The following is a 55,719-nucleotide window of genomic DNA, read 5'->3' as shown; positions in this document are numbered from 1 at the left end:
GCAGGCCGCGCTCCTGCCCGCCGCCGTAGACGACCGGCTCCAGCGGCACGCCGTCGCGTACGTACAGCGCACCGATGCCCTTGGGCGCGTACATCTTGTGCCCGGCCACGGTCAGCAGATCCACGCCCAGGGCCCGGACGTCGATCGGGATCTTCCCGGCGGCCTGGGCGGCGTCGCAGTGGAACAGCGCGCCGCGGGCGTGAGCGCGGGCGGCGAGGTCGGCGATGGGCTGCAGGGCGCCGGTCTCGTTGTTGGCGGCCATCACCGACACCAGCACCGTCTCGTCGGTGAGCGCGGCCTCCAGCGTGCCCGCGTCGAGGAGTCCGTCGCCGTTCACCGGCAGCGTCGTCACACGCGCGCCGTGCAGGCGTGCGAGCGCGCGGCAGGTCTCCAGCACGGCCGGATGCTCGGTGGCCTGGGTGACCACGTGCGGGCGCGGCCGGCCGGCGGCCAGCACCGCGCCGCGCAGGGCGAGCAGGTTCGCCTCGGAGCCCGAGGCGGTGAACACCAGCTCGGACGGACGGGCCCCGATCAGCCCGGCGACCTGGACGCGTGCTGCCGCCAGGGCCTGACGCGGCCGCTCGGCGTAGCGGTGAGCGCTGGAGGGGTTGCCGAACCAGGTGGTCAGGTACGGCGTCATCGCCTCGGCGACGCGCGGATCGACGGGGGTGGTGGCGTTGTAGTCGAGATAGACGGGCCCGTCGGAGAGCCCGGTGGGGTCGTTACGGGGGTCAACCACGAAAAATCCAACCAAGAGGCCTATGCCACCTTAAAGTGCGATCATGAAAAGGCTTACACAGTACGCCCAAGGCGGCGGCTGCGCCTGCAAGATCCCCGCGGGAGACCTGGAACGGCTCCTGGGCAGCGCGGAGATGCCCCGTCCACGAGACCCCGCGGCCGTACTCGTCGTCGGCCTGGAGACCGGCGACGACGCCGCCGTGGTCCGCACGCAGGACGGGGCCGTGATCATCAGTACGGCCGACTTCTTCACCCCGGTGGTCGACGACCCCTACGACTGGGGCCGCATCGCCGCGGCCAACGCCCTGTCCGACGTCTACGCCATGGGCGGGCGCCCGGTGGTCGCGCTCAACCTGCTGTGCTGGCCCCCTGACCTGCTGCCGTACGAGCTGGCCTCCGAGGTGTTGCGCGGCGGCGCCGAGGTGGCCGCGCGGGCCGGCTGTCATCTGGCCGGCGGGCACAGCGTCACCGACGCCGAGCCCAAGTACGGCCTGGCCGTCACCGGCACCGCCGACCCCGACCGGCTGCTCCGCAACGACACCGGCCGCCCCGGCCTGCCGCTGTCGCTGACCAAGCCACTCGGCCTGGGTGTGCTCAACAACCGGCACAAGAGCACCGGCGAGGTGTTCCCGCACGCCGTGGAGACCATGACCAGGCTCAACGCGGACGCCTCCCGCGCGGCCCTGGCCGCCGGCATCGGCTGCGCCACCGACGTCACCGGCTTCGGCCTGCTGGGTCACCTGCACAAACTCGCCCGCGCCTCCGGGGTCACCGCGGTGATCAACGCCTCGGCCGTGCCCGTGCTGGACGGCGCGGCGCAGGCCCTGCGGGAGGGGTTCGTGCCCGGAGGTTCCCGGCGCAACCTCGACTGGGTGGCCCCTCATCTCGACCACGGCGACGTCCCGGAGGAGACCCTGCTGCTCCTGGCCGACGCGCAGACCTCTGGCGGGCTGCTGGTCGCGGGGGAGATCCCCGGCGCTCCCGTGATCGGTGAACTGATCGAGAACACCGGACACACCATCATCGTCCGGTCCTGACCTGCGCCTCCAACCGGACCGGCCGAAGGACGTGCTTTACGCCCGATTCACCGGTCTATGATCTCTGCCGGAGGCGTTTGGGCGTCTGGTGACCCTCCTGGTCTTCAAAACCAGTGGCGCCGAGCATCTCGGCGCGGCGGGTTCGATTCCCGTCCGCCTCCGCTGATCTGCGCATCGGGAGATGGATCGCGAGTGGATCGACGCAGTTCTGTACGACGGGCCTGCCCCGCCGAAGGGCGCGCATGCACGTGATCGCGACCGCGGGCCATGTGGACCACGGCAAGTCGACGCTGGTACGAGCGCTGACCGGGATGGAGCCCGACCGCTGGGCCGAGGAACGCCGCCGCGGCATGACCATCGACCTCGGGTTCGCCTGGACCACGCTCGGATCCGGCGAGCGGATCGCGTTCGTCGACGTCCCGGGACATGAGCGGTTCGTCACCAACATGCTGGCCGGGGTGGGGCCCTGCCCCGCGGCGATGTTCGTCGTGGCCGCCGACCAAGGCTGGCAGGCCCAGTCGGCCGAGCACCTGGCGGCGCTGGAGGCTTTGGGCGTACGGCACGGCCTCGCGGTCGTCACCCGGGCCGACCTCGCCGATCCGGAACCCGCCCTGGCACAGGTGCACGGCCACCTCGGCAAGACCGGCCTGGCGGGGATCGACAGCGTCGTCGTGAGCGGCAGGACCGGGAAGGGGCTCGACGAGCTGGAGAGCGCCCTGGCCCGGCTCGCCACCACGCTCCCCGAGCCGGACACCGAGGAGGCCGTCCGGTTGTGGATCGACCGGGTGTTCACCATCACCGGGGCGGGGACCGTCGTCACCGGCACCCTGACCGGGGGCACGCTCAGCATCGGCGACGAGCTGGAGGCGAACGGGAACCGGGTCAGGATCCGGGGGCTGCAGACACTCGGCGAGAAGGCGGAGCGGGTCACCGCCACCGCCCGCGTCGCCGTCAACCTGCGGGGAGCCGACCGCGCCGACCTGTCACGCGGCACGGCTCTGGTGACACCGCGGGCGTGGTTGCCGGCCCGGGTCGTCGACGTCCGGCTGAACCCGGCCGGGAACCTGCGCGGGGAGACGGCGATCCTGCACCTGGGATCGGCCGCCGTACCCGCCAGGATCCGCATGCTGGGAGCCGGCACCGCCAGGCTCACCCTCGACCGTCACCTGCCCCTGCGGACGGGAGATCGGGGCCTGCTCCGCGACCCCGGCAGGCGGGAGATCGTCGCCGGGCTCCTCGTGCTGGACGTCCGCCCCGCCGCGCTGCGGCGCAGGGGCGCCGCAGCGGCCAGAGCGGCGGCGCTCGACGAGGTGACCGTGCCCGACGCGGCGGCGCTGCTGCGCTGGCACGGCCTGCTGACGGGCGGCGAGCTCAGGACGATGGGCTGCCCTCCCGCCGGGACGCCGGTGGCCGGCGACTGGTACGCCGACCCGGGGCACTGGGCCTCGCTGACCCGCCGGCTCGCCGACCACGTCGCGCGACGGCCCCCGCACGACCCGGGGATCACCGTGGACGCCGCGGCCCAGCTGCTGGATCTGCCCGACCGGCGACTCGCCGAAGCACTCGTCGCACCGCCGCTGGTGGTCGAGGGCGGGCGCATCCTGCCCGCCGCCAGGTCGCTGCCGCCCGCGATCGCCAAGGCGGTCGCGCGGCTGACCGCGGACCTCGCCGAGCACCCCTTCAACGCCCCCACCGCCGAACGCCTGGCCGAGCTCGGCCTCACGGGCAAGGCACTGGCGGCCGCGCTGCACGCGGGCGCGGTGCTGTCGATCGGGAAGAACGTCGTGCTCCTGCCCGACGCGCTGGACCAGGCCGCGAACACGCTCGCGGAGCTCCCCTCACCCTTCACCGTCAGCGACGCGCGGGTGGCCCTGGCCACCAGCCGCCGCGTCGCCCTTCCCCTCCTGGAGTGCCTCGATGCCCGCGGAATCACTCAGCGCGTCGACAACGACCGGCGAGCCTTACGCCCGCGCGGCTGAGATCGACGGGCTGCTGGCGCGGGCCCGCGCGGGATACCGGCGCCTGCGGCCCGCCGAGGCGTGGTCCGCCGTGGGCCGTGGCGCGAAACTCGTCGACACCCGGCCGGAGCACCAGCGCAGGGCCGCGGGAGAGATCCCCGGAGCGGTCGTGATCGAGCGCAACCACCTGGAATGGCGGCTCGACCCCACCTGCGCGGCCCGCATCCCCGAGGCGAGCTCCCCCCACACCCAGTGGATCGTCATCTGCGCGGAGGGATACTCCTCCTCGCTGGCCGCGGCGGCGCTGCGCGAGCTCGGGCTGCACAACGCCACCGACGTCATCGGCGGGTTCGACGCCTGGACGGAGGCCGGCCTGCCGACGGTCCGCCCCGCCCGGCCGACGCCGCCGCGCGGGCCGGGCGAGTGAGGGCCGCTTTGCGCTTTCAGCTCCTCGGCCCGATGCGGATCCAGTCCGGCGTCACGCCGCTGCGCATCGCGGCGCCCAAGCAGCGCACGCTCCTCGCCATGCTGCTCGCGCACGCGGGGCGGCCGGTGCCGGTCTCCTCGCTGGTGGCCGAGGTGTGGGACGAGCGGCCTCCGTCCTCGGCGGTGGCGAATCTGCGTACGTACCTCATGCGGCTGCGCCACCTGCTCTCCCCCGACGGCCACCCGGACGAGGAGCGGCTGGTCACCGCCGACGGCGGCTATCTGCTGCGGGTGGAGCCCGCCGAGTTCGACCTCGCCCGGTTCGAGGCGGCGTCCGTACGCGCTCGCCGGTTCTGTGAGCGGGGGAAGCTGGAGGCGGCGCACGACGAGTTCGCCACGGCCCTGGCGCTGTGGCGGGGGACGCCGATCGAGGACGTGCCGCTGGGGCCGGCCCTGCGTGAGGTCGCCGCCCACCTGACCGAGCGATACCTGAACACGGTCGAGGAGTTCACGGAGGTGCAGTTCGCACTCGGCAGGCACGCGGCGGCGGCCGAGCGGCTGCGCGCGCTGACGGTGCGCCACCCGCTGCGGGAGGGGTTGCGCGGGCGGCTCATGGTCGCGCTGTACCGGTGCGGCGACGTGGCCGGGGCACTCGACGCCTTCCGTACCGCCCGCCAGGCGCTGGCCGACGAGCTCGACGTGGAACCCGGCCCTGAGCTGCGCCAATTGCACCAGGCGATCCTGCGCAGAGAACCGGACGTGGCGCCGCCGGGCGCCTCCGTCCTCGGCCGCCGCCCCCGGCCCCAGCCCCGGCAACTGCCCAGGGAACCGGCGGTGTTCACCGGCCGCTCGGCCGAGCTTTCCCTGGCCGGCCAGGTCCTGGGCCGCGACGACCCTCCGCTCAGTACGACCGGCCCCGCCACGCCGCCGCCCTGGGACGCCGGGGGAGGCTCGCGCGTGCTGGCGCTGCACGGGCCGGCCGGGGCCGGGAAGTCGGCGCTGGCGTTACGGGCCGCGCACCTGGCCGCCGGGCACTACTCCGACGGCCACCTCTACTCCGACCTGCAGGGTTGCGCCCCCGAGCTGGCCCCGCTGCGGCCCGAGGAGGTGCTCGGCCGGTTCCTGCGGGCGCTGGGCGTGCCGCCCGGCGACGTGCCGGCCGGCCAGGCCGAGGCGGCGGCGGTCTACCAGTCGATGCTGGCCGACCGGCGGGTGCTGGTGTTCCTCGACAACGCCGCCGACGCCGCGCAGGTGGCGCCCCTGCTGCCGGCCGGTGGTGGGTGCGCGGCGGTGGTGACGAGTCGTCCCATGCTGAGCACCCTGGACGCCGCGCACGTCTCCGTCGGCATGCTCGGCCCGGCGGAGTCCGTACGCATGCTGGCCCTGCTCACGGGCGAGGCCCGGGTGGCCGCCGAGCCGGCCGCCGCGGCCGACATCGCGCTCCTGTGCGGTCACCAGCCGCTGGCGCTGCGCATCGCCGCCGCCCGCCTGGCCGGCCGCCCCGACTGGTCGCTGGCCCGCTTCGCCGAACGGCTGCGTGACCGCGGGCGCAGGCTCGACGAGCTGCAGACGGCCGGGCTGAGCGTGCGCTCCTCCTTCGAGGCGAGCCTGGCCGCGTTGCGCGAGTGCCCGGGCCAGGACGTCGCGCTGCGCGCCTTCCGCCTGTTCGGCGCGGCCGACCTGCCGGAGATCGGCCTGGCGCGTGCCGCCGAGCTGCTCGGCGTCGCCGCGGAGGAGGCGGAGGCCGCCCTCGACGAGCTGATGAAGGCTCGCCTGCTGGAGCTGATCGACGCGGACCGGTTCCGCATGCACGAACTGCTGCGCATCTTCGCCGGCGAACTCGCCGCCCGCTGAAGCGGCCGGGTCGCGGGAAGCCGCCCGTGTAGTGCGGTTGTATCTCTTTTGTAGATCCTTTTGTAGGCCCTCTCCTTACCGTTGCGACCGACTCGCTACGGCGGAAGGAGAGGCGCTTTCCTCATGACGGCGAACCTGCGCGTCCTCGGCGACCGGGTGCTCGAACGCTCGTCGTACGGCTCGGTGATCTCGCGGCTCCTTCCTCCGCTCCCTCCCACGCCCGGAAGTGAGATCGCCCGATGCCCTACCTGATCGCCGCTGTCGTCCTGGTCGGCGCTCTGTGCCTGTTCGACCTGCTGCTGACGTTCGCCGTGCTGCGCCGGCTGCGCGAGCACACCGCGGAGCTGGCGCGCCTGGCCGGTGAGCCGCGGACGCTGCCCTACGACCCGTCGTTCCTGATCGGCCGCACGCTGCCGGGGACGGCCGCGGACACCGAGGCCCGCCCGCGGCTGGTGGCGTTCTTCGACGCCGGCTGCGACAGCTGCCACGAGCACGCGCCGGTGTTCGCGGCCGCGGCCAGGCCGGGCACGTCCCTGGCGTTCGTCACCGGCGCGGACCCGCTGCTGCGCGGCCTGGTGGACGCGATCGGCGACGCGGCCCCGGTGGTCTCGGGCGCGGACGCGGACGCCGTGGTCGCCGAGCTCGGCATCCAGGCGTTCCCCCTGTTCCTGCGGCTCGACGCGGACGGACGGATCATCCAGGCGGAGCTCGCCCTGGAACGCCTGGCCGAGACGGCCGCGACGGCATGAGCGCGGCGACCGCCGGCGGCCTGCCGGGCCGGCCGTGGCGGCACATCGCCACGGTGGCGCTGCTGGCCTGGCGGGCGGCGCCGGGGCCGGCGGCGTGCCAGCTGGCGGTCACGCTGGTCACCGGCCTGCTGCCGGCCGGGACCGTGTGGGGGACGAAGCTCCTCGTCGACGCGCTCACCGTCGCGGACGCGGGCGGGGCTTTCCGCGCGGCCGGCCTGCTCGCCCTGCTCGGGCTGGCGGCGGGGATCGTGCCGCATGTCACGGCGTACCTGCGGGCGGAGCTCGACCGGCGGCTGGACCGGCGGCTGCAGGACCAGCTCTACGCCTCCGTCACCGGTTTCCAGGGTCTGTCTCGTTTCGAGAGCCCGGCGTTCCACGACCGGCTGCGGATGGCGACGGAGGCGACCGGCGGCGCTCTCACCCCGTTGACCTCCGGCCTGTTCGACGCGGTACGCAACGTGCTCGCGCTGGTCAGCCTGCTGATCAGCCTGCTGGTGCTGAGCCCGGCCATGGCGGGGCTCGTGACGGCGGCGGCCGTGCCCGCCCTGATCGCGCGGACGGCCATGGTCAAGCGGCGCGTCGGGACGCTGGCGGGCCTGTCGGCCACGGCGCGGCGGCAGATCCTGTACTCCTCGCTGATCACCGACGTGAAGGCGGCCAAAGAGGTCCGGATGTTCGGGCTCGGCGGCTTCCTCAAGTCCAGGGTGCTCGGCGCGCTCGCGGCGGCCCAGGAGGGTGAGCGGCGGCTCGACCGGCGTGAGGCGCTCACCCAGTCGCTGCTCGCCCTGCTGTCCACCGCGGTCTCCGGCGCGGGCCTGCTGTGGGCGGTGTTCGCCGCGCTGGACGGGGGGCTGAGCCTGGGTGACGTGACGGCGTTCGCCGCCGCCGTGGCCGGGACGCAGGCCGCGCTCGTCGGGCTGGTCGAGACCGTGGCCGGCGCGCATCACGCGCTGCTGCTGTTCGGGTACCACGCCGACGTCACGTCGCTGCCCGACGACCTGCCCTCGCCGTCCCGCCGATCCGCCGGGCTGCCCGCGCTGCGGCGCGGCATCGAACTGCGCGACGTGTGGTTCCGCTACGACGACGGCCATCCGTGGGTGCTGCGCGGCGTCACCCTGACCATCCCGTACGGCGCCACGGTGGCGCTGGTGGGCCTCAACGGCGCCGGCAAGAGCACCCTGATCAAGCTGCTGTGCCGCTTCTACGACCCCTCTCGCGGCTCGATCCGCTGGGACGGCGTGGACCTGCGCGACGTGCCGCCCGCCGAGCTGCGCCGCAGGATGGGCGTGCTGTTCCAGGACTACATGTGCTACGACCTCACCGCCGCCGAGAACATCGCCATGGGCGAGATCGAGGCACTGCACGACCGGCCCCGCATCGAGGACGCGGCCCGGCTGGCGGGCGTGCACGACGTCGTACGAGCGCTGCCGCGCGGCTACGAGACGATGCTGAGCCGCATCTTCTTCCACGAGGAGGAGGAGACGGACGAGGCCGGGGTGGTGCTGTCCGGCGGGCAGTGGCAGCGGCTGGCGCTGGCCCGCGTCCTGCTCCGCGAGGGCCGTGACCTGCTCGTCCTCGACGAGCCGAGCGCCGGCCTGGACGCCCGCGCCGAGCACGAGATCCACACCCGCCTGGCCCGGCTCCGCGCGGGACGCACGAGCCTGCTCGTGTCCCACCGGCTCGGCGCGGTACGGGCGGCGGACCTGATCGTCGTCCTGCGCGACGGGGAGATCGCCGAGCGGGGCACGCACGACGAGCTGATGACCGCCGGCGGCGGCTACGCCGAGCTGTTCGAACTGCAGGCCAGGGACTACCTCGCCGGCACCGAGGCACACGAGGGGTCGCGATGACCGCGGCCGGGCGGGTGCTGTGCGGGGTGCCCGCGGCGGGGCTCGCGCCGACCGGGCTCGCGCCGGCCGGGTGAGGTTCCAGCTGCTCGGGCCCCTTCGCGTCCAGCCGACGGGGACACCCGTCCGGATCTCGGCGCGCAAGCAGCGCACCGTCATCGCCATGCTGCTCGCGCACGCCGGACGCGCCGTGCCGATCCGTTCGCTGGTGACGGAGGTCTGGGACGGCCGCCCGCCGCGCTCGGCGGTGCCGAACCTGCACACGTACGTCATGCAGCTGCGTCACCTCCTGTCGGCCGCCGATTCCCCGGCGGCCGACCGGCTGGTGACCTCCGACGGCGGCTACCTGCTGCTGGTCGAGCCGCCAGAGTTGGACCTGTTCCGGTTCGAGGAGCAGCTCGCCCGGGCCAGGAAGGCGTGGTCCGGCGAGAACCTCGGGGCGGCGGAGGCGGCGTACGCGCGGGCCCTCGGGATGTGGCACGGCGCTCCCGCCGAGGACGTCCCGCTCGGCCCGGCCCTGCGCACCGTGGTCGCCGACCTGACCGACCGCTACCTGAGCACGGTCGAGGAGCACATCGACGTGCAACTGGCGCTCGGCGCGCACCGGGAGGCCGCCGAACGGCTCCGCACCCTGACCGCGCGCTACCCGCTGCGCGAGCACCTCCACGCCCAGCTCATGCTGGCGCTCCACCGCTGCGGCGACCGGCCGGGAGCCCTGGCGGCGTTCGCGGCGGCCCGCCACGCCCTGGCGGAGGAGCTGGGCCTGGACCCGGGCGCCGAACTCCGCCGCCTCCACCGGATGATCCTCGGCCATGACGTGGACCCGGGCGGCTCTGTCGTCACCCTGCGCGGCGCCCGACGCCTCCTACCTCCGGTCCCGCCGGCCTTCGTCGATCGCCCCCGGCTGGTCACGCTCGCGACGACCGCCCTCACCGCGCCGGCGGGCCAGGGCGGCGGGGTGCGGGTGGTGGCGTTGCACGGAGGCGGCGGGAGCGGGAAGTCGGCGCTGGCGCTGCGGGTGGCGCAGCGGGTGGCCGGGCGGTACGCCGACGGCGTGCTCTACGCCGACCTGGGGGGATCGACGGCCGGCGTGCCGCCCGCGCGGCCGGTCGAGGTGCTCGGGGAGCTGCTGCGCACGTTGGGTGTGCCGGGTGATGAGGTGCCGGTGACGGAGGCCGAGGCGGCGGCGCTGTACCGGTCGGTGCTGGCCGGTCGCCGGGTCCTGGTGGTGCTGGACAACGCGACCGGAGCCGCGCAGGTGACGCCGCTGATCCCGGCGGGCGACGGGTGTGCCGCGCTGGTCACCTGCCGGGGACTGCCGGCGACCCTGGACGCGGTGCCGATCGCGGTGGGCCCGCTGGAGGAGGCGGAGGCCGTACGGCTGCTGGCGTCGCTGGCGGGCGAGCCCCGGGTGGCCGCCGAGCCCGAGGCGGCGGCGGAGGTGGTCCGTTCGTGCGGCCGTCTCCCGCTGGCGGTGCGCGCGGCGGGCACCCGGCTGGCCGGGCGACCTGACCTGCCCCTGGAGACCTTCGCCGTACGCCTGCGGGACCGGGGCAGCCGCCTGGATCTGTTGCCGGGGGTGCGTTCCTGCGTCCGAGCCGGTTACGATCAGCTGTCCGACCGGTCGGACGCGGCGCGGGCCTTCCGGTCACTGGGCGCGCTGGACCAGCCCGAGGTCGACGTGGCGGTGACGGCGGCGCTGCTGGGCGTGCCGCGGGCGGCGGCGGAGCGCGCGCTCGACGTGCTGGTCGAACTCCGCCTGCTGGAGCCCGCTCCCGGTGGCCGGCTGCGTATGCACGACCTGGTCAGGCTGGCGGCGGCGGAGCTGAACCACCGAGAAGAGACAGCGTCACGCGGCACGGACAGCGGATGACGCCGACGTCCCGGCCGGACCTCACCACATCGGACGACCACTCGCGACCGCGCTGTAGCGCGGGTATACGGGCGGCTGTATGCGGTGCCGATAACTTTCAGGTAACCCCCCATCCGAAGGAGACCACCGCCATGACAGGCGTCCTGGAACGACTCGGCGACCGTGTGCTCAGCAGACTCGTGCCCAAGGCCACGGCGAGCGCCGACACGTCCTACTACGTCACCTGCTCCTGCAAGAACATGGTGCGCAAGCGCAAGCTCTGCCACGTCGTCGGCGGCACGTCCGGCTGCACCGGCTGCACCTACGTCGACGTCTGGGTCTGCTAGCGCAGGGTGTAGGCGAAGCAGCCCGCGGCGCGGCCGATGCCGACCGTGATGCGCACATGCCCGTCGGGCGGCAGCAGGATCTGGCCAGGGTAGATCTTGTCCTCGGACGGCGAGCCGTCGTCGTCGAGCACGGTGGAGGTCGCGGAGGCGTCGCGCACGTAGTAGGCGACGGTCCCCGACTCGACGTGCTCGACCCGGATCAGCGCCTCGGCCCGCCCCTTGTCGGGATCCTGTGCCACCCACAGTTTGGCCACGCCGCCGCGCTGCTCGCGCAGAACCGTGCCGAACGGCCCGGCCCGTACGCCGCCCGCCGCCGCGCCCTCGTCCCCGGCCCGGTCCGCGTCCACGCAGGGCACCCCGTCGCCGGAAGGAGTCGGCGGCGGCGAGACGGAGGTCGTCCAGCCCACGGTGCTCGGCGGCGATTCCCGGGCCGCGGCCTGTTTCTGCGCGGGCGGCCCGGCGGAACAAGCGCACAACAGCAACACCAACGCCGAGAACGGAAGAAATGCCGACCTTCTCATTCGTCAAAGTATTACCAGCGTCCACGATGATGTCCATGGATGCCGCGGATTTCGCCGGAATAGCCTGCGGATTGCTCGCCGCGCTTTTTCTGGCCAGTGGCGTGCCGAAAATCAGGCGGCCGTTCGGATTGGCGCTCGCGTTGATCCGCTTCGGCATCGTCAAGCGGGTGCGGCCCGGCCTCGGCCGGCTGCTCGGCGTCGTGGAGGTGGCGGCGGGCGTGGCCGTGGCGGTCAGCCCGGTCCTGTTCCCGGCCGCCCTGGCCGCGCTCGCGCTGCTGGTGGCGTTCACCGCGGTGGTCGTACGGTCGGTGCTGGCGGGGCAGAGCGTGGAGTGCGCCTGCTTCGGCACGGGCGAGACGACCTCGTGGGCGACGGTGGCGCGCAACCTCGTGCTGATCGCCGTCGCGGCCTTCCTCGCCGCCGTGCCGGCCGTCCCGAGCATGGAGCAGCGAATTTCGGGATTGCTCATCGGCGGGGCGATCGCATGTGGATATCTGCTGATTTCCACGCTGGCCGAGCTCAAGCCTTTCAGCGTCCGTATCGACGGGTGAATGGAACGTCATGGGATACACCGCGTTGTTCGTCGTGTGCGCCGTCTGGCTCATTCTGCTTTTACTCGGCCTTTTGGTCGTACGCCGTGAATTGTCGATTCTGCAGGACCGGGTGGCGGTGAGCGGGAACGCGCCGGCCGACGGGCTCGCCGTCGGAGCGGTCGCGCCGCCCTTCCCCGGGCTGCGTGACAACGACGTGGTCATGTTCTTCTTCGGTGACTGCGAGCCCTGCCACGAGGTGGCCACGGAGGTCGCGCGCTCGGCCGACCCGGCCGGGTTCGCCTGCGTGGTCAGCGACGGCACCATGCCGGGGTCGGCGGAGGGTTTCCGGCGGATTCTGCACGCGGACTCGCGCGCGCTCATCGGCGCGGAGGGCGCGGCCGTCCGGGAGCGGTACAAGGTGCACTCGGGCCCCTTCGGCGTCGCGGTGTCGGGCGGCCTGGTGGTGGCCAAGGGCGTGCTGCGCTACGCCGACGACATCGAGCAGCTCTACCACGCCGCCTACGGCCCGGCCCGGGTGAGCCCGGCCCCGACTTCGGCCCAGGCTTCGGCCGGTCAGACTTCGGCCGGCCAGGCTTCGGCCGGCGGGTGAGGAGACACCGATGCCCGACCTCCTGACCAGCCCGCGGACCAGACCAGCACTGGCGCTCCCGCCGGCCGTGCTGGGCCTGCTCGCGGGCCATCTCCTGGGGCTGCAGCCCTGGGCGCTGCTGGTCGTGGCCGCACTCGTCGTGGGGATCGCGCAGCAGACCCTCCCTTGAGGCCCCAACGTGATCATCATGATCACGCGCGCCCGCGTGTCCGGGTGCTTCGGTTCCTCGGTGGTGGCCGGTGCCGTCCTCGTGCTGTCGGCGATGACGGGCGCGGCGCTCTCCGGGGCTTTCGCCGGTCTCCTCGGCGCGGCCGTGGAGCCCTCGCTGCGGGCGTTGCTCGCGCTGGCCGCGGTCACGGTGTCCGTCGCCGGTGCGGCGTTCAAGGCGGTCCCCTGGCAGCTGGACCGGGAGACCGACACCCGCTGGCTGGGCTACAACGACTGGCGCACCGCCGCCTACAACGGGTTCGCGCTCGGGCTCGGCTTCACCACGCGCATCGGCTTCTGGCTCTGGTACGTGCTGCCGCTGGCCGCCTTCGTCACCGCCGACCCGCTGCTCGGCGCGGCCGGTTACGTCGTCTTCGCCCTGACGCGAGTGGGCCTGTCCGCGCTGCTCACGTCGATGGACGTGTACGTCTCGGGCGGCATCGCGCGTGCCCGCATGATCACCGATCCGCTGGCCGTCGCCGCGCTGTGCGCGCTCTACCCCGTACTCACATCTCTGCTGTAACCCACCGATGAGCCCCCGTAGTAACCCCCCAGAGAAAGGAAGCAGTAATGAAGGAGGAATCGACCAGACGCGGGCTGTTCGCCGGCATCCTCCGGGATCCGGCCGGCTCCACGCCGCTGCCCCCGTCCGACGCCCCCATCGCGGTCCTGGTCAGCGGCGCCGGCCAGGACGTGACGGTGCGCCGTTACGGCGCCTCGGCCGGCCGCACCGCGGCCGCGCCCGTCGCGGCGAAGGCGGAGGAACTGCCCTACGGCTGGACACTGCGGCCCGGCGATCTCGTCGTCATCGACGAGTCCGCGCCGGGATCGCCCGTGGCGGTCGCCCTGCACCGCAACGTGCACGGCACCGTGGCGGAGGTGTCCGAGAACCGCATCACGGTCGGCGGGCAGGTCTGCCTGCTCGACCCGCGCACGCTGCACTACGAGGGCATGGAGGGCGAGCCGTCCGCCAGGCCGCTGGCCCAGCCGCTGAAGCCGGGCGACCGGGTCGTCCTGGAGTGCTTCGACAACCGCGTGGACGGCACCCTGACCGTGCACTTCATGCGCCGGCTCAGTCAGGCGGCCTGATGGAACAGGTTCTGGCCGTGGTGCTGGTGGCGACCTGTGTCGTGCTCACGGTGGCCTTCCTGGCCTGTCTGCGGGGAATCGCCGAGCTCCGGCTGCGCCTGACGGGGCGCGGCATGGATCCCAGCGCCCAGCTGATCATCGGCAGGAAGCTCCCCGAGAGCCTGGTCGGGCTGATCCCCGACGCGACGCAGGACACTCTGGTGCTGTTCATGTCCAGCACCTGCGGCACGTGTCACGGCCTCGCGGCGAGTCTGGGCGAGTTCAGCGGCCGGCAGACGGTGGCGATCATCGCCGGCGACTCCGCCTCCGACCTGCTCACGACGCTCCCGCCGCACGTCGCGGCCTTCGACGGCGAACAGGCCAAGGCCGTGGACGCCGACCTGCCCATGGCCATGTTTCCCACCGTGCTCCTCCAGCGCGACGGGTTCCTGGTCGCCTACGCCAGTGGCAGCGACGCTGACAGCGCCGCGGACCTCGAAGTGCTGTGGGAACAGAGATTGGACGTACCAGAGGGGATGAGCGCATGATCGTCGAGCACGTGAAGAAGACGCGGCTGACGCGGAACAAGTTCCTCGCCGTCGCGGGCGCGACCATCGTCGGGGTCGCCAGCAACGCCTGGTTCCCCGGCCGGGCCGAGGCGGCGCCGGACGGCTGCTACGGCTATCCGGGGTGCAGCTGCTGCTCGGCCACGACGTGCTGCGCGAGCGGCTGCTCCAAGCGGTACAGCTGCGGTGGCAAGCAGTGCTGGACGACGTGCGCCTACCTGGGCAGCACGCTGTACCGCTTCGACTGCTGCGACTTCACCAAGAGCGGCGCAGGCTGCATCTGCCGGGTGAATCACCGGACCTGCAGCTGACTCCGGGCTCGGTGCGGTGGGCGGCCCCGCCGCCCACCGCACCGACCTGGCAGGTCAGGCGTCGGTGACCCAGTTCATGTGCTCGATCCAGAGGTCGAACATGGCCCGATCGCCCTGTACGTCCAGCGAAGAGGCGGCCAGCGGCCGGCGTCGGCTGATGACCAGGAGCAGATCGGTGGCCGGCCCGCTCACCACGACGTCCGCCTCCGCGTGCGTCCGCTCCAGCGCGACCTCGTCCGGCTCCCGGCGGGCCACCCACTCGCCTGAGGCGTCGGTCGCGTGGAAGTGCAGGGTCTGGCCGTTCCCGCGCAGCGCGTCGGCGAAGTCCGGCCGGTTCTCCCAGTAGCCGCGGGACGTCATCGTGGCCAGCCAGTCCTCGGTCGCCTCGACGGCGAGCTGCGGAGCCAGTTCGTACGGCAGAGCGAGCGCCACGGCCGCGTCCGCACGATGCACGCAGGCCTCCCCGAACAGCCGCCGTGACCAGAACGGCACCCCTGCCGCGGCACCGGACGGATCCCACACGGGCGTGTCGTCGCCGACCTCCGCGAACGCACGCCCCGCCGCGGCCGCGCCGTCACGCAGCCAGGCCCGCCACTGGCTCGAATCAGCCGGAGCCGGGACATAACGAGCGAACGCGCTGTCCGGCTCGCTCAACTGCTCACCGACGAGCATGGCCACCATGCGCTGCGTCGACCCGACGTGATCGACCAGATCGGCCAGGGTCCACTTGGGGCAGGTCGGCACCGGAGCCGTCGCATCCTTGCCGTCCACCCAGTCGGCGAACGTGTCGGTCTGCTCGACCACGGCCTGCACGTATGCGGACGTGTCCATCTGCACCTCCTGGCTGCGGGGTTTTGCGCAGTGATACTTCCTTACGGATGTCCCGGGTGACCAGGCTTTTCCTTCGGACATTTGCCGGACATTTGGCCCCCTGCGCGGGTCAGCGGAAGTCGACCTCTACTTTGTGCTCGGCGAAGAACTCCAGGAGGTCGTCCAGTACGACCCTCGGTTTCCAGTACCGGAGGTCGTGCGTGGGACGGTCGTAGCCCGGGACGAGATGGCGGCGGGCCACGTCCGCGTGGTGCCAGATCAGCCGGAACGGGGTGGCCGCGCCCCAGCCGCCGCGCAGGCAGTCGTGCAGGGCGTCGAGGTTCGAGCCGAAGTAGCCGCCGGGGCCGTTGATCGCCTCACCGATGGCACAGTAGAAGGCGTCGATGTCGGTGATGGAACGGCCGTCGAGGTGATACGTCGTTCCGGCCGGTTTGTCAGGCAGGCCATGGGTACGGTCGCCGCACGCGAGGCCGATCCATTCCTGGCGGAGCAGCCGGTCGTAGCGGGCCCACAGGTGGGGCTCGGTCGGGCCGCCGTCGTACCGCATCTGGAAGAGCTCGCGGGCGCCGGTCGGCAGCGGCTCCTCCACCCCGCTGTCCAGGGCGATGTCCAGCAGGCCGTGGCCCGATCGCGACGGCTGGACGGAGACGACGGTGGCCGCCACCGCGCCTGCCCCGGCGCCGATGCGTCCGTCGCGTTGGACGGCCAGGATGGATGCCGTGAACCTGCGGCCCTCGGCCGGTGCCGGCAGTGGCGCTTCGGGGCGGAAGCCGATCAGGGTCAGCGGGCGGACGGGAGCGGCGGGGCGGACGCGGAAGACTCCGGTGACGTCCAGGCATGCGCCCAGCTTCTCGTCGTCGAGCGCGGCCAGGCGGAAGCCCGTCCCGTCGGGCCTCTCCTCCGGCAGCCCCCACTCAGGGAGTAGCCGGATATATCCGCTTAAGTCGAGGTCCACCAGGCCCTTCCGCGTCGCCGACGGGCGGCGTGCGACCACGGTGACGTCGATGAGTTCCTGCTCGCACGTGCAGCCGTGCTCGTACGTCCAGCACGAGGCGGGCCGGTGCTCCGGCCGGTGGACCGGGATCAGGGCGATGCTGGGCAGCCACGCCCGCTCCGTCCCGATGTGGCGCAGTGCGTCCAGCAACGGTCCCGCCGGGTCGCAGCCGAGCAGGGTGAAGGTCTCGGGCGGAGGGACGGGGTCGGGGTCGGCGAAGAGGCCGTCGATGTCGCGGCACACGCCCAGCGTGATGCTCGGGTCAGCGGTGTACTCGTCCAGCAGCGACCAGCGCGCGCCCGGATCCGTGATCATGAGGTCATGATGCCGCTTTCCCACGCCCAGGCGGCGATGTCGACGCGGTTGCGGGTGCCGAGCTTGTTCTGGATGCCGGCGATGTGGTTCTTCACGGTGCCGGGTGAGATGAACAGGATGGTGGCGATGTCGGCGTTGGTGTGGCCCCGGGCGACGAGCCGGGTGATCTGCAGTTCGCGGTCGGTGAGGCGGGCCGCCCCCGTGCGGGCCGGCCGGGGTGGCGGCGTGGTCAGGTGGCGCAGGAGGCGTACGGTGACCTGCGGGCTGATCAGGGTGTCGCCGGACATCGCGGCGCGGACGGCTTCGGTCAGCAGGGCCGGGCCCGAGCGTTTGAGCAGGAATCCGCAGGCGCCGTTGCGCAGTGCGGTGTGCACGTACTCGTCCAGGTCGAACGTGGTGACGACCACGACGCGGACGGGGTCGGGGACGTCCGGCCCGGCGAGCAGGCGGGTGACTTCGAGACCGTCGAGGCCGGGCATGCGGATGTCGGCGAGCACGACGTCAGGACGCAGGTGACGGGCCTGCTCCACGGCTGCGGTGCCGGTGGCGGCCTCGGCCACGACGGTCATGTCGGGTTGGCTGTCCAGGATGATGCGGAAGGCGTGGCGGATGTTCTCCTGGTCGTCCGCGAGCAGGACGCGGATCGGGTCGGAGGTCATGCGCCGGCCGTGCGGGGGCTCAGGCACGCGGGAGCGGGATCAGCGGTCATGCGCCGGCCGGTGCGGTGCTCAGGTCCGATGGTGTGAGGGTCAGCGGCAGCGTGGCGGTGACGTGCCATCCGTGAGGAGTGCGGGGGCCGGCGGTCAGGGTGCCGCCCAGCGCTTCGGCGCGCTCGGTCAGACCGGCCAGGCCGAGGCCGCCACGCGCGCCGCCGCCGGCCGTCCGCCTGCCGGCGCTGCCCCCGCCGGCCTGGTGCTCGTCGGGTGTCGTTCCGGTACGGGCGTCGTCGGTGACCATGACCTCAAGGGCGTGCCCGGCGTCGTCACGGAGGCGGCGGACGCTCACCTCCACCCGGCTCGCCGTCCGCGCGTGGCGGCGCACGTTGGTCAACGACTCGACGACGATCCGGTACGCCGTCGCGGACACGTCCCTGGGCACCCGTTCGGCCTCGTGGAGGAGAGCGTCAAGGTCGAGGCGGACCTTGGCGGTGCCCGATGACGAGAATCGCTCGGTCAGGTCCGCGAGGTCGGCGAGGGCCGGCAACGGTGTGCGGGCCGCCGCCGGCCCAGCCGCGACATCGGGCCCAGGACTGTCGGCACCGCGCTCGGGCACGGCATCGAGGCCGGGGCCGAGGTCGGGGTCGTGCAGCATCCGTACGGTCCTGTCCATCGAACCCAGCGCGTGCAGCGCGGCGTGCTCGATGCGCCCGAACATCGCCAGCGCCTGCTCGGGATCGTGCTCGGCGAGGATCTGACCGGCCTGGGCCTGGGCGAGCATCTCGCTGACGTCGTGGGCGACGAAGTCGTGCAGGTCGCGGGCCAGCCGCAGCCGCTGCTCCTGCCGGGCCGCCCGTACCGAACGGGCCCGGAGATCGTCCAGTGACCGCAGGTAGAGCCCGATCACGGCCGCGAGCACCGCGAACAACGCCCACACGGCGAAGCCCGCCAGCGCCGCCGGAGTCGGCGGTCCCGCGCTCACGCGCACCAGCAGGAGCGGCACGGCGACCCCGGCCAGCCCCGCGGAGACGATCGCCGGGCGGACGGGCGCGGCCCGTACCGCCAGCAGGACCAGGATCAGCAGGCCGACGGACTCGCCGAAGAGCCACCCGCTCGCGGCGGGCGGGCCCGCCGCGTCGAGCCACACGACGCCGGCGGTCGCGGCCAGCGACACGAGACCCGCCCCACCCGTGATGAGCGCGATCCGGCGGCGATCGGCCGGCCATCCGGACAGCACCCTGATGACGGCGGCCGTCGTCAACGCCACCGGCACGGTGGCCGGCGCGCCGAACGCGGGCGCGGCGGCGATCCCGGTCAGCGTCACGACGACGATCGCGACCAGGCCGGCCCGCGCACGCCACCGCACGGTCTGGCTGCTTCCTGGGGGCATGTTCCGAGCTTAGCCAGGCGGATTCGGCCCGCCGCCAGTGCCGAACGGCACATCTTGCGCGCGCGTCCACGCCCGAGAGGTGCCGTTCGGCACCTCGGCCGGTGACCTGCGCCTCCTCGATGCTGGGCGGAGGAGGTGGTGGACGTGATGAGGCGATGGTTTCGCTGGTCGGCGCACTGGCCGGTGTGGTCGGGGTACGCCGCGGCAGGAGGTTCAGCGCTTTACGGAGCGCTGGGGGTGTTCTGGGCGCTGGGCGGCGGTGGTTTTCCGTTCGCGCCCGTCGAGGACGACCGCGCGTCAGGCTCGATCCTCGAGGGCAGCGAGGCCGGGGCCGTCGCGCCGGTCATGGCCGTGGTCGGGCTGATCGGCGCGGTCGCGGCCCTGGCGATGACTCGGCAGTGGGGACGACACGGTGTGCGCAGGGCATTGCTCGGCTTCGGCTGGGGCCTGGCCGGGCTGCTCGTCCTGATCATTCCGGACTTCTCGCTGCTCGGGTTGATCGCCTTCTCGCCCTTTCTGCTGGTGTTCGTCTTCACCGGCGTTCCTGGACCGCAGGAGGGCATCGGGGACATCCTGTACTGGCACCGGACGAACCTGATCGTCCTGTTCGCCATCGGCGTCCTGTGGGCCCTGACCACGCTCGCCTACCAACGGCGCACCAGGCAGGTCTGCGCGCACTGCGGCCGGGGCGACTCGGCGGTCGCGCGCTGGACCACTCCGGAGGCGGCGCGCCGCTGGGGCCGGTGGGCCGTGTACGTGGCCTGCGCCGCGCCGGTCCCGTACGAGATCACCCGGATCGCCTGGTACGCCGGCCTCCCGCTCGGCATCACCGACGACTTCCTCCGCATGATGCGCGAGACGCCCGGCATGCTGGAGGTGGGACTCGGCTGCGCGCTCGCCTCGATCGGCGGCGCCGTGCTGACCCACGGGCTGATCCGGCGCTGGGGTGAGGTCTATCCGCGCTGGATCTGGTTCAAGGCGGGCCGGCGGGTGCCGCCCGCGCTCGCCGTCGTCCCGGCGACCCTCGTGGCGCTCGCCGCGATCCCCGCGGGCTTCATGAACCTGCGCATGAGTCTCGACGCCGGCACGGGCGAAACGTGGGGCCTCACCGCACCCGGGGTGTTGTGGATCTTCTGGGGCGCGGGCCTCGGCCTCGCCGCGTACGCCTACGCCCTGCGCCGCCGGGGCGACTGCCGCCGCTGCCGGACACCGGCCAGGGTTCCGGTGCGAACGACATGAAGAGGGCCGGGTGCGGCCGTTCACGACTTCAGCTTGAGCATCTTGCTCGACGTCCCCGGGAACACGACGACCAGATGCTCCTCCGCCGCGTCATTCACCCGGATGTAGACGCGGAGCCGGTAACGGCCCTTGCCCTTGATCGCCAGGTTCGGCATCGGGGCGCCCGCGCCCACCTCTCCCTCGCCCATCTCCGGCACGGTGAGCCGGCCGCTGCGGCTGATGAGGGGGACCTCGCTGACCTGGTCCCAGCCCGCCGTCCGCGCGGGCGGCGCGGTGCGGAAGGCCTTCACCGTGAGGCAGAGGTCGGAGACGTCCGCGAGGTGACCGACGAGCGCCGCGCTGCCGGCCACCCCGATCCTGGTGCTGTCGTCGTAGACCCGGTCCGTCGCCTGCTCCGCCTCCTCCTCGAACGCCGCGTCCCCAGGGTCGTGGACCAGGTAGCCGTGATCCCCGTCGGCGAACAGGAAATAGTTGGCCGTGGCCCTGACGACGCCCTTCGTCCGCGGCCACGGGTCGCGGCACTTCGCGTTCGCCTCGGCGATGGAGTCGGCGTAGTCCTCCTGCGTCTCCGCGGTCGAACGCAGCAGGTCGGGACGGGTCGCGCCGACGGTCTCCGGGCAGACGTAGACGAGGTCCCACGCGTTCACGCCCCAGGCGGCCCGCTCGCTCCCGGCGCGGGTCAGGATCGCCTGCTGCTCGTCGTGGTCCTGCGTCCGGCACAGCACCCGCCCGTACGCGAGGACCGCCTGGTCCGACATGCTGTCCGGGAACATGGGCGGAACCCCGCCGTCTCTGCCGCGCGCCCGGCAGAGGAACGTCGCGTCGCGTTCCGACGGCTTCAGGTCGCCGAAGGCCGGCTGGTCGTAACACTGCGTCGACCCGCTGCTGTACGTGAGATACGCGGCCTGCTCCGGCTGGATCAGTACGGCGAGCGGCAGTACGGTCACGGCCGCCACCAGAACCCGGTTCACCCGCCGCCGCACGGGAGGAGGATCGTCCGCCGGGCGGTCCTCGACGGCCAGTTCACGGGCGGTCGCCGCATGCCACACGCTGCCCACGAGCATGGCCACGTCGAAGAAGATCAGCGTCACCACAACGCCGTCGCCACGGAGGTCCTTGGCGATCAGCGTGAGCGGGAGGATGAGCGTGTACACGCCTATCGACGACCACCCCGCGATCAGCGTGCCGCGGCTCCATCGGCCGTCGCGCCGCTGCCCGACGACCGTGAGGACGGTCGCCGCCACCACGCTCAGCGTCGAGGCCATGGAGGAGAGGCCGCTCGATCCGACCTCGTACAGGTCCAGCCGGTCGAGGGCGTCCTGGACGAACAACGCCAGACCGACCGCGAACACCGCTCCGGCCGCCGCGCGCGACGTGGGGGACCGCCAGCGGATGACGAGCAGGTAGAGCACGTGGATCGCGGTCCACAGGACGAGGGTCAGCACCTCGTCCACCGCGTCGGGGAGCAGCCCGATCGGGTGCCGCAGCACGAGGGTGTAGGCCACCGTCACGTACAGGAGCGTCCGCAGCGCCTTCGCCCGGCGGTCCGGCGTCCCTCGTACGGGGGTACGCAGGATCAGCCACAGGAACGCGGCCTTCACCAGGGCGGCCACGATCAGCGCCACCGTCGTCGGGGTGTCGAGTCTCCCGTTCACGGAGAGACCGCCAGGCGGCGACCATTCGACGGCCGCCCAGAGCCAGGCGTCTCCCAGAACGAGGCCCGCGACCGCCGCCGCGAGAACCAGACCTACCGCTCCACGTCTGATGATCCGCCATAAACCATCCGAAGACATGGAACGCGATCTTAGTGCGCCGCCGCGACGCTACCGGATGGCCTCAGCAGGCGGCGGCTGGTCCAAGCATCAGCCCGTGACGGCGGCCTGCCTGCGCATCAGCAGATGGCCGCGGCGGAAACGTTCGTCCTCCAGCGGCTCGCGCAACATCCGTCCCACCTCGACGAACTCCTCCTTGCCCGCCAGTTCGGCCAGCTCGTCGATCGGCCACCGGTAGGCCGGCGTGACCTTGTGGTCGAACTCCTCCACCGGGCCGCCCCCGGACTCGAAGAAACCGATCAGCAGGTGACCGCCGGGGGCCAGCACCCGGCGGAACTCGGCGAAGTACGCCGGCATCTCCGGCGGCGGGACGTGGATGGCGGAGTACCAGGAGAGCAGGCCGCCCAGCTCACCGTCCGGCACGTCGATGGCGTCCATCGAACCGAGCTCGAACCGCAGGCCGGGATAGTCCTTGCGGGCGATGTCGAGCAGCGCGGGCGACAGGTCGATACCGTAGGCGTCCAGGCCGAGGTCCCGTAGGTGCGCCGTCATGTACCCGGGCCCGCAACCGGCTTCGACGACGGGCCGGGGTCCTTCCTTCCGTACGAGCTCGGCGAACACGGAGACGATCGCGCGGTCCAGAGGGAGGCGGTCGAGCGAGTCGCGGACGAGGTCGGCGTAGAGCTGGGCGACGGCGTCGTAGGCGTCCGCCGTCGCGGTCAGGTAGGAGGAGGATTCGGCCATGGCGGACGACTGTAGCCCATCGATCGGCGTCAGCGAGCTGTCCGGTACGGCATCCAGCCGGTGCGTGCCCGCCAGTTGCGTCCGGAGCGGAGGTGGGCCACGTACGCTCGCTGCAGGGACGTCTCCTGGGGCAGAACCGCGAGCCGGCTTTCGGTGACCGGCTCTTGCCTGCTCGGCTTGCTGAAGAGGTATTCCAGCAGGTCACCGTCCGCGCGATCCGCGTCGCCCGACGTCCGCGGCTTCAGGGTGAAGCGGCGCAGGAACCGCACGATGTTCGACCGCTCGGAGAGATATTCGGCGAGTTGCGGGTCGAGCAACCAGGAATGACAGGCGAAGTGGGAGACCGGCTCCTCGGGGAAATGGCGCTCGAAGAACGTCCGCGCCAGGTCGAACGATTCGTCGCAGGAATCTGGGGACAACGGCGTGCCGGAGGGGATGTGCAGATGCAGGACGTATCCGGTCATGCCGTCCGGGCGTTCGCCATGGCCGCGGTCGTACTCCAGGCGGCCGAGCTTGTATTCGGTTCCCCGGAATTTCAACGGCGGGCACCACTGGTCGAATCCGCCCACGCCACCGAGCCCGTGCACGGACCGGTGCTCGGCCATCACAGGCCCGAGCGTGGACAACGTCTCCCATGACGTTCGTGGGTCGATACCGCGCTCGGCGTGGTAGCGGAGCGTCCGCGGCAGGACGGCGAGATAAAGCCAGACGTAAAGGTGAAGCGCCACCGGGCCGGCCTCTGCGGGGAAGGCCGGTAAAGCGCGATAGCCGTCGGCCGGGAGCGCCGCACCTAGGTGCGAGGTCAGGTCCCGGTAGCACCGCTCCAAGCTCCGCCACAGCTCCGGGTGCTCCTGGGGGTCAGGCCGCGCCGCCAGCGTCTCGTCCCGATCTCGGGACGAGACACCCAAGCGCTCCAGCAGTCGCGCCGCTTCCACGTCCGAAGGAAGGTCGATCATGTGAGAGTGCGCGGCCCCTCTGCTAGCGGTTGAATCCGACCACGGTAGACGCCCGCGAGTTGCCCCTGCAGACGATCCGGATGAGCACCTGCAACATGTTCCCGTCGGACTGCCTGGCCGGCCCTGAAGCACCGGCGACGACCGCGCCCGCGACGCCGAGCACGGACACGGCGCGCGGCCGGCATATGAGGGCTTTTTCCATTCGACCCTCCGTTTCCTGGCTTCGGTGATGTGCGAGCATGTCATCCCCCCTCCGGTCGGCGTGCCGGCCTCGGCCGCTACGTCGAAACCGCCCGGAAGTCCGCCTCGACCTGAATGTACGTGAGGGCATGACCGCTGATCCCGCCGCCGGTGAACTGCTGGAGATCGCCGCCGCGCTCCTGCCCGGACACTCCCTGGCGGACGCCCGGGTCAGCGGGGGCAATCTGCATCACGTCGTGCTCGTTCCCGGTACGGCCGCCGTACGCGTGAGCAGGCGGCCGTCGTCGGCGCGGGAGATGCCCCGTCGCATGGAGGTGCTGCGGGAGGTGGCCGGGGCCGGGCTGCCGTTCGACGTGCCCGAGCCGCTGACGCCGGTGACCTGGTTCGGCGAGCGTGCGGCGGTGGCCGTGTCGTGGGTCGAGGGCGCCGAACTGCCCGAAGGGCAGGGCGATCCCGGTGAGATCGGGAAGTTGCTGCGCGCGGTGCGGGAGGTCGGCGTCACCCCGCGGCTGAGCGGACTGCTGCACGCGCCGAGGGCGGCGAAATGGGCTGAGGCGCTGTTGGAGGAGGTGGTGCCGGAGTTGCCCGAGCGGTGGCGGGACCGGTGCCGGCGGCGGCTCGAAGCGGCGCGGGATCTGGAGCCCGTACCGGATGTGCTGGTTCATGGCGATCTGTGTGCTTCCAACGTGCACTGGAGCACCGACGGCCGCCTGATCGGGGTCCTGGACTGGGATCAGGCCCACCTGTTCGACCCGGCGATCGACGCCGCCCTGATGGCCTGGCACGGCTGGGACAACGTCAAGGCCGCCGTGGACCCCGAGACCTACCGGCGGGCCCGGATCTATGACGCTTCGATCGGTGTCGGGCATCTCGTCGGGGTGCTCGACGGCCGCCCGCTGACGAACATCGACGTGTTCGTCCGCAGCATCGTCGCCTGGCTGGACGAAACCTCGAACGACGAGATCCCGTAAGCCGTCCTGAACGACGGGCGGTCAGGACGGGGCGAGGTGGGCGCGGATGGCGGCGGCGCCGGATTCGGTGAGCCAGTCGGCGAACGTCCGCAACCCTGGATGGATCACCCGCAGCGCCTCGACGTCGGCGCGCCAGCGATGCCCGGCGATCCACCGCTTCCTGGTCTGGGCGACCTCGGGACCGACTGCGGCGGCCTCGTCCTCGCTGATCTGCTCGTACCGGATCGGGATGCCGGTGGCCGCGGTGATCGCGGCGGCGGCCTCGACGGGGGTCGGCTGGTCGCCGGCCAGCTCCAGCGTCCTTCCGGCGAACCGTTCCGGCTCCGCGAACGCGAGCGCGGCGAACTCGGCGATGTCCTCCAGAGCGATGAGCTGCATGGGCCTGTCCGGCGGGAACAGGTGCCGGTGCACGCCGTCGGCGAGGCCGTCGAGGGCGAACCTTCCGTCGCTCAGGTAGTTGGTCATGAACCGGACGGGACGCAACACGGTGGACAGCCGGATGCGTTCGTGCAGGTACTGCTGGATCATCGCCTTCCCCGCCATACCCGGCGAAGCGGTCGAAGCCCCGGCGACGGTGCTGAAGACGACCTGCTCGACTCCGGCGGCGGCGGCCGCGTCGATCAGCGCCCGGCCGCGGGCCACTTCGAGCGCCGTGTCGGTCCCGGAGGGCGTGTACAGCGCGGGCGGTACGCCGAACACGGCGGTGACGCCGTCGAGCGCCGCCGGCAGGCCGGCCGGATCGTCGAAGTCGCCGCGTACGAGCTGGGCGCCCGCGGCGGCCAGCGCGGCGGCGGCGGGTGCGGCCGGGTCGCGGACCAGGGCTCGCACCGGCCGCCCCGAGGCGAGCAGCCGCCGGGCGGTGGCGCCGCCCTGCCGGCCGGTGGCGCCGGTGACCAGGATGAGGGAGTCCGTCATGGCGTCCCTTTCTGAGACGGTGGATACTGACACGATCCGGAATGCTCCACCCCCTTTCCCGCCGCAGACAAGGATTACGTGACATGACAGCAGCACCGGGCGCGGTGGTCGCCGGGCGTTCCGACGCCCGCAGGAATCGGGAGATCGTGCTGCGCACCGCGATGCGCGTGTTCACCGAGGAGGGCCTGGAGGTGTCGCTCGGCCAGATCGCGCAGCGCGCCGGGGTCGGCGCGGGGACCGTCTACCGGCACTTCCCGAGCAAGGAGATCCTGGTCGAGGCGGTGCTCGCCGAACAGGTCCAGGGCCTCGTGGCCACCGCCGGCGAGTGGGCCGCCCGCGCCGCGCCGGGGAACGCGCTGTTCGGGTTCCTGCTCGACGTGATCGAGAAGTCGGCCGGCCGGGGGCACGTCTGCGACGCGCTCACCGCCGACCGGAGCTGGCCGCGCGCCCTGCTGGCGGCCGCGGCGCAGCGGTTCCACGAGGCGCTTGAGCGCCTGCTGCACGACGCGAGGCAGGCCGGCGCGATCCGCGCCGACGTGCGGGTCGAGGACCTGACCGCGCTGACCGTCGGCGCCGCCGCGCTGCGGGCGGCGCACCGGGACCGGGCGCGGGGCACTCAGCTGGTACGGATGCTGCTGGACGGACTGCGCACCCCGGCCGTCACGGAACCCTCCGCGTTTCGTGACCCGCGGGCCCTCCAGCGTCACGAAACCGGCGGCGGCCACTGCGTGGAGTGCGGCGTCCGGCTGCGCGCCAGGACCACCGGACGACCGGCCCGCTACTGCGGCCCGACCTGCCGTCAGCGCGCCCGCCGCCGCCGTGTCGCGGCCGGCGTGGGCGACGGTGAAGGCGGCGGCGTCTGAGCGAGCGGCGGGCCGTATCCGCTGATCAACACGTATGACGGGCGGAAAAGTCGGCGGGTGACGCAAACCTCTGTGGCCCCATGAGCCTCTAAGAGAACAGAACGACTCGAGGGGGTCCGCGGTGCAAGGCGTGTTCGAGTACTTTCCGCTCCTGTTCGTGGCATTCGGCATCGTCGCCATCATGATGTCGGTCAAAGGGCTGGTCGGCTTCCAGCGGTTCGCGCAGCGGGCGCTGCGGGTGCCGGGCGTCGTGAGTGACGTACGCACCACGTTCGCCGGGCGGGGCGAGGGCCTCAAGGCCACGCACCGGCCGGTCCTGACGTTCACCACCGTCGACGGGCGGGAGATCACCACCGAGGCGTCGACCGCCTCCGACCTGGGCGTCGGCAACGCGACCGAGGTGCTCTACGACCCGCAGGACCCGACCAGCGCCATGCCCGCCCACGACACGGCCGCCGGTTACGGCGGGATCGTCGCCGGGGTCATCGCGCTCGGCATCGGCCTGGCCTTCTTCTCGGCGTTCTCCGGCGTCACGGACGTCACGCCGGGGATCGACGACGGCCCGGCACAGTGCGAGCTCCGCCAGCCCGACGGCACCTTCCAACCCGCCCCCTGCCCAGCCGGCCTCGACCTCGACCACTGACCCCGACCGGCCCGTCCCGGGGTACGGACCTCTTTCTCCGGAGCCCCGCAGCCGGCAGACTGATGAGGCATGCAGCTGAGCGTGATCCTGCCGGCCGTCGTCGGAATGCTGGCCTCACTGGCGGGTGTCACGCTCGGCGGCGTACTGACGCGGCGAGCGCAGGCGCAGCAGTGGTCCCGCGACCGGTTGACGCACGCCTGCCTGCTGATCATGAACGAGTCGTCCCGCATCCAGATCGCTCTGCACCGCTACCAGCGCGGCAAGGACAGGCCGGACTGGGTCTCCTGGAACGAGGCGCTGGCCACCATCGTCCTGACCGCGCCCAGTGGACTCGTCCAGGCGGCGCTGGCGATCGACGAGACCTTCTGGCGCACGACGGACGAGATAGAGGCGGGACAGGCGTCATCGGGGCAGGACTGGGAACGCATCCGCGCCTCGATCGAGGCGGCGCGGCTCGCCTTCGCCAACCGCGCGCGCCGCGAGCTGGCCGGCCGGTCCGACGTCGTGACGCGGCTGGCCGCCCGCCCCCGCCCTCTGGCCCGGAGAGACCTCGCGGCGCCGCCCGACAGCGGTGGTGCGGGGCCGGTGGGGCTTTCGGGGGAGGGGTGAAGAGGACGCCGGACCCGACGCACCGGCCCCCACCCGCCGGATCCAACTCACCAGCCCCCAACGCACTGCCCTCGACCCGCCGTCCGCGCTCACAGCCCGAGCAGCTGGGCCGGGTCGGCGATGATGCGCTGGATGACCGACCCGGCCGCCCCGAGCACGGCGGCGTCCGGGCCGGTTCCGGAGACGACGAGGGCGGGCGGCGTGCCGCGCATCTGCGCCAGCCTGGCCCCCAGCCCTTCGGACACCGGCCCCTCCAGCCACCGGTAGAGCGGCGCGTAGATCCCGCCGAGCACGATCAGGCCTGGGTCCAGCAGGTGCACGGCCGAGGTGAGCGCGACGCCGAGGGCGTGCCCGGCCCGCTCGCAGGTCCGCACGGCCTCGGGATCACCCGCCTCCAGCCGCGCGACCAGCTCACCGACCGAACCAGTCGAGCCGACCAAGCCGGCCGCACCAGCCGGATCGGCCGCGTCAGCCGAACCGCCCGACCCGGCCGACCCGGCCGACCCGAGCGCGCCCAGCAGGGTGTCCTGGCCGGCGTACACCTCCAGGCAACCCCGCCCCCCGCACCGGCAAGCAGGCCCGTCCGGCACGACGACCACGTGCCCGAGCTCCCCCGCCAGCCCGTACGTACCCCTGAACACGGCCCCGTCGACCACCAGACCAGCACCGATGCCGATCTCGCCCGACACGTACAGAAAGTCGCTCTCCCGCGACCCGAACCACAGCTCACCCAGCGCCGCCAGGTTGGCCTCGTTGTCGATCTCGAAGGGCAGGTCCACCAGATCGGGCACGCGCACGTCACGCCACCCGAGGTGGGGCGCGCTGCGCAGCACCTCGCCCTCGACCGTGCCGGGCACGGCCAGCGCGGCCCCGATCACCCGCAGCCCGCCCGCCTCCGCCTCGGCCGTGATCTCCTTCGCCAGGACGCGCAGCCCGTCGAGGATCGCGGCGGGGTCGGAGTTGCGGTTGTCGGCCGGACGCGTGCGCCGCAGCCGTACGGTACGGGTGAGGTCGACCACGCACGCGGCCAGATAGTCGATGTTGATCTCCAGCCCCAGCGCGGCCACGCGACGCCCGCTGAGGCTCACCGCCACGCCCGGCCTGCCCCGCTCGCCCTTCTGCACGGCGCCGCTCTCGCTCACCACCCCGGCCTCGATCAGGTCGGCGACCAGGCTGGACACGGTCGTCTTGGTCAGCCCGGTCCGCTCAGCCAGCTCCGCGCGGGTGTGAGGTCCTGATCGGTGAATGGTCGCGAGGACTACGGCCAGGTTACGGGCGCGCATGGAATCATGCCGGACCCCTCTTGACGACACCCCACTCACCTCCTCAGGATTATGTACAGATTATGGACTAAAGGAAGAGGCCCAACAAATGCCCGCATACACTCCCACCCCGGACGACCGCTTCACCTTCGGCCTCTGGACGGTCGGCTGGCAGGCCCGCGACCCGTTCGGCGACGCCTCCCGCCCGGCGCTCGACCCGGTCGAGAGCGTGCACCGCCTGGCCGAGCTCGGCGCGTACGGCGTCACCTTCCACGACGACGACCTGCTCGCCGTCGAGCCCGACCGCGACAAGGCCATCGCCGCCTTCAGGAAGGCCCTCGACGAGACCGGCATGAAGGTCCCGATGGCCACCACGAACCTCTTCACCCACCCCGTCTTCAAGGACGGCGCCTTCACCAGCAACGACCGCGACGTCCGCCGCTACGCGCTACGCAAGGTCATGCGCAACCTCGACCTGGCCGCCTCGCTCGGCGCGCGCACCTACGTCTGCTGGGGCGGGCGCGAGGGCGCGGAGTCGGACGCGGCCAAGGACGTCAAGGCCGCCTTCGACCGCTACAAGGAGGGCCTGGACCTCCTCTGCCAGTACGTCATCGACAAGGGCTACGACATCCGCTTCGCCCTGGAGCCCAAGCCGAACGAGCCCCGAGGCGACATCCTGCTGCCCACGATCGGCCACGCCCTGGCGCTGATCAACGACCTGGAGCACCCTGAGATGGTGGGCCTCAACCCGGAGGTCGGCCACGAGCAGATGGCCGGGCTCAACTTCGTGCACGGCATCGGCCAGGCGCTGTGGCACGGCAAGCTGTTCCACATCGACCTCAACGGCCAGCACGGGCCCAAGTACGACCAGGACCTGATCTTCGGCCACGGCGACCTGAAGAGCGCGTTCTTCCTGGTGGACCTGCTGGAACACGGCGGCTACGACGGCCCCCGCCACTTCGACTACAAGCCGCTGCGCACCGAGGACGCCGAGGACGTGTGGGTCTCGGCCGCGGCGAACATGCGCACCTACCTGATCCTGAAGGAGAAGGCGCGCGCCTTCCGCGCCGACCCCGAGGTCCAGCAGGCCATCAGCGCCTCGCGGGTGGACGAGCTGGCCCAGTCCACGCTCGCCTCGGGCGAGACCTGGCAGGACCTGGCCAAGGACGACTTCGACCCCGAGGCGGCCGCCGCCCGCGGCTTCCACTTCACCCACCTCAACCAGCTCGCGCTTGAGCACCTCATGGGGGTACGCGGATGACTCGACCGATCAGTGTCCAGCTCTACACCGTCAGGGAACCGCTGGCCGCCGACCGTGATGCCGTGCTGAGGCGGATCGCGGAGATCGGATACCGGGCCGTCGAGCCCTACGACCCGTTGAACGACCCGAAGGGCTTCCGCCAGGTCGCCGACGACCTGGGGCTCAGCGTGTCCGGTACGCACGCGGGCGCGCTGCTCAGCAGGGAGCCGGCCGAGGTCTTCGACGCGGTCGCCACGCTCGGGACCGACCAGGTGATCGTCCCGGCCGGCATCGCGCCCGAGCAGTTCACCACCCGCGACGGCATCCAGCGCGCCGCCGACCTGCTCAACGGCCTGGCCGAGCAGGCGGCGGGCGCCGGGATGCGGATCGGCTACCACAACCACTGGTGGGAGCTCGAACCCCGGGTGGAGGGCCGGCACGCCATCGAGGTGCTGGCCGACCTGCTGGCGCCCGAGGTGTTCCTGGAGATCGACACCTACTGGGCGGCGGTGGGCGGCGCCGACGTGCCCGCCCTGCTCGGCCGCCTCGCGGGCCGGGTGGAGGCCCTGCACGTCAAGGACGGCCCCGTCGTCAAGGGCGAGCCCCACACCGCGGTGGGCGCGGGCGTCATGCCCGTGCCCGAGATCCTCGCCGCCGCGCCGGACGCCTGGCGCGTCGTCGAGCTCGACAAGTGCGCGACCGACGTCTTCACCGCGCTCGCGGACAGCCACGCCCACCTCACCTCCTTGGAGCGCTCTTGAGCAACGGCCCGGTCGGCGTCGCACTGGTCGGCGCCGGAGTCATCAGCGGCCAGTACCTCCGTAACCTCAACTCCTTCCCCGACGTGCGCGTGGTCGCCGTCGCGGACCTCGACACCGACCGGGCCGCCACCGTGGCCAGGGAGCACGACGTACCGGTGTCGGGCACCCTCGGCGCGGTGCTCTCGCTGGCCGAGGTCGAGATCGTGGTCAACCTCACCGTCCCCTCCGCGCACGCGGCCGTCGCGCTGGAGAGCCTGCGCTCCGGCAAGCACGTGTACGGCGAGAAGCCCCTGGCCATGAACATGGACGAGGCGGGCAAGGTGATGGCCGAGGCCGCCGACCGTGGCCTTCGGGTGGGCGGCGCCCCCGACACCTTCCTCGGCGCCGGGCTGCAGTCGGCCCTGCACGCCCTGCGCTCCGGCCTCATCGGCACGCCGGTGGCGGTCACGGCCGCCACGCAGAGCATGGGGCCCGAGTCCTGGCATCCGAACCCGGAGTTCTTCTACCAGCCGGGGGCCGGCCCGCTGTTCGACCTGGGCCCGTACTACCTGACCGCCCTGGTGTCGCTGCTCGGCCCCGTCGCGCGGGTGGCGGCCGGCACGCGCAGGGCCCGCGACCAGCGCAGCGTCGGATCGGGGCCCAAGGCGGGCACGCTCTTCCCCGTCGACGTGCCCACCCATGTCAACGCCCTGCTGGACTTCCCCGGCACGGCGACGGCGGCGGCCACGTTCAGCTTCGACTCGGCCGTCAACCGCCGCATGATCGAGATCATCGGCAGCGAGGGCGCCCTGTCGCTGCCCGACCCCAACACGTTCGAAGGGCCGCTGCTGGTCCGCGGGCCGAACGACGCGGACTGGCGGGAGCTGCCGGTGACCGGGACCACGGCCGGGCGCGGCATCGGCGTGCTCGACCTGGCCAGGTCGATCAGGGCGGGCACGCCGCACCGCGCGTCGGGCGAGCTGGCCCACCACGTGCTGGAGCTCATGTCGGCCATCACGGAGTCGGGCGAGCGGTCGGAGTTTCGCGCGATCTCCTCCTCCGTCACCGCGCCCGAGCCGCTGCCGGCGGACTGGGACCCGCACGCGGCCACACTGACCTGACGCTGTCGCCGGCTGGGCGGCGGGGACCTCCTCCGCCCAGCCGACGGAAAGTCACATACCCGTTTCACCTAGGAATCCCCCATGGGACGACCGGGCATTACTACATTGAGTAATCATTCGGTAACAGCTTTCCCCAGGGGGATCCATGCGCGTACTCATCCAGCTCCGCCCGGCTCCCGACGTCGTGGCGTCCGTGCTCGATCCAGGCGTCCGCAGTGCGGTGGCCGACGTCGTCACCGATCTGCCCGGCGTCCTGCTCGACGACGCGTACCCGCCGGTGCCGGTGCCGCGGCCCGTCTCCGCCCACGGCGCCCCGCTGTCGCTGCACCAGCGGGTGGGGTTCTCGCACGCGCCCGAGGACGCCTCCGTGCTCGTGCGCGGCGAGATCCCCGACGACGAGCTGTCCACGCGGTCCGTGCTGCTGTCCTCCTCCGTACGTGAGGTCGCCGGCATCTTCGCCGACCCCGCCATCCACCCGCACCCGGCCTGCGGCGGCGACGGCCCCGTCGGCGACTGGGAAGAGGTCAGGCGGCTGCTGCACGCGCCCGAGCTGTGGGCGGCCGGCCATGACGGCGAAGGCGTGTGCGTCGCGGTCGTCGACACCGGCGTCAACGCCGACCACGTCGCGACGCGCATCGGCCACGACGTGGCCGTGGACGCCGGCCGGAGCTGGAGCCCGCCGGGAGTGGGCAGGACCCCGGGCCGTTACCCGGTCTCCCACGGCTCGATGTGCGCCTTCGACGTGCTGCTCGCCGCGCCCAAGGCCACGCTGCTCGACATTCCGGTCCTGCTCAGCAGGCAGCCGGGGGCCGGGGTCGACGGCCTGCTGTCCGACGCCGTCGCGGCCTACGCCCATCTCGGCTCCGTCATCAGGGCGATGCCCGCCGAGTCCAGGTCGCTGGTCGTCAGCAACAGCTGGGGGCTGTTCTCGCCGGACATGGACTTCCCGCCCGGTCATCCGGGCAACTACTCCGACAACCCGGCGCACCCGTTCAACGTGATCGTCGGCAGCCTGGAGAGCGAGGGGGCCGACATCCTGTTCTCGGCGGGCAACTGCGGCGGCGACTGCCCCGACGGCCGCTGCGGCTACACCGGCCGGACGATCGTGGGCGCCAACTCCCACCCGCGCGTGCTGTCGGTCGGCGGCGTCGACACGCGGGGCGAGCGCGTCGGCTACTCCTCGCAGGGACCGGGGCGGCTGTCGGACCGCAAGCCCGACCTGTGCGCGTACACGCACTTCGCCGGCTCGCGGGCCGTCGGGGACGCCGACACCGGCACCTCCGCCTCCTGCCCCGTCGCCGCCGGGGTGGTCGCGGCCGTGCGCACGCGCAGGTCCGCGGCCGAGCTGTCGCCCTCGCAGCTGCGCACGCTGCTGCACCGCACGGCCGACGACCGCAGCACGGTCGGCTTCGACCACGACTACGGGTACGGCGTCATCGACCCGCCCGCCGTCCTGGCCGCCCTCGGCCGGCAGAACCGCACCCGCGCCGCCTGACCCCAACGCGTTGGCTTGTGCTCGGCGGAACCGCAAGAATGGCGCGATGGACAGTGCCGAGACCGACTGGGTCTCCAGGTTCGCCGACGACGTGATCGCCGAGGCCGATCGCCGCGCCCCGGGCAAGCCGATCGTCTGCGCCTCCGGGCTGAGCCCGTCCGGCCCGATCCACCTGGGCAACCTGCGCGAGGTCATGACGCCTCACCTGGTCGCCGACGAGATCAGGCGGCGCGGACGCGAGTGCGTCCACCTGCTGTCGTGGGACGACTACGACCGCTTCCGCCGGGTGCCGGCGGGCATCGACCCGTCGTGGGCCGAGCACATCGGCAAGCCGCTGACCTCGGTGCCCGCCCCTCCCGGCAGCTCGTACGCCAACTGGGCCGAGCACTTCAAGTCCCCGATGACCGCCGCGCTGGCGGAGCTGGGCGTCGAGGTCCGCGGCATCAGCCAGACCCAGCAGTACACGTCGGGCGCCTACCGGGAGCAGATCCTGACCGCGGTGCGCGAGCGGGCCAGGATCGACGCCGTGCTGTCCCGCTACCGCACCAAGCAGGGCTCCCAGCAGGGCTCCCGGCAGGCTTCCGAGCCGGTCGAGGACTACTTCCCGTACAAGCCCTACTGCGACCTGTGCGAGCGTGACCTGACCACGGTCACCGCCTACGACGATGAGACGACCGAGCTGGCCTACACCTGCCGGTGCGGCTTCGGCGAGACCGTGCGCCTGGCCGAGCACGACCGCGGGAAGCTGGTGTGGAAGGTCGACTGGCCGATGCGCTGGGCCCACGAGGGCGTGATCTTCGAGCCGTCCGGGGTCGATCACCACTCGCCCGGCTCGGCCTGGATCGTCGGCGGCCAGATCGTCGGCGAGGTGTTCGGCGGTCAGCAGCCGATCGGCCCCATGTACGCGTTCGTCGGCATCACCGGCATGGCCAAGATGAGCAGCTCCAAGGGCGACGTGCCGACCCCGTCCGACGCGCTGGCCATCATGGAGGCGCCGGTGCTGCGCTGGCTGTACGCCCGCCGCAAGCCCGCCCAGTCCTTCAAGATCGCCTTCGACCACGAGATCCAGCGGCTCTACGACGAGTGGGACGCCCTGGGCCGCAAAGTCGCCGCCGGACAGGCGCAGCCGGCCGAGCTGGCCGCCCACAACCGGGCGGTGCGCACCGCCGCCGGCCCGCTGCCCGCCACCCCGCACCCGGTGTCCTACCGCACGCTCGCCTCCGTGGCCGACATCACGACCGGCCACGCCGAGCAGACGCTGCGCATCCTGAGCGATCTCGACGGCGTCGAGACGCTGGAGGCGGCCCGGCCCCGCCTCGACCGCGCGCAGCGCTGGGTGGACGATCACGTGCCCGCCGACCAGCGCACCCGCGTACGCGAGTCGCCCGACCAGGAGCTGCTCGACTCGCTCGGGCCCGGCGAGCGCGAGGGCCTGCGGCTGCTCGCCGACGGCCTCGACGACTGGACGCTGGAAGGGCTGACGGCGCTGGTGTACGGCGTGCCCAAGCTCCAGGCCGGGCTGCCCGCCGACACCAAGGCCACCCCGGAGCTGAAGACGGCGCAGCGGGCCTTCTTCGCCCTGCTCTACCGGCTCCTCGTCGGCCGCGACACCGGCCCCCGGCTGCCGACGCTGCTCATGGCGGTGGGAGCCGACCGGGTCCGCAAGCTGGTGGGCGCGTGAAGGGCGTCGTCCTGATCACGGGGGTCTCGGCGGCCGGCAAGTCCACGGTGGCGCAGGCGCTGGCCGAGCGGCTGCCGCGCTCGGCCCACGTGCGCGGCGACACGTTCCGCCGGATGGTGGTCAACGGACGCGCCGACATGACGCCGGACTCAGCAGGCTCGGCAGAGGCGGCGGACGCGGCGGACGAGTCGGTGCGCCAGCTTCATCTGCGCTACCGAATTGCCGCCACTGCGGCGGACATGTATTTCGATGCCGGATTCACGCCAATAGTTCAAGACGTAATTATTGGACCGGATTTGGAACGGTTTACGAGAATGGTCCATTCGCGGCCGCTGCACGTGGTCGTACTGGTTCCCGACCCCGCCGCCGTGGAGCTCCGCGAGCGGGCCCGCGCCAAGACCGGCTACGGCAACGGATGGACGATCGCCCAGCTAGACGCCGTGTTGCGGAAGGAAACGCCGCGCATTGGACTATGGCTGGACACCTCTCGACAAAGCGTCGAGGAGACCGTCGCGGAGATCCTCTCCCGGATGGAAGAAGCGAGAATCCCTCTGGATCCCCGACTAACGTGATCTATGCAAGGCGCTGTCAAGCGGACTGCATGCGTTCGGGAGATCCTTACTTACATGAACAAGCAGCCTTTCGCCGCCAGCGTCAGTGTCATCGTCCCCGCGATGAACGAAGCCGAGAACCTTCCCCACGTCTTCGCCACGCTGCCCGACTGGATCGACGAGGTGATCCTGGTCGACGGCAACTCGACCGACGACACCATCGCCGTGGCGCGCAGGCTGCGCCCCGACCTCAGGGTCGTCGTGCAGACGCGGCGCGGTAAGGGCAACGCGCTCATCGAGGGCTTCCAGGCCGCCCGGGGCGACATCATCGTGATGATCGACGCAGACGGGTCCACCGACGGCAGGGAGATCCGCTCCTTCGTCGCCACGCTCATGAACGGCGCCGACTTCGCCAAGGGCTCCAGGTATGCCCCTGGTGGCGGCTCGGACGACCTCAGTCCGATCCGCTCGCTCGGCAACAAGGTCCTGACCGGGATCACCAACGTCCTCTACCGCACCCGCTACACCGACCTCTGCTACGGCTACAACGCCTTCTGGGCCCGCCACCTCGACGTCCTCGACCTCGACTGCGACGGCTTCGAGATCGAGACGCTGATGAACGTGCGCGCCGCCCAGGCCGGCCTGGTCATCCGCGAGGTGCCCAGCCACGAGCGCTCCCGCATCCACGGCGTGAGCAACCTGCACGCGGTGCGCGACGGCTGGCGCGTGCTCAGGACGATCTGGCGCGAGCGCACCCGCGGGACCGCCGTGACGGCGCAGGCCGCCCAAGTGGCCCTCGCCAAGTGAGGGCGCCAGGCCCGGGCGACATCCGCCAGGTGACGGTCCGGGGCCCCGGTGGCACGCGGCAAGTGAGGAGTGACATCCTCGGGTAATGCGTTACATAGTGATCGGAGCAGGAGCAGTCGGGGGCACGATCGGAGCCCGGCTCCACCAGGGCGGGCATGACGTGCTGCTCATCGCGCGAGGGCCTCACTACGAGGCCCTCAAGCATGAGGGGCTGCGACTGACCACGCCCGATTCCGACGAGACCCTCCGCGTTCCCGTCGCCGACGGCCCCGTGCCCACGCGCGATGACGACGTGCTGATCCTGGCGACCAAGTCACAGGACACGATCGCCGCGCTGGCCCCCTGGCCCTCCGACCTGCCCGTGGTGTGCGCCCAGAACGGCGTGGCCAACGAGCGCATGACCCTGCGGCGGTTCGAGCGGGTCTACGGCATGTGCGTGTGGCTGCCGGCCCAGATCCCGCATCCCGGCGCCATAGCCGCCTCCGGGCACCCCTACTCGGGGATGCTGCACGTCGGCCGTTATCCACAGGGTGTGGACGACCTCGGCGAGCAGATCGTCACCGACCTCGGCAAGCACGGCCTCCTGGCCCGCAGTTCGCCCGACGTGATGCGCTGGAAATACGGCAAGCTGCTCAGCAACCTGGGCAACGCCGTCGAAGCGCTCGTCGGCCAGGCGCCGGAGCGCACCGAGGTGGTCCGGCTGGCCAGGGCCGAGGCGAGGAACGTGCTGGAGAGCGCCCGCATCCCGTACGCCACCCCCGAGGACGAGGCCGAGGTACGCGGCCACAACGTGGACATCCGTCCTATCGAGGGCATGGAGCGCACCGGCGGATCGTCCTGGCAGAGCCTGGCCAGGGGCAGCGGCTCGATCGAGACCGACTACCTCAACGGCGAGATCGTCCTCATCGGCCGCGAGCACGGCGTCCCCGCGCCGGTCAACGAGGTGCTCAGGCGCGAGGCCAACCGGGTCGCCCGCGAGAAGCTGCCGCCCGGCTCGATGTCCGCGCAGAGCCTGCTCGCCCTCATCGGCGGGCATCCTACGATCTGATTCCGCTCATCGGCGAGCGTCCTCCGGCCTGATGCCGCTCACACCGATCCCGCCCGGCGCGCGTTGCGCAGTCTGATCCCGCTGAACTCCAGGGTGCTGGCCGTCACCTCGTTCCAGAACGGCCACAGGTTGTCCAGCACCCTGAGCTGGATCCCCGCCTCCTCGTGCAGCTCGAACAGGTCCCCCACGGGCTCGGGCGGGCCCAGCGGCCGCACGGGGACGGTCGAGACCACCGCGTGCGGCGGGTCCCCGATGGGCGCGAAGCCGTCGGCGGGCAGGCGGTAGGCGAACAGCCGCACATCCATGATCGCCTTCAGCCAGCCGTACTCGACCGCGTGCACCCGCTCGCCGCACCCCGAGCCGACGATCCTGACCCGGTCGTCCTCGGTGGTGCGGGCGCCGACCCAGGCCATCGCCCGCGGGCAGGCGCGCGGGAACCAGTAGTCGGGGCAGCGCTCCCCGTCGACCGCCCATACGTAGGGCTCACTGCGGACGCTGGTCGGCGCCACGTGCGGAACGAACCGTTCGATGGTGGGGTCCTCGGAGAAATGCAGGACTTCCCCCTGCTCAGGTCTCATGGACGCCATCTTCGCGCATGGAGCGTCGATCTACGGGCAGGGGAAACCCCTCTTACGACAAGGGGTGAGTTGGATGATCGTACTGGGACTGATCCTGATCCTGCTCGCCGGCGGTGCCTTCGCCCTGGTGCTCACGGAAGAGAGCACCAGGTACATCCTGTTCGGCTACACCTTCGAGTTCAACCACGTGGGCATGTTCCTGGCGGGGGCGGCCGCTGCGGCCGTCCTGCTGCTGGGCCTGTGGCTGATGGGCTCGGGTTCGCGCAGGACCGCCAGGCAGCGCCGCCGGCTGCGCAGCGCCAGGGCCGAGACCACCAGCCGGGTGGCCCAGCTGGAGGAGGAGAAGCGCGACCTGGAGCGGAAGCTGGAGCGCGAGCACACCGCGTCCGACGGCGACCAGCTCGTCGCCCGCGGCGCGCACGAGCGCCCATAGAAGGACGGCACTAGACGTCGGCGACCTGGCGCGAGGGCAGCAGCTTGCCCTCGCGCCAGAGTGCGATCCCGGTGATCACCGCTCCCAGCCCCTCCCAGAGCCCGACGCCGAAGAACTCGGCGGGCGCCGCGCCGGTCACCACCAGCGTGGTGAAGACGGTGAACGTCACCAGCCGGAACGGCACCGTCCAGCGGAAGAACGGCGTGTAGTCCGCCGCCGCGGCGAAGACGTAGTAGACGCCCATGTTGACCGCCGCCATGGACGAGGCGGCCATATAGACCAGCGTGTAATCCCCGGCGGGCCTGACGTCGAGCACCTCGAAGCCCAGCATGACGAGCAGGGTTCCGGGTGAGATCAGGCCGAGCAGGCCGAGCGCGAAGGCGAGCACGCCGAAGACCCACATGGTCCAGCCGGAGAAAGAACGCGGAAGACGCACAGAAATCCTTCCAAAGGGGGGTGTACTCTGCGAGGCGATCTCATCATGCACCCGGAGGTCGCATGCCCCCCACGCGTGGCCGTCCCATCGCACTCAAACTCCTCATCCTCCTGCTCGTCCCGCTGCTGTCCCTGGTGGGTCTGTGGGCGTTCGCGGCCGGCCTGACCGGCGGCGACGGCGTCCGCCTGCTCGCGATCAACGAAATGGCCACGAATCTGGCCGCACCGTCCGAGCGGGTCACCATCGGCCTGCAGAACGAGCGGCTGGCCTCGGTGGAGTTCCTGGTCACCGGTCAGGGCGCGAACGAGATGGCCAGGGAGCGCGGCAGGACCGACCGGGCCGTGGCGGCGTTCCGCGACCTGGCCAAGCAGCAGCACGAGCTGACGCCCCAGATGACCATGCAGCTCAACGCGCTGATCGGCAAGCTCGACCAGCTCCCCGACGTCCGCCGCGAGGTGGACGGCACCGTCGTCGCGCCGCTCGACGTCATCGACGGCTACAGCCAGATCGTGGACGCGGCCTTCCGCATGTACGACGCCATGGTCCTGGTGCCCGACATGGTGCTCTACCAGCAGGCCAGGGCCGTCACCATGATGGGCGAGGCCAAGGACCTGCTGTCCAGGGAACGGGCGCTGATCGCGATCGCGCTGGCCAAGGGCAGGGTGGAGCCTCGCGAGCGGGAGGCGTTCACGGGGATGGCGGCCACCAGGCGGCTGCTCTTCACGCAGGCGCTGTCGCACCTGGACGGCGACCTGCGCGGCCCGTACGAGAGGCTGTCCACCGCCCCCGTCTACACCGAGTTCATGGCGGCCGAGGACCAGATCAAGGGGCCCTCGACCGTCGACGGGCTGCCCGCGAGCGCGGCCACCTGGCCCATCGACGCCCAGAACCTGTGGAACGCCGTCGAGCGCGACCAGGCGCTGGCCGTGCGCGGCATCACCCAGCGGGTGACCCCGACCGCCATCGGCATGCTGGTCAAGCTGGGCGTCGCCGGCGGCGTGGGCCTGATCGCGGTCATCGCCTCCATCATGATCTCGCTGCGCTTCCGCAAGCGCCTGGTGCGCGAGCTGGCCGGGCTGCGCGACGCCGCCACGGAGCTGGCCGAGGTGCGGCTGGCCGGGCTGGTCAAACGGCTGCGCGGCGACGCGGGGCCGCCGACGGCCGAGGAGGTGGCGCCGCTGGAGGTCAAGGCGCAGACGTCGGAGATCGTCGACATCGTCAAGGCCTTCAACGACGTCCACGCGACCGCCGTGGAGGCCACCGTGGACCAGGCCAGACTGCGGCACGGCGTCAGCCAGGTGTTCGTGAACCTGGCCAGGCGCAACCAGTCGCTGCTGCACCGGCAGCTGCTGCAGCTCGACAGCATGGAGCGGGCCACCGAGGCGCCCGAGACGCTGGCGGACCTGTTCAAGCTCGACCACCTCACCACCCGCATGCGCAGGCACGCGGAGAGCCTGATCATCCTGTCGGACCAGACCCCCGGCCGGGGCTGGCGCAACCCGGTGCCGATCCACGACGTGCTGCGCGCGGCCGTGGCGGAGGTGGAGGAGTACGAGCGGGTCGAGGTGATGCAGCCGCCACCGGTCGCGCTGCTCGGCGCGGCGGTCACCGACGTGGCCCACCTGATCGCCGAGCTGATCGAGAACGCCACCCTCTTCTCACCGCCGCAGACCCGGGTGGACGTGCGCTGCGGCAGCACCCCGCACGGGCTCATGGTGGAGATCGAGGACCGCGGCCTCGGGCTGCCGCGCACCGAGCTGGACGAGCTGAACGACCGGCTCGCCAAGACCCCCGAGTTCGACCTGGCCCAGAGCGACCGGCTCGGCCTCTTCGTGGTCTCCAGGCTGGCCGGCAGGCACGGCATCAAGGTCACCCTGGCGCCGTCGCCGTACGGCGGTCTGGCCGCGATGGTCGCCCTGCCGTCAGCTCTTCTGGCCGACCAGCCCGCGATGGCCGGGAGGTAGGTAGGTCAGCCCGCCGGAGGCGCGGGCGGCGGCGGTGGCCAGCAGGCGTTCGTACGCGTGGCCGGCCAGCAGCCCCTCCGCCTCCTCCAGCGTGAAGAAGCCGTAGTCGTCGAGCTCTTCGGCCTGCAGCGAGATCGGCGTGTCCGACGGGACCTCGCCGCAGTCGAACATGAAGGTGACCACCGGGTAGGGCACGTTGGCCAGCCCGTCGACCCAGCTCACCGTCAGCAGCCTGCCGACCTCGACCGAGAGCCCCACCTCCTCGGCCACCTCCCTGGCGCACGCCTGCGCGGGATGCTCGCCCGCGTCGACCATGCCGCCGGGGAACGACCAGTGCTCCCTGTAGTTGGGATCGACCAGGAGCACGCGGCCGTGCTCGTCGGTGATGTACGCCGACGCCCCCGCGATCGCGCGGTGCACCGTGGACCAGAAGTCATCGCTCACAAAGGCACTATGGCAGAGCGGGTGGCGACGCCCCTCGCTTCGCCGTGGCGGGTCGCGAGTTCCGTGGTCAAGCCGCCACGACCGCTCCCAGGCCGCCCTCTCAGAGACGGAGGAACGGCTCGCTGAAGTGGGCGGTGGCGAGAACGGCGTGTTCGGCCCTCAGCCGGTCGAGCACCTCGGTCCTGGTGCGCGCGGCCGCCTCCTGGTCGTCGTCGTACAGGTAGCGGATGCCGGGATCGGCCAGCTGCACGGGGTGCAGGATCAGGTCGCCGGTCATGGCCACCTCGCCGACCCGGGCGATCTGGTGGCCGGGCGTGTGCCCGGGGGCGGCGTGGACGTGGACGCCCGGCGCGACCTCGGCGTCGCCCTCGACGACGTGGAGCTGCCCTTTGATGGTGGTGACGACCTCGTCGAGCATCCGGCCGTTCGCCGCGTCCAGCTCGGCCCGCTGCAGGACGTAGCGGGCGTTCTCGAACGCCGGCCTGCCGTCCGCGACCGTGCCAGAGGCGTGGTCGCTGTGCAGGTGGGTGAGGATGACGGTGGTGACCTCGGCGGGCTCGACGCCCGCGGCGGCCAGCTCGCCGGTCAGGGTGCCGGGGACCGGCGCCCAGCTCGCGGCCGGGGAGTCCGCGGCGCCGATCCCGGTGTCGACCAGGGTCAGCCGGCCGGCGGCGTCGCGGATGAGATAGCAGTGGAAGTGCAGGACCCACGGCTCGTCGGGAAGAGCGGACCCGGCGAACATCGTCGCCGGCGGGCGGCGGATCGCCGCTCCCATGGGACCTACGGCGTCACAGAGTGGCGTCACCTCGACGCCGGACACGGTTATCGACTTGTGCGGCACCTGGCCAGACTAGGCGGCGACGGGCTGACGCGGAACGTACTCGTTCTCGACGTCGGCGGCGTAGACGGCGCGGCAGCAGTGTGCGCACCGGTACATGATCGGGCCCTCGTCGAGTTCGTGGTGACAGCGCGGGCAGTTGACGGTCTTCATGATGCTGCTCCCCCAAGGAGTTTTCTGTCGGTTCCTATGGAACCCTCATCGAGTTGCAGGGATCCTGCATGCCACTTGACACGATGACGCCGCGTCGATGGGGGTTCTGCGCCTTTCGGTACACCGGAGTGCGGTAATTTTCCTCGCCGTCCGGTGCCGAGAAGAACACTGTCACGCCCCTGCCCGTGGGACGGGGCTCAACACACCAGAACCGCCCGGGAATAGCCCAAGAGGGCTAGGCGTTGTATGGGCCGGAAGATGTGGTAGCTTGCCACCAGGCGTAGAGCTTCAAGCTCCGCCGGTCTTCATCAGGTTCGACCCCGTTTCCTCGGGTCCAGCCGTCCTCATCATTTTCGCCGGGCCTTCACCTGGCCCAGGCGCGTTTCCCCTGAGGGGTTCCATCATGTCTGTGCAGACCATTCCGCGGCAACGTGATGCCGTACCGGTTCAGCAGGTCAGCGGCCTGCTCGACCTGCGTGACAAATCAGCTTTCATCCGGGCGGGGCAGCTCCCCGGTCCCGGCGACATCCGGGTGCAGGCCGACAAGGCCCGCCAGTACGGCCTGCGGCCCGGCGACCACGTCGTCGCCTCCTTCGCCGGCAACAAGCTGCTCGGCGTCGAGTCCGTCAACGGCTCCGCCGACTGGCGCGGCCGGCCGCACTTCGCCGAGCTCACCCCCGTCCATCCGACCGAGCGGCTCAACGTCGAGACCGAGTCGCTCAGCACCCGCGTCATCGACCTCTTCGCCCCCATCGGCAAGGGCCAGCGCGGCCTCATCGTGGCGCCGCCGAAGGCCGGCAAGACGATGGTCCTCCAGGCGCTGGCCGCCGGCATCACCCGCAACCACCCCGAGGCGCACCTAATGGTGGTGCTGGTGGGCGAGCGGCCCGAGGAGGTCACCGAGATGCGCGCCTCCATCAGCGGCGAGATCTTCGCCTCGACCTTCGACCACCCCGACCGCGACCACACCGCCGTCGCCGAGCTGGCCGTCGAGCGGGCCAAGCGGCTCGTGGAGGCGGGCCGGGACGTGGTCCTGCTGCTCGACTCGCTGACCAGGCTGGGACGGGCCTACAACAACGTGGCGCCCAGCGGCGGGCGCGTGCTCACCGGCGGCATCGACGCCGCCGCCCTGTATCCGCCCAAGCGCTTCTTCGGCGCCGCCCGCAACGTGGAGGGCGGCGGCTCGCTCACCATCCTCGCCACCGCGCTCGTGGACACGGGCTCGCGGATGGACAACAGCCTGTACGAGGAGTTCAAGGGCACGGGGAACATGGAGCTGCACCTGACCCGCGAACTGGCGGAGCGGCGGCTGTTCCCGGCCGTGGACCTGGACGCCTCGGGCACGCGGCGCGAGGAGATCCTGCTGCACGACGGGGAGCGGCAGATCGTCTGGCGGCTGCGGCGCACGCTCACCTCGCTGGAGAAGCGTCAGGGCCTCGAAGCCCTGATCGAACGGCTCCGCTCCACCCCCTCCAACGCCGCCTTCCTCCTTGAGGCGCAGGCCGCCTGAGCCCGCCCAACGTGTGACCGTACGAGACGGTGCACGACAACGGTGCACGACGAACGGTGCACGACAATGGGCCGCATGCTGGCTGACATCGTCGACTACCTCATCTGTCCCGTGTGCCGCGCCGACGTACGGCTCGACGGGAGCACGCTGCGATGCGCCGCCGGCCACTCCTTCGACGTCGCCAAGCAGGGATACGTCAGCCTGCTGGTCGGAAACAGGCCGCCGGGCACCGCCGACAGTCGGGAAATGGTGGCCGCGCGGGCCGCTTTCCTCGACCAGGGTCACTACGCGCCACTCATGGAAGCGGTGGCGGAAGCAGTGACGGAAGCGGTGCGGGCATATGCGACAAGCGACAACGTTCCCGAAAAACATGAGTCCTCTACCGAAACGAATGACGGCGGGGAGTTGAGGGCGTACCGTGTTGCGGGAGTGGAGGCCGGTTTCGGCGTGGGACGAGGTGGTCCCGGGCAAGAGCCGGGTTTCGTCGAAGATCGTCGCGTGGAGGGCAGGGCCGCGCCGGTGATCGTCGACGCGGGCACGGGCACCGGACACTATCTGGGGGCCGCGCTCACCGCGATCAACGATGGCATCGGGATGGCGTTCGATGTGTCGAAGCACGCTGTACGCCGGGCGGCACGAGTGCATCCGAGGGCAGGGGCGTTCGTGGCCGACGTGTGGCGTCCGCTTCCCATCAGGAGTGGGGTGGCCGACGTGGTGATCGACGTCTTCGCGCCCAGGAACGGGCCGGAGTTCCGGCGGATCCTGCGTCCTGACGGCGTCGCGGTCGTCGTCACCCCCGCACCGTCGCATCTCAGCCCGCTGGTCGGGGAACTCGGCCTGCTCTCGGTCGATGAGGAGAAAGAGCGCAGGGTGGCTCGCAGCCTGGACGGTTTCGCGGAGTCGGATCGGCGCTCGATCGAGTTCGAGATGGAACTGGAACATGGCGACATCGCCAAAGTCATCGGGATGGGACCGAATGCATGGCATAACGAGCCAGCCAGGCTTGATGAGCGAATCGCCGCATTTGTCGCTCGAAACGGCGCAGCAGGACAGCGAAAAGTGGTGACGCGCGCGGCGTTCCAGCTGTCTATCTTCGAACCGGTCCCCCGATCAAGACCCGTTGCTTGACGGGCATGAGCGACTGGTGTTACCGATGGGGCATTTAGTCCGAAATTCCCCCACATTCTTGGAGTATTTCCCCGACACAGGCGCAATACTGGACGGCATCCCGCGCCGGGAGGCGCGAGTCACTCAAGGGAGGGGGCGCGTCGGATGAAGGCGGAGGAACGCTGGCAGGCCAGGTTCCGGGCCTCGCGCATGACGCTGCCGTCCTGGGCGCGTCAGGCCCCGAACCGCTCCATCTACCGCTCCAACGCCACCGGCAAGTGGGAGGTCTACGCCTGGGACCGGCTGACCGGCACCACCCGCCAGGTCACCGACCGGCCCACGGGCACCGCGTACGCCGCGATCGACCCCACCGGCCAGTGGATCTACTGGTTCGCCGACACCGGCGCCGACTTCGGCGAGTGGCGGCGCCAGCCGTTCACCGGCGGCCTCGACGAGCCCGTCGCCCCCGACCTGCCGCCCGGCCAGCCCGGCGGCATCGCCCTGTCCACGACGGGCGTCGCCGCGATCAGCCTGGCCGCCGAGCGGGCCTTCCGCGTCCACCTCGTCCGCGCGGGCGAGCCCACCGAGCTGCTGTACGAGCACACGGAGGCGGCGTGGGTGGCCGCCATGTCGCTCGACGGCTCCTTGATCGCCATCAACCACGGCGAGTACGGCGACTTCCGCCACCCGGCCCTGCGCGTCGTCCGCCAGAACGGCCGCACGGTCGGCGAGCTGCACGACGGCCTCGGCAAGGGCGTGACCGGCCTCGCCTTCGCCCCCGTCGTCGGCGACCGCCGCCTGCTGGCGCTGCACGAGCGCCGCCGGCGCCACGAGCCCCTCGTCTGGGACCCGGTCACCGGCGAGCAGCGCGAGATCTGGCTGCGCGACTCCGGCGACCTGAACGCCGAGTGGTACGACGACGGCCGCGGCCTGCTCATCCTGCGCGACGACCGTGGCCGCAGCTACCTGCACCGCTACGACCTCGCCGGCGGCGGCCTGACCCTCATCGACACCCCGCACGGCGTGATCGAGGAGGCCGCGCCCCGGCCCGGCGGCCAGGTCGAGTACTCGTGGTCGAGCGCCTCGCGCCCGCCGGTCATCCGGTCGAGCACCGGCCAGGTCGTGGTCAACTCCAACGGCCCGCCCGCCCCGCCGAGCGTCCCCGTCGAGGACGTGGACGTCGAAGGCGAGGGCGGCCGCATCCACGCGCTGGTCTCCAGGCCGGAGACCGGCGTGGCGCCCTATCCCACCGTGTTCCTGCTGCACGGCGGCCCGACCTCCCATGACCGCGACGCCTTCTCCCCGGAGGTCGCGGCCTGGGTGGACGCCGGCTTCGCCGTGGTGCGGGTCAACTACCGGGGCTCGACCGGCTACGGCTCGGCCTGGCGCGACGCGCTGCACGGCGACGTCGGCCACATCGAGCTGGCGGACGTCGCGGCCGTCCGGCAGTGGGTGGTCGACCAGGGCATCGCCGACCCGGCCAGGACGGTGCTCGCCGGCTCGGCGTGGGGCGGCTATCTGACCCTGCTCGGCCTCGGCACCCAGCCCGAGCTGTGGGCGTGCGGCATCGCCGCGGTGCCGATCGCCTGCCACCAGACGTCGTACGAGGACGAGGCCGAGAGCCTGCGCGCCTTTCACCGCGCCCTGCTCGGCGGCTCCCCGGAGGAGCAGCCGGAACGGTACGCGGCCAGCTCCCCGATCACCTACGTCGACCAGGTCAAGAGCCCGCTGCTGATCCTGGCCGGCGACAACGACGCGCGCTGCCCGCTGCGCCAGATCGAGAAGTACGTGGCCAAGCTGGCCGAGAACGGCCTCGAACACGAGGTCTACATGTACGACTCGGTCCGGGGCGCCCTCGTGGTCGCTGAACGGCTCGCGCAGACGGCGCTGCAGCTGGAGTTCGCCCGCAAGCACGTGAGCACGGCCTGGCGCCCGGTCTGCTGACCCTCCCGGGCCCCGCACGCCGGGCGACGCTCCTCCCGGGCCCCCGGACCCCGGGCCCCGCACGCCGGGCGACGCTCTTCTTGGCCGCGCGCCTCCGGGTGAGGTCCCCCGGCCGCGCGCTCCTCGACCGCACCCCCTGACTGGCCTCTTGACCTGCGGCCGTTCCGCCTGTCATCATCACGGCCACCCGCAAGTAGCCGGAGGGCACACATTGAGCACCACCCGTGAGGGCCCCTGGTCGGCGACGTCCCAGGACCGTGCTCTAGCGGGCGCGCAGGACCACGATGGCCAGGTCGTCGGCGCTGGGCTCGGAGGCGAAGTCGGCCGCGCCCCTGCGGATGCGCTCGGCCACCGCCCTGGCCGACAGCCCGGCGCACTCGGCCAGCAGCTTGGCCAGGCCGCCGTCGTCGTCGAGCAGCCGCCCGCCCGAGCGCCGTTCCGTCACCCCGTCCGTCACCGCCAGCAGCACGTCACCGGGATCCAGATGGATGGTGTCGGCCTCGAACATGACCTCGTGGAAGACCCCGAGCAGCGACTGCGGCGTGGTCACGGCCTCGACCTTGCCGCTCGCCCTGAGCCGCAGGGCCTCGGGATGACCGGCCGAGACGAGGCGTACCTCCAGCCCGTCGGGCACGGGCGTGATGTCGCCGTGCAGCAGCGTGAGGAACCTGGCCCGCTCGCCCTCCTCCAGGATCGCCTGGTTGAGCCGGCCGAGCACCGCCGCCACACCGTAACCCTCGCGGGCCAGCAGCCGCAGCGTGTGGCGGGCCAGCCCGGTCACGGCGGCGGCCTCCGGGCCGGTGCCGCAGACGTCGCCGATGGCGAAGCGCCAGGAGTCGTCGCCCGCCTTGAACAGGTCGTAGAAGTCGCCGCCGACCTCGTTGGCCTCGCCCGCGGGCTCGTAGATGACGCCGTAGTCGAGCCCGGGGACCTCGGGCTCGTTGGGCGGGAGCAGGCTGCGCTGCAGCGCCCGGTTGGCGGCGGCCTGCTGGGCGTAGAGCCTGGCGTTGTCCATGGCGAGGGCGGCGCGCCTGCCGATGTCCTCGGCGAACTGGATGACCTCGTCGGGGAAGCGGTCGGGCCGGCCCAGGCACATCATGCCGAGACCGCGCCCGCGCGCGGTCAGCGGCACGGCCAGCACCTGCGAGTCGGGCAGGTGGATCGTGGAGGTGACCCGGGTGTCGGCGGCGTCGATGTCCATCTCGGCGAGCTGCTCGCGCAGGCCGTCGATCCTGGCCTCGTCGGCGTGCCAGAGGTAGACCAGCCGCAGCGGCCCGGAGTTGTCGGAGGTGTAGACGGCGCACCAGTTGGCCAGGCGCGGCACCACGACCTGCGCGATGATGGCCGGCACCATGTCGGGGTCGAGCGTGCCCGCCAGCAGATCGCTGGCGTCGGCCAGGAACCCCAGCCAGTGGGGCCCTCTGCTGCTCTCCTCCAGCCATTCGGCGGCGACCCGGTCCGCGGAGCCAGGTAGCGTGAGCCTAGCCCAATGGACACGGGAATCACCCGCAAAGGTGACTCCCCATTCCTCTACGTTGACAGAAGGGGGTTTCGGATCGCCCTGGGAAAGGTTTCGCTGCCGCAACTCCACTTGGACTGCGTCCCCGAAATGCTTCCAAATCACCTCAAACGGCTCGTCAGCGACCTGTTCGGTCAGGTCTCCTGCGACCTGCTCGGCGATATGGAGCACGCCTCCGGTGGCCCACGCGGTCATCACCTCGCGCGTGAACCTCATCGCAGACGTCACAGCGGTATCGCCTGGCGCGAACGTCGCAGCGAGCACCGCATGGGGAGAAGCAGTCATCCACACGTGCCTACCACACTTCCCGCTGACTTGGGGTAAATCCAAGGGCAGGACTACGAGCTACTCATCGTGACAGACTTGAATCACTCGCCGGAGCCAGGTGCGAGTGAAGGAGGCCCCATGACCACGGCCAAGGCCGCGCCAAGCCCGGAGGAGAGGACTTACACCGAGTCGGATCTCGTGCCCATCCTGGAGACTCTCTTCTCCTGGCGTGACGGCGACTTCCGGCGGCGGGTTCCTCATGCGCCTCCCGGCATTCTCAGCGAGGTGCGGCTGCTGCTCAACGAAGTGGCCGACCGTCGCGAGCACCTCGCCAACGAGCTGGTACGCGTGCGTAAAGAAGTGGTCAAGGATGGCCGCTTCGGCGAGCGGCTGACGCCCGGCCCGGGCGTCGGCGCGTGGGCGGAGAGCGTCGAGTCGGTCAACATGCTGATCGACGCCCTGGTGAGCCCGGTGAGTGGCGCGGCCGACGTCATCGACGCGGTGGCCAAGGGAGATCTGTCCCGGCGGATCGACCTCGACCGCTCGGCCCGCGGCGAGGTGCGCCGGCTGGGCAAGGCCATCAACGGCATGGTCGACCAGCTCGCGCTGTTCAACTCCGAGGTCACGCGGGTGGCGCGCGAGGCGGGCACCGAGGGCCGGCTGGGCGGCAGCGCCAACCTGCGCGGCATGTCCGGCAGCTGGCGCGACCTCACCGAGGCCGTCAACACGATGTCGTCGCGCGTGGCGGCCCAGGTGCGCGACATCGCCGTGGTGACCACCGCGGTGGCCAAGGGCGACCTGAGCCGCAAGGTCACGGTCGACGCCGTGGGCGAGATGTTCGAGCTGAAGAACACCGTCAACACGATGGTCGACCAGCTGTCCGGCTTCGCCGAAGAGGTGACCCGAGTCGCCCGCGAGGTCGGCACCGAAGGACAGCTCGGCGGCCAGGCGCAGGTGACCGGCGTGTCGGGCGTCTGGAAGGACCTGACCGACAACGTCAACTTCATGGCCAACAACCTGACCTCCCAGGTGCGCAGCATCGCGACCGTGGCGACGGCGGTGGCCCAGGGCAACCTGTCGAAGAAGATCACGGTGGACGCGCAGGGCGAGATCCTGCAGCTGAAGGACACCCTCAACACCATGGTCGACCAGCTGTCCTCCTTCGCCGACGAGGTCACCCGCGTCGCCCGCGAAGTGGGCACCGAGGGCAAGCTGGGCGGCCGGGCCGAGGTGAAGGGCGTGTCGGGCGTCTGGAAGGACCTCACCGACAACGTCAACTCCATGGCGAACAACCTGACCTATCAGGTCCGCAACATCGCCCAGGTGACCACGGCCGTGGCCAACGGCGACCTGACCCGCAAGATCGACGTGGACGCCCAGGGCGAGATCCTGGAGCTCAAGTCGACCATGAACACGATGGTCGAGCAGCTGTCCTCGTTCGCCTCCGAGGTGACCCGAGTCGCCCGCGAGGTCGGCACGGAGGGCCAGCTCGGCGGCCAGGCGCAGGTGCGCGGCGTGTCCGGGGTCTGGAAGGACCTCACCGACAACGTCAACTCGATGGCCAACAACCTGACCTCGCAGGTGCGCCAGATCGCGGCGGTGTCGTCCGCGGTGGCGCAGGGCAACCTGTCGAAGAAGATCACGGTGGACGCGCAGGGCGAGATCCTGCAGCTGAAGGACACCCTCAACACCATGGTCGACCAGCTGTCCTCCTTCGCCGACGAGGTGACCCGAGTCGCCCGCGAGGTCGGCACGCAGGGGCAGCTCGGCGGCCAGGCCAGGGTGAAGGGCGTGTCGGGCGTCTGGAAGGACCTCACCGACAACGTCAACTCCATGGCGAACAACCTGACCTATCAGGTCCGCAACATCGCCGAGGTGACCACCGCGGTCGCCAACGGCGACCTGACCCGCAAGATCGACGTCGATGCCCAGGGCGAGATCCTGGCCCTCAAGACCACCGTCAACCGGATGGTCGACCAGCTGTCCTCGTTCGCCTCCGAGGTGACCCGAGTCGCCCGCGAGGTCGGCTCCGACGGCCAGCTCGGCGGTCAGGCCCGGGTCGAGGGCGTCGAAGGCACCTGGAAGCGGCTCACCGAGAGCGTCAACGAGCTGGCCGAGAGCCTCACCACGCAGATCCGCGCCATCGCGACCGTGACCAGCGCCGTCGCCCGCGGCGACCTGACCCGCTCGATCGCCGTCGAGGCGCAGGGCGAGCTGGCCGAGCTGAAGGACAACATCAACTCGATGGTGGGCAGCCTGCGCGAGACCACGCAGGCCAACCAGGAGCAAGACTGGCTCAAGTCCAACCTGGCCCGCATCTCCCGGCTCATGCAGGGTCACCGCGACCTGCTCGAAGTGGCCAAGCTGACGATGAGCGAGCTGACCCCGCTGGTCTCGGCCCGCTACGGCGCCTTCTACAGCATCGACCCCGAGGGCGACCACGAGCTGATCCTGATCGGCGGCTACGGCGTGCGTCCCGACCGGGGCCCGCGCCAGCGCTTCGGGATCGGCGAGGGCATCGTCGGGCAGGCGGCGGCCGAGGGCCGGCACATCGTCCTCGACGACGTGCCGCCGCAGTTCATCACCATCGACAGCGGGCTCAGCCGCTCGACGCCGGCGCAGATCGTGGTGCTGCCGATCCTGTTCGAGAACCGCGTGCTGGGCGTGCTGGAGCTGGCCTCGTTCACGCCGTTCGGCGAGGTGCACCTCGACTTCCTGACCCAGCTCGTCGAGACCATCGGCGTCACGATGAACACCATCATCGCCAACTCCCGCACCGAGGACCTGCTGACCGAGTCCCAGCGGCTCACCCGCGAGCTGCAGGAGCGCTCCGACGAGCTGCAGCGCCAGCAGGAGGAGCTGCGCAGGTCCAACGCCGAGCTGGAGGACAAGGCGGCGCTGCTGGCCAAGCAGAACCGCGCGATCGAGATCCAGAACTTCCAGATCGAGCAGGCCAGGCGGACGCTGGAGGAGCGGGCCGAGCAGCTCGCGGTGTCCTCGCGCTACAAGTCCGAGTTCCTCGCCAACATGTCCCACGAGCTGCGCACGCCGCTCAACAGCCTGCTGGTGCTGGCCAAGCTGCTGACCGAGAACGCCGAGGGCAACCTGACCTCGCAGCAGGTCGAGTTCGCCAGGACCATCCACAGCGCGGGCTCGGCGCTGCTCCAGCTGATCAACGACATGCTCGACCTGTCGAAGGTCGAGGCGGGCCGGATGGACATCCATCCGATCCAGGTGTCGCTGCCGAAGATGGTCGACCTGCTGGAGGCGGCGTTCGCGCCGCTGGCCCAGGACAAGGGCCTGTCGTTCAGCGTCGACGTCGAATCCGACGTGCCGCACGAGCTGCGCGCCGACGAGCAGCGCCTGCAGCAGGTGCTGCGCAACCTGCTGTCCAACGCGGTGAAGTTCACGCCGCGTGGCGAGGTGAAGCTGCGCATCACGAAGCCGCCGGCGGGGGTCGAGTTCGACGACGACACCCTGCACGAGGCCGACGATCTGATGGCGTTCCAGGTGATCGACACCGGCATCGGCATCGCGCCCGACAAGCGTGACGTCATCTTCGAGGCGTTCAGGCAGGCCGACGGCACCACGAGCAGGAAGTACGGCGGCACCGGCCTGGGCCTCGCGATCTGCCGCGACATCGCCCGGCTGCTCGGCGGCGAGATCCACGTGGACAGCGAGCTGGGCAAGGGCAGCACGTTCACGCTCTACCTGCCGGCCTCCTACACCGGTCCGCTGGCCGCGACCGACGGCGGGGCGGCGACCCGCCGCCAGCTCATGGCGCCGCCGTCGGACGACAGCTCCGCCGCCACGCCCGAGCCGCCGCTGCCGCTCGACCTGCCGATGCCCGAGCTGGTCGAGCCGCCGGTCGAGACGCCCAGCCAGTGGCAGGGCGACGACCCGCTCAGCGGCGCCAAGATCCTCATCGTGGACGACGACATCCGTAACGTCTTCGCGCTCACCAGCGTGCTGGAGCGACACGGCTCGACCGTCGTCTACGCTGAAAACGGACGGGAGGGTATCGAGCAGCTCGAACGGAACGAGGACGTCGCGCTCGTACTGATGGACATCATGATGCCGGAGATGGACGGCTGGGCCACGACCTCGGCCATCCGCCGCATGCCGCAGTTCGCGGACCTGCCGATCATCGCGCTGACCGCCAAGGTCATGCGGGGCGATCGGGAGAAGAGCATCGCCTCGGGCGCGTCCGACTACGTGCCCAAGCCGGTCGACGTGGACCGCCTGCTCGAACGCCTGCGCGGCTGGCTCAGCCGCGGGCGGGGTTCCGCGTCCGAATCCTCGCCGTCCGCCTCGTCAGCCGAAGGGTCGTGATCGATGCCGGATCGTGCCAAGATCCTCCTCGTCGATGACCGCGAGGAGAACCTGATCGCGCTTGAGGCCATCCTCAGCTCCCTCGATCTGGTGCCCGTACGCGCCAGATCGGGCGAGGAGGCGCTCAAAGCGCTGCTCAACACCGAGTTCGCGCTGATCCTGCTGGACGTGCGCATGCCCGGCATGGACGGCTTCGAGACGGCCGCGCACATCAAGCGGCGGGAGCGCACCCGCAACATCCCGATCATCTTCCTGACCGTAGTCGACAGCGCTCCCGACTACGCCTTCCGCGGTTACGCCGCGGGCGCGGTCGACTACCTGACCAAGCCGTTCGACCCGTGGGTGCTGCGGGCGAAGGTGTCGGTCTTCTCCGAGCTGTACAACATGAACAAGCGCCTGGCCGAACAGGCGAGCCTGCTGCGCGACCGCGTCAACGGCGAACTGCCGCCGGGGGCGGGCGACCACGCGTCGGTGCTGCCTGAGCTGTCGCGGCGGCTGACGGCGGTGGAGGACGAGCTGGCCCGGGTCAGGGAGCTGGCCCGCAAGTCCCAGGATCCGGCGCTGTCGGTGCCGCTGGCCGACCTGAACGAGCGCCTGGGTCATCTGCGCGCCGGCTTCGACGCGCTCTCCTGATCTCTCCCGCTCCGCCCCCGGGACATCCGCCGCCCGGGGGCGCTTCCGTGTGCCGGGTCAGGCGGGCCTCAGCGACGGGCGAGGCCGATCTCGCGGGCGGGGGCCTCAGCAGCGACGGGCGACGTCGCTCTCAGCGGCCTGTGGGGCGCCCGGGGCGTTACTGACGGGCGCGTTCCAAAGCGTCCCAGAAGCCGCGTCGCAGGGCGTGGCGTACCTCGTCGTGCAGCAGGAAGTCGATCGGCAACGACGATCCCTGCAGCAGCCGCGCCTCCAGATCGGACGGCATGCGCGGCTTGCGCGCCAGGACCGCCTCCAGCCACAGCGCGGGCGCGTCGCGGGCGACGGAGTCGCCGAAGTCGTGGCCTTCGCGGTGGGCGGCCTTGACGGCGTCGGACAGCGTGGTGGCGCCCGCCGTGGCCGCTGCGGGCTGCGCGACGGGGGCCGGCTGCGGCCCGGTGTAGGGGCCGAGCTGCGCGGGCTGGTAGGCGCCGCTGGACGAGGTGGAGAACTGGCCGGTGGTGGGGCTGGACGGCTGGGACTGCGCCTGGATCGGCCCGGTGGCCGGGGCGGCGGGCGGCGGCTGCTCCTGCGGGTAGGCCGGCTGCTCCTGCTGGTAGGAGTAGGTCGGCAGCGCGGGCGGCGGCGTCTGCGCGCGTCCGCCGGAGTGCCCGTTGGACGACGGCTGGCCGTTGTGGGCGGCCGAGCCGGCCGCGTGGCTGCCCGAGTGGCTGCCGGTATGACTGCCGGTATGACTGGTCGTGTGGCCGCCGGTGTGGCTGCCCGTGTGGCCGCCTGTGGTGGAGGGCAGCGACGAAGGGGGCAGGGACGGCTGCGGCGCGGGCGGCAGCGAGTGGGAGCCGTGGCCGTTGCTCGCGGGCTGGTGGTGGCCGTTGGAGGACTCGGTGATGCCGGTCAGCGTGCTGACGTAGGGGCGCAGGTGGACCGCTCCCAGCTCGACCAGGTCGTCGCACTCCTGCCGGAGCGAGCGCGAGACGGCCCAGCCGCCGTCGGCCGCGATGTGGATGACGCTCACCCTGATGCCGAGGTCCTGGGCGTCGCACACGACCTGCGCCAGGTCCTCGTCGCCGCTGACCACGACCGCGTCGCAGATGGCGTTGTTGCGGGCGAGCGTCATGAGGTCGCGGTGCACCTGGGCGTCGACGCCCTCGCGCCGGCCCGGCCGGATGCGGGACAGCCTGAGCTTGAGGCCCGGTATGTCGGCCAGCGCGTCGTGCTCGGGAGTGCGCCGGCCCTCGACCGTCGCCTCGTACCAGTAGCATCGCAGCAGCGGCAGGCCGGTGCGTTCGCGCGACAGGTTGGTCATCAGCTGCAGCAGCCCTGGATAGTCCCAGGAGACCGCTTCGCGATGCCGTGTGCCGTGCACGGCCATCGCCCCGTCCGCCAGCAGATAGCCAGCGTCCACGAACAGCGCACAGCGATCCACTGACACCGCCCCTTTCCTGGTGGTCCGACCTTGCTGGCTCTGCACCGTCAGAGACCGGACTCGGCGGCCCTCTCTCAGGGTAATGAAAGCAGGTGATCGCGCGAGGGTTAATCCCGACGATTCGGCCCTCGCTCATAGCCGCGCCTGACCAATCAGGCAGACCGTACCAGTTTGTCCCATTCGCGGTCACGACCTCGCCCGCACACTCAGCGCGGCGACCCCGAACAGGACCACGTCCTTGTCCGTGACGATCGTCAGCGCGGGGTCCACGCCGAGCTCCGCGCCGACCGTGTCGACGTCCACGCCGAACGTCATCTCCGCCACGCCGTTCGAGGAGCCGTCGAAGACGTTCGACAGGGCGCGCTCGCCGCCGGCGGGGGTCAGCGCGCCGGACCCGAGCGCGACCTTGTCGCCCTTGAGGTCGGCGTCGCCCTCCCAGGTGACCATCT

Annotated in this window: 55 protein-coding genes and 1 tRNA gene (2 of these 56 running past the window's edge); 36 read left to right on the top strand and 20 right to left on the bottom strand. The window is 71.7% G+C overall.

Going from position 1 to position 55,719, the window contains the following annotated elements:
* Nucleotides 1-739, bottom strand: partial view of a cysteine desulfurase family protein gene (locus tag B0I32_RS36990; protein ID WP_106247676.1) — the 5' portion only. 437 nt of this gene lie to the left of the window's left edge; only the first 739 of its 1,176 coding nucleotides appear in the window; its start codon is at nt 737-739; its stop codon lies beyond the left edge, outside the window.
* A gap of 43 nt (nt 740-782) precedes the next feature.
* Here B0I32_RS36990 and selD point away from each other — a divergent pair, with 43 nt between their 5' ends.
* The 9 genes from selD to B0I32_RS36945 all read left to right on the top strand — a co-directional run bounded on the left by selD (nt 783) and on the right by B0I32_RS36945 (nt 10,808).
* The gene (selD, locus tag B0I32_RS36985; protein WP_106247674.1) at nt 783-1,775 is read left to right on the top strand and encodes a selenide, water dikinase SelD; all 993 of its coding nucleotides are present in this window, start codon (nt 783-785) and stop codon (nt 1,773-1,775) included.
* Nucleotides 1,776-1,844: 69 nt separating this feature from the next.
* Nucleotides 1,845-1,938 (top strand) — tRNA-Sec (locus B0I32_RS36980).
* Nucleotides 1,939-2,017: 79 nt separating this feature from the next.
* Entirely contained in the window at nt 2,018-3,754 is a 1,737-nt protein-coding gene (gene selB, locus B0I32_RS36975; protein WP_106247673.1) for a selenocysteine-specific translation elongation factor, read from the top strand.
* The gene (locus B0I32_RS36970) at nt 3,693-4,160 is read left to right on the top strand and encodes a rhodanese-like domain-containing protein (RefSeq protein WP_106247671.1); all 468 of its coding nucleotides are present in this window, start codon (nt 3,693-3,695) and stop codon (nt 4,158-4,160) included. The genes selB and B0I32_RS36970 overlap by 62 nt, the downstream gene beginning before the upstream one ends.
* An 8-nt stretch (nt 4,161-4,168) precedes the next feature.
* On the top strand, nt 4,169-6,013 hold the full coding sequence (locus B0I32_RS36965; protein WP_146178458.1) for an AfsR/SARP family transcriptional regulator: 1,845 nt from the start codon (nt 4,169-4,171) through the stop codon (nt 6,011-6,013).
* A gap of 239 nt (nt 6,014-6,252) precedes the next feature.
* The gene (locus tag B0I32_RS36960) at nt 6,253-6,762 is read left to right on the top strand and encodes a thioredoxin domain-containing protein (protein ID WP_106247668.1); all 510 of its coding nucleotides are present in this window, start codon (nt 6,253-6,255) and stop codon (nt 6,760-6,762) included.
* On the top strand, nt 6,759-8,612 hold the full coding sequence (locus B0I32_RS36955) for an ABC transporter ATP-binding protein (RefSeq protein ID WP_106247666.1): 1,854 nt from the start codon (nt 6,759-6,761) through the stop codon (nt 8,610-8,612). The genes B0I32_RS36960 and B0I32_RS36955 overlap by 4 nt, the downstream gene beginning before the upstream one ends.
* 70 nt (nt 8,613-8,682) lie before the next feature.
* Nucleotides 8,683-10,482, top strand: a complete 1,800-nt coding sequence (locus tag B0I32_RS36950; protein WP_146178457.1) for an AfsR/SARP family transcriptional regulator — start codon at nt 8,683-8,685, stop codon at nt 10,480-10,482.
* Nucleotides 10,483-10,613: 131 nt separating this feature from the next.
* On the top strand, nt 10,614-10,808 hold the full coding sequence (locus tag B0I32_RS36945; protein WP_106247662.1) for a hypothetical protein: 195 nt from the start codon (nt 10,614-10,616) through the stop codon (nt 10,806-10,808).
* Here B0I32_RS36945 and B0I32_RS36940 read toward each other — a convergent pair.
* Complete coding sequence (locus B0I32_RS36940; RefSeq protein WP_146178456.1) at nt 10,805-11,329, bottom strand: hypothetical protein; 525 nt, start codon at nt 11,327-11,329, stop codon at nt 10,805-10,807. The two genes, B0I32_RS36945 and B0I32_RS36940, sit on opposite strands and share 4 nt — an antisense overlap.
* On the opposite strand from B0I32_RS36940, the gene B0I32_RS36935 reads away from it, so the two are divergent.
* The 7 genes from B0I32_RS36935 (at nt 11,314) to B0I32_RS36910 (ending at nt 14,624) form a co-directional block, all read left to right on the top strand.
* Entirely contained in the window at nt 11,314-11,880 is a 567-nt protein-coding gene (locus B0I32_RS36935; RefSeq protein ID WP_106247659.1) for a MauE/DoxX family redox-associated membrane protein, read from the top strand. The two genes, B0I32_RS36940 and B0I32_RS36935, sit on opposite strands and share 16 nt — an antisense overlap.
* Nucleotides 11,881-11,971: 91 nt before the next feature.
* On the top strand, nt 11,972-12,472 hold the full coding sequence (locus B0I32_RS36930; RefSeq protein WP_146178455.1) for a hypothetical protein: 501 nt from the start codon (nt 11,972-11,974) through the stop codon (nt 12,470-12,472).
* 10 nt (nt 12,473-12,482) lie between these two features.
* The gene (locus tag B0I32_RS58125) at nt 12,483-12,641 is read left to right on the top strand and encodes a hypothetical protein (RefSeq protein ID WP_181308190.1); all 159 of its coding nucleotides are present in this window, start codon (nt 12,483-12,485) and stop codon (nt 12,639-12,641) included.
* 18 nt (nt 12,642-12,659) lie between these two features.
* A complete protein-coding gene (locus B0I32_RS36925; protein ID WP_146178454.1) occupies nt 12,660-13,202 on the top strand; it encodes a hypothetical protein in 543 nt (180 codons plus the stop codon).
* 47 nt (nt 13,203-13,249) lie between these two features.
* Complete coding sequence (locus tag B0I32_RS36920; protein ID WP_106247653.1) at nt 13,250-13,768, top strand: hypothetical protein; 519 nt, start codon at nt 13,250-13,252, stop codon at nt 13,766-13,768.
* On the top strand, nt 13,768-14,295 hold the full coding sequence (locus tag B0I32_RS36915; RefSeq protein ID WP_106247651.1) for a hypothetical protein: 528 nt from the start codon (nt 13,768-13,770) through the stop codon (nt 14,293-14,295). Before B0I32_RS36920 ends, B0I32_RS36915 begins: the two co-directional genes overlap by 1 nt.
* Nucleotides 14,292-14,624: a hypothetical protein gene (locus B0I32_RS36910; RefSeq protein ID WP_106247649.1), complete on the top strand. Its 333-nt coding sequence runs from the start codon at nt 14,292-14,294 to the stop codon at nt 14,622-14,624. The genes B0I32_RS36915 and B0I32_RS36910 overlap by 4 nt, the downstream gene beginning before the upstream one ends.
* A gap of 54 nt (nt 14,625-14,678) precedes the next feature.
* On the opposite strand, the gene B0I32_RS36905 is transcribed toward B0I32_RS36910, so the two are convergent.
* The 4 genes from B0I32_RS36905 to B0I32_RS36890 all read right to left on the bottom strand — a co-directional run bounded on the left by B0I32_RS36905 (nt 14,679) and on the right by B0I32_RS36890 (nt 18,810).
* Nucleotides 14,679-15,455 (bottom strand): maleylpyruvate isomerase family mycothiol-dependent enzyme, encoded by a 777-nt coding sequence (locus tag B0I32_RS36905; protein ID WP_181308188.1) that lies wholly within the window; start codon nt 15,453-15,455, stop codon nt 14,679-14,681.
* Nucleotides 15,456-15,564: 109 nt separating this feature from the next.
* A complete protein-coding gene (locus tag B0I32_RS60340) occupies nt 15,565-16,764 on the bottom strand; it encodes a barstar family protein (protein ID WP_106247646.1) in 1,200 nt (399 codons plus the stop codon).
* Complete coding sequence (locus tag B0I32_RS36895; protein WP_106247644.1) at nt 16,761-17,423, bottom strand: response regulator; 663 nt, start codon at nt 17,421-17,423, stop codon at nt 16,761-16,763. The genes B0I32_RS60340 and B0I32_RS36895 overlap by 4 nt, the downstream gene beginning before the upstream one ends.
* Before the next feature lie 46 nt (nt 17,424-17,469).
* Nucleotides 17,470-18,810, bottom strand: coding sequence for an ATP-binding protein (locus tag B0I32_RS36890; protein WP_106247643.1), 1,341 nt, complete (start codon nt 18,808-18,810; stop codon nt 17,470-17,472).
* Nucleotides 18,811-18,957: 147 nt separating this feature from the next.
* Between B0I32_RS36890 and B0I32_RS36885 the strand changes: the two genes are divergently transcribed.
* A complete protein-coding gene (locus B0I32_RS36885; RefSeq protein ID WP_106247725.1) occupies nt 18,958-20,049 on the top strand; it encodes a hypothetical protein in 1,092 nt (363 codons plus the stop codon).
* Between the two features lie 20 nt (nt 20,050-20,069).
* Here B0I32_RS36885 and B0I32_RS36880 read toward each other — a convergent pair whose 3' ends face one another.
* From B0I32_RS36880 to B0I32_RS36865, 4 genes are all read right to left on the bottom strand, one after another.
* Nucleotides 20,070-21,704 (bottom strand): hypothetical protein, encoded by a 1,635-nt coding sequence (locus tag B0I32_RS36880; RefSeq protein ID WP_146178453.1) that lies wholly within the window; start codon nt 21,702-21,704, stop codon nt 20,070-20,072.
* A gap of 207 nt (nt 21,705-21,911) precedes the next feature.
* Nucleotides 21,912-22,565: a class I SAM-dependent methyltransferase gene (locus B0I32_RS36875; protein WP_106247639.1), complete on the bottom strand. Its 654-nt coding sequence runs from the start codon at nt 22,563-22,565 to the stop codon at nt 21,912-21,914.
* Nucleotides 22,566-22,594: 29 nt separating this feature from the next.
* Nucleotides 22,595-23,521, bottom strand: coding sequence for an acyltransferase domain-containing protein (locus B0I32_RS36870; protein WP_106247638.1), 927 nt, complete (start codon nt 23,519-23,521; stop codon nt 22,595-22,597).
* Between the two features lie 22 nt (nt 23,522-23,543).
* Nucleotides 23,544-23,723: a hypothetical protein gene (locus tag B0I32_RS36865; RefSeq protein WP_106247636.1), complete on the bottom strand. Its 180-nt coding sequence runs from the start codon at nt 23,721-23,723 to the stop codon at nt 23,544-23,546.
* Between the two features lie 127 nt (nt 23,724-23,850).
* Here B0I32_RS36865 and B0I32_RS36860 point away from each other — a divergent pair, with 127 nt between their 5' ends.
* Nucleotides 23,851-24,693 carry an aminoglycoside phosphotransferase family protein gene (locus B0I32_RS36860; protein WP_106247635.1) on the top strand — a complete coding sequence of 281 codons (843 nt, stop codon included), beginning with the start codon at nt 23,851-23,853 and terminating at the stop codon, nt 24,691-24,693.
* Between the two features lie 21 nt (nt 24,694-24,714).
* Here the strand turns inward: B0I32_RS36860 and B0I32_RS36855 are convergent, their stop codons facing one another.
* Nucleotides 24,715-25,608, bottom strand: coding sequence for an NmrA family NAD(P)-binding protein (locus tag B0I32_RS36855; RefSeq protein WP_106247633.1), 894 nt, complete (start codon nt 25,606-25,608; stop codon nt 24,715-24,717).
* Nucleotides 25,609-25,691: 83 nt separating this feature from the next.
* Between B0I32_RS36855 and B0I32_RS36850 the strand changes: the two genes are divergently transcribed.
* From B0I32_RS36850 to B0I32_RS36840, 3 genes are all read left to right on the top strand, one after another.
* The gene (locus B0I32_RS36850; RefSeq protein ID WP_181308186.1) at nt 25,692-26,471 is read left to right on the top strand and encodes a TetR/AcrR family transcriptional regulator; all 780 of its coding nucleotides are present in this window, start codon (nt 25,692-25,694) and stop codon (nt 26,469-26,471) included.
* A 130-nt stretch (nt 26,472-26,601) separates the two neighbouring features.
* Complete coding sequence (locus B0I32_RS36845; protein ID WP_106247629.1) at nt 26,602-27,114, top strand: DUF3592 domain-containing protein; 513 nt, start codon at nt 26,602-26,604, stop codon at nt 27,112-27,114.
* A gap of 69 nt (nt 27,115-27,183) precedes the next feature.
* Entirely contained in the window at nt 27,184-27,723 is a 540-nt protein-coding gene (locus B0I32_RS36840; RefSeq protein ID WP_106247627.1) for a hypothetical protein, read from the top strand.
* A gap of 89 nt (nt 27,724-27,812) precedes the next feature.
* Here B0I32_RS36840 and B0I32_RS36835 read toward each other — a convergent pair whose 3' ends face one another.
* Entirely contained in the window at nt 27,813-29,006 is a 1,194-nt protein-coding gene (locus tag B0I32_RS36835) for an ROK family transcriptional regulator (RefSeq protein ID WP_106247626.1), read from the bottom strand.
* Between the two features lie 88 nt (nt 29,007-29,094).
* On the opposite strand from B0I32_RS36835, the gene xylA reads away from it, so the two are divergent.
* The 8 genes from xylA (at nt 29,095) to B0I32_RS36795 (ending at nt 37,668) form a co-directional block, all read left to right on the top strand.
* Entirely contained in the window at nt 29,095-30,246 is a 1,152-nt protein-coding gene (xylA, locus tag B0I32_RS36830) for a xylose isomerase (RefSeq protein ID WP_106247624.1), read from the top strand.
* Entirely contained in the window at nt 30,243-30,986 is a 744-nt protein-coding gene (locus B0I32_RS36825) for a sugar phosphate isomerase/epimerase family protein (protein WP_106247623.1), read from the top strand. The genes xylA and B0I32_RS36825 overlap by 4 nt, the downstream gene beginning before the upstream one ends.
* Complete coding sequence (locus tag B0I32_RS36820; RefSeq protein ID WP_106247621.1) at nt 30,983-32,086, top strand: Gfo/Idh/MocA family protein; 1,104 nt, start codon at nt 30,983-30,985, stop codon at nt 32,084-32,086. The genes B0I32_RS36825 and B0I32_RS36820 overlap by 4 nt, the downstream gene beginning before the upstream one ends.
* Before the next feature lie 145 nt (nt 32,087-32,231).
* A complete protein-coding gene (locus B0I32_RS36815; protein WP_106247620.1) occupies nt 32,232-33,581 on the top strand; it encodes a S8 family serine peptidase in 1,350 nt (449 codons plus the stop codon).
* 46 nt (nt 33,582-33,627) lie between these two features.
* Entirely contained in the window at nt 33,628-35,262 is a 1,635-nt protein-coding gene (gene lysS / locus B0I32_RS36810) for a lysine--tRNA ligase (RefSeq protein WP_106247618.1), read from the top strand.
* Entirely contained in the window at nt 35,259-35,834 is a 576-nt protein-coding gene (locus B0I32_RS36805; protein WP_106247617.1) for an AAA family ATPase, read from the top strand. The genes lysS and B0I32_RS36805 overlap by 4 nt, the downstream gene beginning before the upstream one ends.
* 54 nt (nt 35,835-35,888) lie before the next feature.
* A complete protein-coding gene (locus B0I32_RS36800; protein WP_181308183.1) occupies nt 35,889-36,620 on the top strand; it encodes a glycosyltransferase family 2 protein in 732 nt (243 codons plus the stop codon).
* Between the two features lie 85 nt (nt 36,621-36,705).
* Entirely contained in the window at nt 36,706-37,668 is a 963-nt protein-coding gene (locus tag B0I32_RS36795) for a ketopantoate reductase family protein (protein ID WP_106247613.1), read from the top strand.
* A 38-nt stretch (nt 37,669-37,706) separates the two neighbouring features.
* Here the strand turns inward: B0I32_RS36795 and B0I32_RS36790 are convergent, their stop codons facing one another.
* Nucleotides 37,707-38,246, bottom strand: a complete 540-nt coding sequence (locus tag B0I32_RS36790) for a DUF6886 family protein (protein ID WP_106247612.1) — start codon at nt 38,244-38,246, stop codon at nt 37,707-37,709.
* Nucleotides 38,247-38,319: 73 nt separating this feature from the next.
* On the opposite strand from B0I32_RS36790, the gene B0I32_RS36785 reads away from it, so the two are divergent.
* Nucleotides 38,320-38,679: a hypothetical protein gene (locus B0I32_RS36785; RefSeq protein ID WP_106247610.1), complete on the top strand. Its 360-nt coding sequence runs from the start codon at nt 38,320-38,322 to the stop codon at nt 38,677-38,679.
* A gap of 10 nt (nt 38,680-38,689) precedes the next feature.
* Here B0I32_RS36785 and B0I32_RS36780 read toward each other — a convergent pair whose 3' ends face one another.
* The gene (locus B0I32_RS36780; RefSeq protein WP_245956245.1) at nt 38,690-39,115 is read right to left on the bottom strand and encodes a hypothetical protein; all 426 of its coding nucleotides are present in this window, start codon (nt 39,113-39,115) and stop codon (nt 38,690-38,692) included.
* Between the two features lie 62 nt (nt 39,116-39,177).
* Here B0I32_RS36780 and B0I32_RS36775 point away from each other — a divergent pair, with 62 nt between their 5' ends.
* The gene (locus B0I32_RS36775) at nt 39,178-41,079 is read left to right on the top strand and encodes a sensor histidine kinase (protein ID WP_106247606.1); all 1,902 of its coding nucleotides are present in this window, start codon (nt 39,178-39,180) and stop codon (nt 41,077-41,079) included.
* Here the strand turns inward: B0I32_RS36775 and B0I32_RS36770 are convergent.
* From B0I32_RS36770 to B0I32_RS58120, 3 genes are all read right to left on the bottom strand, one after another.
* The gene (locus tag B0I32_RS36770; protein ID WP_106247605.1) at nt 41,038-41,523 is read right to left on the bottom strand and encodes an NUDIX domain-containing protein; all 486 of its coding nucleotides are present in this window, start codon (nt 41,521-41,523) and stop codon (nt 41,038-41,040) included. The two genes, B0I32_RS36775 and B0I32_RS36770, sit on opposite strands and share 42 nt — an antisense overlap.
* Before the next feature lie 100 nt (nt 41,524-41,623).
* Complete coding sequence (locus B0I32_RS36765) at nt 41,624-42,298, bottom strand: MBL fold metallo-hydrolase (RefSeq protein ID WP_106247603.1); 675 nt, start codon at nt 42,296-42,298, stop codon at nt 41,624-41,626.
* 75 nt (nt 42,299-42,373) lie between these two features.
* Entirely contained in the window at nt 42,374-42,514 is a 141-nt protein-coding gene (locus B0I32_RS58120) for a hypothetical protein (protein ID WP_181308181.1), read from the bottom strand.
* 403 nt (nt 42,515-42,917) lie between these two features.
* Between B0I32_RS58120 and rho the strand changes: the two genes are divergently transcribed.
* The 3 genes from rho to B0I32_RS36750 all read left to right on the top strand — a co-directional run bounded on the left by rho (nt 42,918) and on the right by B0I32_RS36750 (nt 47,075).
* Entirely contained in the window at nt 42,918-44,024 is a 1,107-nt protein-coding gene (gene rho, locus B0I32_RS36760) for a transcription termination factor Rho (RefSeq protein ID WP_181308179.1), read from the top strand.
* 75 nt (nt 44,025-44,099) lie between these two features.
* The gene (locus tag B0I32_RS36755) at nt 44,100-45,152 is read left to right on the top strand and encodes a putative RNA methyltransferase (protein ID WP_181308177.1); all 1,053 of its coding nucleotides are present in this window, start codon (nt 44,100-44,102) and stop codon (nt 45,150-45,152) included.
* 144 nt (nt 45,153-45,296) lie between these two features.
* The gene (locus tag B0I32_RS36750) at nt 45,297-47,075 is read left to right on the top strand and encodes a S9 family peptidase (RefSeq protein ID WP_106247600.1); all 1,779 of its coding nucleotides are present in this window, start codon (nt 45,297-45,299) and stop codon (nt 47,073-47,075) included.
* 262 nt (nt 47,076-47,337) lie between these two features.
* Here the strand turns inward: B0I32_RS36750 and B0I32_RS36745 are convergent, their stop codons facing one another.
* The gene (locus tag B0I32_RS36745; RefSeq protein ID WP_245956244.1) at nt 47,338-48,429 is read right to left on the bottom strand and encodes a PP2C family protein-serine/threonine phosphatase; all 1,092 of its coding nucleotides are present in this window, start codon (nt 48,427-48,429) and stop codon (nt 47,338-47,340) included.
* 570 nt (nt 48,430-48,999) lie between these two features.
* Here B0I32_RS36745 and B0I32_RS36740 point away from each other — a divergent pair.
* Both B0I32_RS36740 and B0I32_RS36735 read left to right on the top strand, forming a co-directional pair.
* A complete protein-coding gene (locus tag B0I32_RS36740) occupies nt 49,000-53,193 on the top strand; it encodes a HAMP domain-containing protein (RefSeq protein ID WP_106247598.1) in 4,194 nt (1,397 codons plus the stop codon).
* A 3-nt stretch (nt 53,194-53,196) separates the two neighbouring features.
* Nucleotides 53,197-53,826, top strand: coding sequence for a response regulator (locus B0I32_RS36735; protein ID WP_106247597.1), 630 nt, complete (start codon nt 53,197-53,199; stop codon nt 53,824-53,826).
* Between the two features lie 157 nt (nt 53,827-53,983).
* On the opposite strand, the gene B0I32_RS36730 is transcribed toward B0I32_RS36735, so the two are convergent.
* Both B0I32_RS36730 and B0I32_RS61115 read right to left on the bottom strand, forming a co-directional pair.
* A complete protein-coding gene (locus B0I32_RS36730; RefSeq protein ID WP_106247596.1) occupies nt 53,984-55,270 on the bottom strand; it encodes an NYN domain-containing protein in 1,287 nt (428 codons plus the stop codon).
* A gap of 186 nt (nt 55,271-55,456) precedes the next feature.
* A protein-coding gene (locus B0I32_RS61115; RefSeq protein WP_106247594.1) for a sigma-70 family RNA polymerase sigma factor crosses the window boundary here: on the bottom strand, nt 55,457-55,719 show its end. It continues 2,104 nt past the right edge of the window; only the last 263 of its 2,367 coding nucleotides appear in the window; its start codon lies beyond the right edge, outside the window; its stop codon occupies nt 55,457-55,459.

The organism is Nonomuraea fuscirosea (assembly GCF_003001935.1).
Taxonomy (GTDB): domain Bacteria; phylum Actinomycetota; class Actinomycetes; order Streptosporangiales; family Streptosporangiaceae; genus Nonomuraea; species Nonomuraea fuscirosea.
Note: the sequence above shows the minus strand (reverse complement) of the source record. Positions and strands in the feature narration are given on the sequence as shown.

Excerpts from the sequence above, each read along its gene's own strand:
- selD (WP_106247674.1), top strand. The coding sequence starts at position 783 with ATGAAAAGGCTTACACAGTACGCCCAAGGCGGCGGCTGCGCCTGCAAG.
- selB (WP_106247673.1), top strand. The coding sequence starts at position 2,018 with ATGCACGTGATCGCGACCGCGGGCCATGTGGACCACGGCAAGTCGACG.
- B0I32_RS36970 (WP_106247671.1), top strand. The coding sequence starts at position 3,693 with ATGCCCGCGGAATCACTCAGCGCGTCGACAACGACCGGCGAGCCTTAC.
- B0I32_RS36960 (WP_106247668.1), top strand. The coding sequence starts at position 6,253 with ATGCCCTACCTGATCGCCGCTGTCGTCCTGGTCGGCGCTCTGTGCCTG.
- B0I32_RS36955 (WP_106247666.1), top strand. The coding sequence starts at position 6,759 with ATGAGCGCGGCGACCGCCGGCGGCCTGCCGGGCCGGCCGTGGCGGCAC.
- B0I32_RS36945 (WP_106247662.1), top strand. The coding sequence starts at position 10,614 with ATGACAGGCGTCCTGGAACGACTCGGCGACCGTGTGCTCAGCAGACTC.
- B0I32_RS36935 (WP_106247659.1), top strand. The coding sequence starts at position 11,314 with ATGCCGACCTTCTCATTCGTCAAAGTATTACCAGCGTCCACGATGATG.
- B0I32_RS36940 (WP_146178456.1), bottom strand. The coding sequence starts at position 11,329 with ATGAGAAGGTCGGCATTTCTTCCGTTCTCGGCGTTGGTGTTGCTGTTG.
- B0I32_RS58125 (WP_181308190.1), top strand. The coding sequence starts at position 12,483 with ATGCCCGACCTCCTGACCAGCCCGCGGACCAGACCAGCACTGGCGCTC.
- B0I32_RS36925 (WP_146178454.1), top strand. The coding sequence starts at position 12,660 with ATGATCACGCGCGCCCGCGTGTCCGGGTGCTTCGGTTCCTCGGTGGTG.
- B0I32_RS36920 (WP_106247653.1), top strand. The coding sequence starts at position 13,250 with ATGAAGGAGGAATCGACCAGACGCGGGCTGTTCGCCGGCATCCTCCGG.
- B0I32_RS36915 (WP_106247651.1), top strand. The coding sequence starts at position 13,768 with ATGGAACAGGTTCTGGCCGTGGTGCTGGTGGCGACCTGTGTCGTGCTC.
- B0I32_RS36910 (WP_106247649.1), top strand. The coding sequence starts at position 14,292 with ATGATCGTCGAGCACGTGAAGAAGACGCGGCTGACGCGGAACAAGTTC.
- B0I32_RS36905 (WP_181308188.1), bottom strand. The coding sequence starts at position 15,455 with ATGGACACGTCCGCATACGTGCAGGCCGTGGTCGAGCAGACCGACACG.
- B0I32_RS60340 (WP_106247646.1), bottom strand. The coding sequence starts at position 16,764 with ATGATCACGGATCCGGGCGCGCGCTGGTCGCTGCTGGACGAGTACACC.
- B0I32_RS36895 (WP_106247644.1), bottom strand. The coding sequence starts at position 17,423 with ATGACCTCCGACCCGATCCGCGTCCTGCTCGCGGACGACCAGGAGAAC.
- B0I32_RS36890 (WP_106247643.1), bottom strand. The coding sequence starts at position 18,810 with ATGCCCCCAGGAAGCAGCCAGACCGTGCGGTGGCGTGCGCGGGCCGGC.
- B0I32_RS36885 (WP_106247725.1), top strand. The coding sequence starts at position 18,958 with ATGAGGCGATGGTTTCGCTGGTCGGCGCACTGGCCGGTGTGGTCGGGG.
- B0I32_RS36875 (WP_106247639.1), bottom strand. The coding sequence starts at position 22,565 with ATGGCCGAATCCTCCTCCTACCTGACCGCGACGGCGGACGCCTACGAC.
- B0I32_RS36870 (WP_106247638.1), bottom strand. The coding sequence starts at position 23,521 with ATGATCGACCTTCCTTCGGACGTGGAAGCGGCGCGACTGCTGGAGCGC.
- B0I32_RS36865 (WP_106247636.1), bottom strand. The coding sequence starts at position 23,723 with ATGGAAAAAGCCCTCATATGCCGGCCGCGCGCCGTGTCCGTGCTCGGC.
- B0I32_RS36860 (WP_106247635.1), top strand. The coding sequence starts at position 23,851 with ATGACCGCTGATCCCGCCGCCGGTGAACTGCTGGAGATCGCCGCCGCG.
- B0I32_RS36855 (WP_106247633.1), bottom strand. The coding sequence starts at position 25,608 with ATGACGGACTCCCTCATCCTGGTCACCGGCGCCACCGGCCGGCAGGGC.
- B0I32_RS36850 (WP_181308186.1), top strand. The coding sequence starts at position 25,692 with ATGACAGCAGCACCGGGCGCGGTGGTCGCCGGGCGTTCCGACGCCCGC.
- B0I32_RS36840 (WP_106247627.1), top strand. The coding sequence starts at position 27,184 with ATGCAGCTGAGCGTGATCCTGCCGGCCGTCGTCGGAATGCTGGCCTCA.
- B0I32_RS36835 (WP_106247626.1), bottom strand. The coding sequence starts at position 29,006 with ATGCGCGCCCGTAACCTGGCCGTAGTCCTCGCGACCATTCACCGATCA.
- xylA (WP_106247624.1), top strand. The coding sequence starts at position 29,095 with ATGCCCGCATACACTCCCACCCCGGACGACCGCTTCACCTTCGGCCTC.
- B0I32_RS36825 (WP_106247623.1), top strand. The coding sequence starts at position 30,243 with ATGACTCGACCGATCAGTGTCCAGCTCTACACCGTCAGGGAACCGCTG.
- B0I32_RS36815 (WP_106247620.1), top strand. The coding sequence starts at position 32,232 with ATGCGCGTACTCATCCAGCTCCGCCCGGCTCCCGACGTCGTGGCGTCC.
- lysS (WP_106247618.1), top strand. The coding sequence starts at position 33,628 with ATGGACAGTGCCGAGACCGACTGGGTCTCCAGGTTCGCCGACGACGTG.
- B0I32_RS36800 (WP_181308183.1), top strand. The coding sequence starts at position 35,889 with ATGAACAAGCAGCCTTTCGCCGCCAGCGTCAGTGTCATCGTCCCCGCG.
- B0I32_RS36795 (WP_106247613.1), top strand. The coding sequence starts at position 36,706 with ATGCGTTACATAGTGATCGGAGCAGGAGCAGTCGGGGGCACGATCGGA.
- B0I32_RS36790 (WP_106247612.1), bottom strand. The coding sequence starts at position 38,246 with ATGAGACCTGAGCAGGGGGAAGTCCTGCATTTCTCCGAGGACCCCACC.
- B0I32_RS36785 (WP_106247610.1), top strand. The coding sequence starts at position 38,320 with ATGATCGTACTGGGACTGATCCTGATCCTGCTCGCCGGCGGTGCCTTC.
- B0I32_RS36775 (WP_106247606.1), top strand. The coding sequence starts at position 39,178 with ATGCCCCCCACGCGTGGCCGTCCCATCGCACTCAAACTCCTCATCCTC.
- B0I32_RS36765 (WP_106247603.1), bottom strand. The coding sequence starts at position 42,298 with ATGGGAGCGGCGATCCGCCGCCCGCCGGCGACGATGTTCGCCGGGTCC.
- B0I32_RS58120 (WP_181308181.1), bottom strand. The coding sequence starts at position 42,514 with ATGAAGACCGTCAACTGCCCGCGCTGTCACCACGAACTCGACGAGGGC.
- rho (WP_181308179.1), top strand. The coding sequence starts at position 42,918 with ATGTCTGTGCAGACCATTCCGCGGCAACGTGATGCCGTACCGGTTCAG.
- B0I32_RS36755 (WP_181308177.1), top strand. The coding sequence starts at position 44,100 with ATGCTGGCTGACATCGTCGACTACCTCATCTGTCCCGTGTGCCGCGCC.
- B0I32_RS36750 (WP_106247600.1), top strand. The coding sequence starts at position 45,297 with ATGAAGGCGGAGGAACGCTGGCAGGCCAGGTTCCGGGCCTCGCGCATG.
- B0I32_RS36745 (WP_245956244.1), bottom strand. The coding sequence starts at position 48,429 with ATGGTGCCGGCCATCATCGCGCAGGTCGTGGTGCCGCGCCTGGCCAAC.
- B0I32_RS36740 (WP_106247598.1), top strand. The coding sequence starts at position 49,000 with ATGACCACGGCCAAGGCCGCGCCAAGCCCGGAGGAGAGGACTTACACC.
- B0I32_RS36735 (WP_106247597.1), top strand. The coding sequence starts at position 53,197 with ATGCCGGATCGTGCCAAGATCCTCCTCGTCGATGACCGCGAGGAGAAC.